This is a genomic window from Streptomyces sp. NPDC007896, assembly GCF_042959425.1.
Taxonomy (GTDB): Bacteria; Actinomycetota; Actinomycetes; order Streptomycetales; family Streptomycetaceae; genus Streptomyces.
This window is the reverse complement of record NZ_JBIBKX010000018.1, coordinates 172,441-220,982: the sequence shown is the minus strand read 5'-3', so window position 1 is coordinate 220,982 and position 48,542 is coordinate 172,441. Positions and strand designations below refer to the sequence as shown.

37 protein-coding genes, 1 tRNA gene and 1 rRNA gene are annotated in these 48,542 nt (G+C 70.5%); 24 read left to right on the top strand and 15 right to left on the bottom strand.

What is annotated here, in order from left to right; translation table 11 throughout:
• The 3 genes from rrf to ACFZDJ_RS43190 all read left to right on the top strand — a co-directional run.
• Positions 1 to 91: ribosomal RNA gene (gene rrf / locus ACFZDJ_RS43200) — 5S ribosomal RNA — on the top strand; the annotation flags it as partial.
• 114 nt (positions 92 to 205) lie between these two features.
• A complete protein-coding gene (locus ACFZDJ_RS43195) occupies positions 206 to 868 on the top strand; it encodes a DegT/DnrJ/EryC1/StrS family aminotransferase (RefSeq protein WP_384915858.1) in 663 nt (220 codons plus the stop codon).
• An 84-nt stretch (positions 869 to 952) separates the two neighbouring features.
• Positions 953 to 1,028: transfer RNA gene (locus ACFZDJ_RS43190), tRNA-Thr, on the top strand.
• Positions 1,029 to 1,105: 77 nt separating this feature from the next.
• Here the strand turns inward: ACFZDJ_RS43190 and ACFZDJ_RS43185 are convergent.
• A complete protein-coding gene (locus tag ACFZDJ_RS43185; RefSeq protein ID WP_390936497.1) occupies positions 1,106 to 3,853 on the bottom strand; it encodes a SpoIIE family protein phosphatase in 2,748 nt (915 codons plus the stop codon).
• A 422-nt stretch (positions 3,854 to 4,275) separates the two neighbouring features.
• Between ACFZDJ_RS43185 and ACFZDJ_RS43180 the strand changes: the two genes are divergently transcribed.
• The 10 genes from ACFZDJ_RS43180 to ACFZDJ_RS43135 all read left to right on the top strand — a co-directional run bounded on the left by ACFZDJ_RS43180 (position 4,276) and on the right by ACFZDJ_RS43135 (position 19,280).
• Positions 4,276 to 9,771 (top strand): HAMP domain-containing protein, encoded by a 5,496-nt coding sequence (locus ACFZDJ_RS43180; RefSeq protein ID WP_390936495.1) that lies wholly within the window; start codon positions 4,276 to 4,278, stop codon positions 9,769 to 9,771.
• A gap of 301 nt (positions 9,772 to 10,072) precedes the next feature.
• A complete protein-coding gene (locus tag ACFZDJ_RS43175) occupies positions 10,073 to 10,756 on the top strand; it encodes a two-component system response regulator (protein ID WP_054228614.1) in 684 nt (227 codons plus the stop codon).
• Positions 10,757 to 10,880: 124 nt separating this feature from the next.
• Positions 10,881 to 13,619: a DNA translocase FtsK gene (locus ACFZDJ_RS43170; RefSeq protein WP_390936492.1), complete on the top strand. Its 2,739-nt coding sequence runs from the start codon at positions 10,881 to 10,883 to the stop codon at positions 13,617 to 13,619.
• Between the two features lie 313 nt (positions 13,620 to 13,932).
• Positions 13,933 to 14,787, top strand: coding sequence for a helix-turn-helix domain-containing protein (locus ACFZDJ_RS43165; RefSeq protein WP_384915596.1), 855 nt, complete (start codon positions 13,933 to 13,935; stop codon positions 14,785 to 14,787).
• A gap of 142 nt (positions 14,788 to 14,929) precedes the next feature.
• Positions 14,930 to 16,417, top strand: a complete 1,488-nt coding sequence (gene rimO / locus ACFZDJ_RS43160) for a 30S ribosomal protein S12 methylthiotransferase RimO (protein ID WP_390936489.1) — start codon at positions 14,930 to 14,932, stop codon at positions 16,415 to 16,417.
• Complete coding sequence (gene pgsA / locus ACFZDJ_RS43155) at positions 16,414 to 17,127, top strand: CDP-diacylglycerol--glycerol-3-phosphate 3-phosphatidyltransferase (protein ID WP_390936487.1); 714 nt, start codon at positions 16,414 to 16,416, stop codon at positions 17,125 to 17,127. Before rimO ends, pgsA begins: the two co-directional genes overlap by 4 nt.
• Positions 17,124 to 17,669: a nicotinamide-nucleotide amidohydrolase family protein gene (locus ACFZDJ_RS43150; RefSeq protein WP_391067532.1), complete on the top strand. Its 546-nt coding sequence runs from the start codon at positions 17,124 to 17,126 to the stop codon at positions 17,667 to 17,669. Before pgsA ends, ACFZDJ_RS43150 begins: the two co-directional genes overlap by 4 nt.
• 109 nt (positions 17,670 to 17,778) lie before the next feature.
• Complete coding sequence (locus ACFZDJ_RS43145) at positions 17,779 to 18,156, top strand: helix-turn-helix domain-containing protein (protein WP_054228608.1); 378 nt, start codon at positions 17,779 to 17,781, stop codon at positions 18,154 to 18,156.
• A 213-nt stretch (positions 18,157 to 18,369) separates the two neighbouring features.
• Positions 18,370 to 18,840 (top strand): Dps family protein, encoded by a 471-nt coding sequence (locus ACFZDJ_RS43140; RefSeq protein ID WP_060901154.1) that lies wholly within the window; start codon positions 18,370 to 18,372, stop codon positions 18,838 to 18,840.
• 164 nt (positions 18,841 to 19,004) lie between these two features.
• Positions 19,005 to 19,280 carry a hypothetical protein gene (locus tag ACFZDJ_RS43135; protein WP_390936482.1) on the top strand — a complete coding sequence of 92 codons (276 nt, stop codon included), beginning with the start codon at positions 19,005 to 19,007 and terminating at the stop codon, positions 19,278 to 19,280.
• A 166-nt stretch (positions 19,281 to 19,446) separates the two neighbouring features.
• On the opposite strand, the gene ACFZDJ_RS43130 is transcribed toward ACFZDJ_RS43135, so the two are convergent.
• The 3 genes from ACFZDJ_RS43130 to ACFZDJ_RS43120 form a co-directional block, all read right to left on the bottom strand.
• Positions 19,447 to 20,208: an SDR family oxidoreductase gene (locus tag ACFZDJ_RS43130; protein WP_391067529.1), complete on the bottom strand. Its 762-nt coding sequence runs from the start codon at positions 20,206 to 20,208 to the stop codon at positions 19,447 to 19,449.
• A gap of 36 nt (positions 20,209 to 20,244) precedes the next feature.
• Positions 20,245 to 21,102: a DNA-formamidopyrimidine glycosylase family protein gene (locus ACFZDJ_RS43125; RefSeq protein ID WP_391067526.1), complete on the bottom strand. Its 858-nt coding sequence runs from the start codon at positions 21,100 to 21,102 to the stop codon at positions 20,245 to 20,247.
• 84 nt (positions 21,103 to 21,186) lie between these two features.
• Positions 21,187 to 26,103 carry an ATP-dependent helicase gene (locus ACFZDJ_RS43120; RefSeq protein WP_391067523.1) on the bottom strand — a complete coding sequence of 1,639 codons (4,917 nt, stop codon included), beginning with the start codon at positions 26,101 to 26,103 and terminating at the stop codon, positions 21,187 to 21,189.
• A 287-nt stretch (positions 26,104 to 26,390) separates the two neighbouring features.
• Between ACFZDJ_RS43120 and ACFZDJ_RS43115 the strand changes: the two genes are divergently transcribed.
• Genes ACFZDJ_RS43115 through ACFZDJ_RS43105 form a run of 3 tightly spaced genes read left to right on the top strand, consistent with a single transcriptional unit; the run spans position 26,391 to position 28,329 of the window.
• Entirely contained in the window at positions 26,391 to 27,386 is a 996-nt protein-coding gene (locus ACFZDJ_RS43115; protein ID WP_391067548.1) for an AraC family ligand binding domain-containing protein, read from the top strand.
• Positions 27,284 to 28,024: an AzlC family ABC transporter permease gene (locus ACFZDJ_RS43110; protein WP_385374038.1), complete on the top strand. Its 741-nt coding sequence runs from the start codon at positions 27,284 to 27,286 to the stop codon at positions 28,022 to 28,024. The genes ACFZDJ_RS43115 and ACFZDJ_RS43110 overlap by 103 nt, the downstream gene beginning before the upstream one ends.
• Positions 28,021 to 28,329: an AzlD domain-containing protein gene (locus tag ACFZDJ_RS43105; RefSeq protein ID WP_067375155.1), complete on the top strand. Its 309-nt coding sequence runs from the start codon at positions 28,021 to 28,023 to the stop codon at positions 28,327 to 28,329. Before ACFZDJ_RS43110 ends, ACFZDJ_RS43105 begins: the two co-directional genes overlap by 4 nt.
• A 58-nt stretch (positions 28,330 to 28,387) precedes the next feature.
• Here the strand turns inward: ACFZDJ_RS43105 and ACFZDJ_RS43100 are convergent, their stop codons facing one another.
• Complete coding sequence (locus ACFZDJ_RS43100; protein WP_384915620.1) at positions 28,388 to 29,341, bottom strand: hypothetical protein; 954 nt, start codon at positions 29,339 to 29,341, stop codon at positions 28,388 to 28,390.
• An 80-nt stretch (positions 29,342 to 29,421) separates the two neighbouring features.
• Between ACFZDJ_RS43100 and ACFZDJ_RS43095 the strand changes: the two genes are divergently transcribed.
• Positions 29,422 to 29,616: a DUF3046 domain-containing protein gene (locus tag ACFZDJ_RS43095; RefSeq protein WP_101401028.1), complete on the top strand. Its 195-nt coding sequence runs from the start codon at positions 29,422 to 29,424 to the stop codon at positions 29,614 to 29,616.
• A 60-nt stretch (positions 29,617 to 29,676) separates the two neighbouring features.
• Entirely contained in the window at positions 29,677 to 30,891 is a 1,215-nt protein-coding gene (locus ACFZDJ_RS43090; protein WP_391067521.1) for an AI-2E family transporter, read from the top strand.
• Between the two features lie 10 nt (positions 30,892 to 30,901).
• Here the strand turns inward: ACFZDJ_RS43090 and ACFZDJ_RS43085 are convergent, their stop codons facing one another.
• The gene (locus ACFZDJ_RS43085; RefSeq protein WP_391067519.1) at positions 30,902 to 31,756 is read right to left on the bottom strand and encodes a hypothetical protein; all 855 of its coding nucleotides are present in this window, start codon (positions 31,754 to 31,756) and stop codon (positions 30,902 to 30,904) included.
• 327 nt (positions 31,757 to 32,083) lie between these two features.
• Between ACFZDJ_RS43085 and recA the strand changes: the two genes are divergently transcribed.
• From recA to ACFZDJ_RS43065, 4 genes are all read left to right on the top strand, one after another.
• Positions 32,084 to 33,208: a recombinase RecA gene (gene recA / locus ACFZDJ_RS43080; RefSeq protein WP_390936468.1), complete on the top strand. Its 1,125-nt coding sequence runs from the start codon at positions 32,084 to 32,086 to the stop codon at positions 33,206 to 33,208.
• A gap of 3 nt (positions 33,209 to 33,211) precedes the next feature.
• Positions 33,212 to 34,135, top strand: a complete 924-nt coding sequence (recX, locus tag ACFZDJ_RS43075) for a recombination regulator RecX (protein WP_391067516.1) — start codon at positions 33,212 to 33,214, stop codon at positions 34,133 to 34,135.
• A gap of 246 nt (positions 34,136 to 34,381) precedes the next feature.
• On the top strand, positions 34,382 to 35,116 hold the full coding sequence (locus ACFZDJ_RS43070; RefSeq protein WP_391067514.1) for a helix-turn-helix domain-containing protein: 735 nt from the start codon (positions 34,382 to 34,384) through the stop codon (positions 35,114 to 35,116).
• On the top strand, positions 35,113 to 37,665 hold the full coding sequence (locus ACFZDJ_RS43065; protein ID WP_391067512.1) for an FtsX-like permease family protein: 2,553 nt from the start codon (positions 35,113 to 35,115) through the stop codon (positions 37,663 to 37,665). Before ACFZDJ_RS43070 ends, ACFZDJ_RS43065 begins: the two co-directional genes overlap by 4 nt.
• A gap of 105 nt (positions 37,666 to 37,770) precedes the next feature.
• Here the strand turns inward: ACFZDJ_RS43065 and ACFZDJ_RS43060 are convergent, their stop codons facing one another.
• The 8 genes from ACFZDJ_RS43060 to ACFZDJ_RS43025 all read right to left on the bottom strand — a co-directional run bounded on the left by ACFZDJ_RS43060 (position 37,771) and on the right by ACFZDJ_RS43025 (position 45,090).
• A complete protein-coding gene (locus ACFZDJ_RS43060) occupies positions 37,771 to 38,166 on the bottom strand; it encodes a rhodanese-like domain-containing protein (RefSeq protein ID WP_391067510.1) in 396 nt (131 codons plus the stop codon).
• Positions 38,163 to 38,699, bottom strand: coding sequence for a cysteine dioxygenase (locus tag ACFZDJ_RS43055; RefSeq protein WP_384915867.1), 537 nt, complete (start codon positions 38,697 to 38,699; stop codon positions 38,163 to 38,165). Before ACFZDJ_RS43055 ends, ACFZDJ_RS43060 begins: the two co-directional genes overlap by 4 nt.
• Positions 38,700 to 38,787: 88 nt before the next feature.
• Positions 38,788 to 38,859, bottom strand: a complete 72-nt coding sequence (locus tag ACFZDJ_RS43050) for a putative leader peptide (protein ID WP_309544753.1) — start codon at positions 38,857 to 38,859, stop codon at positions 38,788 to 38,790.
• Positions 38,860 to 39,034: 175 nt separating this feature from the next.
• Entirely contained in the window at positions 39,035 to 40,906 is a 1,872-nt protein-coding gene (locus ACFZDJ_RS43045; RefSeq protein ID WP_391067507.1) for an FAD-dependent monooxygenase, read from the bottom strand.
• 725 nt (positions 40,907 to 41,631) lie between these two features.
• On the bottom strand, positions 41,632 to 42,534 hold the full coding sequence (locus tag ACFZDJ_RS43040) for an amino acid ABC transporter permease (protein WP_168511799.1): 903 nt from the start codon (positions 42,532 to 42,534) through the stop codon (positions 41,632 to 41,634).
• Entirely contained in the window at positions 42,531 to 43,196 is a 666-nt protein-coding gene (locus ACFZDJ_RS43035; protein ID WP_384915638.1) for an amino acid ABC transporter permease, read from the bottom strand. The genes ACFZDJ_RS43040 and ACFZDJ_RS43035 overlap by 4 nt, the downstream gene beginning before the upstream one ends.
• A 126-nt stretch (positions 43,197 to 43,322) precedes the next feature.
• Entirely contained in the window at positions 43,323 to 44,156 is an 834-nt protein-coding gene (locus ACFZDJ_RS43030; protein WP_391067504.1) for a transporter substrate-binding domain-containing protein, read from the bottom strand.
• Between the two features lie 157 nt (positions 44,157 to 44,313).
• Entirely contained in the window at positions 44,314 to 45,090 is a 777-nt protein-coding gene (locus ACFZDJ_RS43025; RefSeq protein WP_384915644.1) for an amino acid ABC transporter ATP-binding protein, read from the bottom strand.
• Between the two features lie 297 nt (positions 45,091 to 45,387).
• Between ACFZDJ_RS43025 and ACFZDJ_RS43020 the strand changes: the two genes are divergently transcribed.
• Positions 45,388 to 46,074, top strand: coding sequence for a response regulator transcription factor (locus ACFZDJ_RS43020; RefSeq protein WP_168511806.1), 687 nt, complete (start codon positions 45,388 to 45,390; stop codon positions 46,072 to 46,074).
• A 9-nt stretch (positions 46,075 to 46,083) separates the two neighbouring features.
• On the top strand, positions 46,084 to 47,493 hold the full coding sequence (locus ACFZDJ_RS43015; RefSeq protein ID WP_384915647.1) for an ATP-binding protein: 1,410 nt from the start codon (positions 46,084 to 46,086) through the stop codon (positions 47,491 to 47,493).
• 45 nt (positions 47,494 to 47,538) lie between these two features.
• On the opposite strand, the gene ACFZDJ_RS43010 is transcribed toward ACFZDJ_RS43015, so the two are convergent.
• On the bottom strand, positions 47,539 to 48,537 hold the full coding sequence (locus ACFZDJ_RS43010; protein WP_391067499.1) for a TAXI family TRAP transporter solute-binding subunit: 999 nt from the start codon (positions 48,535 to 48,537) through the stop codon (positions 47,539 to 47,541).
• Positions 48,538 to 48,542 lie beyond the last annotated feature (5 nt).

The following is a 48,542-nucleotide window of genomic DNA, read 5'->3' as shown; positions in this document are numbered from 1 at the left end:
GCCCGGTTACATTCCGAACCCGGAAGCTAAGCCTCACAGCGCCGATGGTACTGCAGGGGGGACCCTGTGGGAGAGTAGGACGCCGCCGAACTCATATTAAAAGAGCTGGTCCCCGAACTTCGGTTCGGGGACCAGCTCTTTTTTGTTGTCCGACACTTTGCGTTCACTTTGCGCGACAAGCATCCGCGGCATGGGTACTGCTGCAATGCTCAGGGCCGCGGGCGTCAGAGTCGGCGACGAGGTCATCGTGCCGGCGTTCGGGAACGTCGAGGTCGCGGAGGCCGCGACCCAGGTCGGTGCGTCGGCCGTCTTCGCCGACATAGACCCGGTGACGTACTGCCTCGACGCTGGCGCTGTCGAGGCGGCCGTGACCCCGCGGTCGACCGCCATAGTCGTCGTACACCGCTTCGGTCGGTCGGCCGACATGATGCGGCTGCGGGACGTCGGACAGCGACATGGGCTCCTGGTGCTGGAACTGGGCGAGTCCGAGGCGCCGTACGACGAGATCGCGCAGCGCAGGGAGCGGGCCGCCTATCTCGACGGGCGGCTGAGCGGAGTGCGTACGCCGGACGGCGGCGACGGGCACACGTACCAGCAGTACGTCGTGCGCGTGCCCGGCAATGGCCGGCCGGACCGGGACGCCTTCGCGCGGGCCGTACGGGCCAAGGGAGTTGAGTGCCGGGTACCGGTGAAGACGCCTGTGCACCGGCTGCCCGGGTTCCGTCGGGACGTGCACCTTCCGGAGACGGAGCGGGCCGCCGACGAGACCCTCGCGCTGCCCGTGGACGCGTGGTTGACGAGGCGGGAGATGCAGCGGATCGTCTCCGCGTGCAATGCGCTCGGGGGATTGCTGCAGCCGGCCTTCTGATCCGGCGGGACTGGTTGGGAGCACGCTCCTGTTCGGGGTATGATCTATTTCGTTGCCGCGAGGGAAACCTCGAAAAGGTGACTGGCCCCCCTAGCTCAGTCGGCAGAGCGTCTCCATGGTAAGGAGAAGGTCAACGGTTCGATTCCGTTGGGGGGCTCCAGCAGAAAAGGCCTCCGCCCTGACGGGCGGGGGCCTTTCTCATGTCCCGGAGGCGGCTCCCCGGAGCCGGGCCCGGCCTCAGTCCCGCTGGAGGCCCGGCACCCGCATCGCCAGAATCGCCATGTCGTCGGACGGGGCGTCGGAGGCGAAGCGCTCGACTGCGCGCATGACGCGGGCGGCCACCGCTCCCGCCGTGAGGCCCGTGCACGTGGTGAGGACGTCCGTGAGGCCGTCGTCGCCCAACATGCGGGTGCCCTCGCGGCGTTCGGTGACGCCGTCCGTCACGCACAGCAGTACGTCGCCCGGGTCGAGGGTGATGGTCTGCTCGTACAGCTCCAGGTCCTCCATGACACCGAGGAGGGGCTGCGGTTCGGCGGCCGCCTCTACGGTGCCGTCCTGGCGCAGGCGGAGCGGGAGCGGGTGGCCCGCGCAGACCACCTTCAGCATGGCGCTGCCGTCCTCCTGGGGCCACAACTCGCCGTACAGCAGGGTCAGGAAGCGGCTGCGGGCGCCCTCGTCCAGGATCGCGGAGTTCAGGCGCTCCAGGACCGCAGGGCCGCCGAAGCCCTCGCGGGCCAGGAGGCGCAGGGCGTGCCGGGCGAGGCCCGTGACCGCCGCCGCCTCCGGGCCCGTGCCGCAGACGTCGCCGATGGCGAAGCCGTAGACGCCGTCACGGATCGGGAAGAGGTCGTAGAAGTCGCCGCCGACCTCGTTGCCCTCGCCGGCCGCGCGGTAGATGACCTCGACCTCGACGCCGTCGATGTGCGGGAGGTCGGGCGGCAGGAGGCTGCGCTGGAGGGACTGGCTGATGGCCGTGCGCTCCGAGTACAGGCGGGCGTTGTCGAGGGCCAGGGCGGCCCTGCGGGACAGGTCCTCCGCCAGTTCCAGGATTTCCTGGCGGAAGTGTTCGTCGGAGGGCTTGCCGAGCGTCAGCATGCCGATGACGCGGTTGCGGGCCACCAGGGGCAGGACGACGGTCTCGCCGCCCACCGCCGCGGCCGTCGCCAGGGTCGTACCGATGCCGGAGGTGACCGAGGCGGGCTCGCCGAGTCCCAGGCTGCGCATGGAGGTGCGCAGGGCCGCCTGGTGGGCCGCCTCGCCCGGGGCCGCCCAGACGCGGGCGCCGGGGGTGGGGACCGGGTCCGGTGGGGCGATCTTGGAGAGCAGGGCCTTGAGGCCGTCGATGCGTTCCTCGTCCTCGTGCAGGACGTACGAGAGGTACGGGTCCGAGGCCTGGTCGGCGATCGTGTAGACCGCGCACCAGGTGGCGAGGGTCGGGACCGTCATCTGCGCCATGAGGGCGAGGGTCTGGTCGCGGTCCAGGGTGCCGGCGAGGAGGTCTGAGGCCTCGACGAGGAAGCTGAGCGAGCCGCGGCGCAGGCGTTCCAGCTCGCCCAGGCGGGCCGATTCCACCGCGAGCGCGATGCGGTCGGCGGCGAACTGGAGGCGCAGGGCCTCCTCGTTGGAATAGCGGGAGGGTCCCTCGGCCGCGACCCCGAGGGAGCCGGTGAGGCGGCCCTCGACCTTCAGCGGGACCGTGACGACCGAGCGCATGCCGGTGCCGGCCAGCAGCGGTACGGCGCCGGGGACGACCGTCAGGTCCTCGTGGACGGCGGGCATACGGGCCGAGCCGTAGCGGCCGGGGCCCGCCTCGACGGGGACGCGGGCGAAGCGCTGGCGGGCGGAGGGCAGGCCCGTCGAGGCTCGTACCTCCAACTCCGTCTCGTCGTCGGTCGCAAGGAGCAGGAAGGCGGAGTCGCCGTCGAGCATGTCGCGGGCGCGCTCCACCGTGCGCTGGAGGAGGCCGTCCAGGTCGTCCGGGGCGGGGGAGCCGATGAAGACCTCGAAGGGGTCCGTGGCCTGGCCCTCGGAGCTGGTCGTCGTGTCGGTGGCCGACGCCCGCAACGGGGTCTGCAGGACGGCGCGTTCGTGGTCGCGTACGAGGAGGCAGACGGTGGAGGGTTCGCCGCCGGTGTCACGGACGCGGAGGTGGGAGGCGTAGACCGCGGTCACGCGGCCGCTCGCGCCCCGGAGCCCGTAACTGCCCTCCCAGCGTGAGAGTTGGAGGGCCTCGACGATGCCGGTGCTGGTGCCCGGCGTGTGGGGCCAGGCCGCGAGGTCGGTGAGGGGCTTGCCGATGACCTGTTCGGCGGAGTACCCGAAGAGGTCCTCCGCGTCCTCGTTCCAGGCCGAGATGGCGCCGACGCGGTCGATCTGGATCACCGCGACGCGGACGCGGCCGTCGGCGAGCGGAAGGAGGTCGGCGGGGAGTGCGGGGCCCGCTGTGCGGGTGCCGACCGGGCGATCGGGGAGGTCGAGGTGGAACCAGACCTGCTTGTGCGTGGGGGAGTAGTCGACGCCCCAGCGGCCGGCCAGGGCGGCGCACAACTGGAGTCCGCGCCCGCCCTCGCGGTCGGGGCTGCCCATGTTCACAGCCGTCGCCTGGAGTGGAATCTCACGTTCCGGGTAGCGGTCCGCCACCTCGATGCGTACGCCTCCGTCGCTGCGCAGACACAGGACATCCGCGGAGGTGCCCGCATGCACGACAGCGTTGGTGACGAGTTCGCTGGTCAGGACGACCGCGTCGTCGACGATGTCGGCGAAGCCCCAGCCTTGGAGGGTGTCACGGACGAAGGATCTGGCGGTCGCGACCGATCGCCCGACGGGATCGAAACTGGCGGCCGCGCGCGCGGTGATCACAGCACTCCTTGTCCGGTTGTCGGCGTGCGGGGCTCCGTGGCCGTCCCGCTCCTGCCGGGGCAGTGCCTGGTTCCCCGTCGGCCGAGGATCCTGGGGCTGTCCCCCAGGATGCAGTCCGGTGGTCATGGTGCGGTGCCCCTCCGATGCCTGCCCGCTCGTTCTTGTGCCACCGCCCAGGCCGGACAAACCGGTGTGGCTGGACAGCCGCTTGCAAGGTTACTTACCTTCGCCGTCCATGCGGATGCCGGTCACCAGTGTTTCCGTCGGGAGAGGGGCAGAGTTTCCGTTCGGACAGGTGCCTGTGTTTCCGTCCTGAGGAGACTGTGCCCGTCTCCGGGCGGTGTGCGGACGATGTGCGAAGCTGCCGAACTGTTATGGCCTGGTTCAGCCGGGGTGAAACACTGGGCAAGCTCCAGTGAGAAGGTCGGACAGGCCGAGTGCCTGCCGGTTCGCCGAGCAAGTAGTACCTGAGCACGAGCAGTAGCACCCGAGCAAGCAGTACCCGAGTACGCCGAGCAGTAATGGTCGACCCTTGCGGGAGGGACACAGTGGAGTCTGGCGCAGCGACGCGGGGCAGTAAGACGCGCGCAGAAGACGGACAGTCCCTGAACAACCGGCGCACACCACGCAATGGCACCACCGAGGTGGATACGGCTGCCCTGAACAGGCTGCTGACGGCCCTGGTGTCGATGCGGGACGGCAATTTCCGCAAGCGCCTCACGGTCTCCGGTGATGGCGTGATGTCGGAGATCGCGGCTGTCTTCAACGAGGTGGCGGACCGGAATCTGCATCTGACGGGTGAGCTGTCGCGGGTGCGGCGGGTGGTCGGGCGTGAGGGAAAGCTCACGGAACGGCTGGAGTCGGGCGCCTGTGAGGGTTCCTGGGGTGCCGCGATCGACGCGTCGAACGCGCTCGTCGACGACCTCGTGCGACCGGTCTCCGAGGTCGGCCGGGTGCTGTCCGCGGTGGCGGAGGGTGATCTGTCGCCGCGTATGGAGCTGCGGGCGCAGGCGGCGGACGGCAACGGGCATCCGCTGCGCGGGGAGTTCCTGAAGGTCGGACGGACGGTCAACAACCTGGTCGACCAGCTGTCGACGTTCACCGACGAGGTCACGCGGGTGGCCAGTGAGGTGGGCACCGAGGGCAAGCTGGGCGGGCAGGCCCGGGTGCGTGGGATGTCCGGTTCGTGGAAGGACCTCACGGATTCGGTCAACACCATGGCGTACCGGCTGACGGCTCAGGTACGTGACATCGCTCTCGTGACGACGGCGGTCGCGAAGGGCGACTTGTCCCGGAAGGTCACGGTTCATGTGGCCGGCGAGATGCTGGAGCTGAAGAACACCGTCAACACGATGGTGGACCAGCTGTCGTCGTTCTCCTCCGAGGTGACGCGTGTCGCCCGCGAGGTGGGCACCGAGGGCGAGCTCGGCGGCCAGGCGCAGGTGCCCGGTGTGGCCGGTGTGTGGAAGGACCTCACCGATTCGGTGAACCTGATGGCCGGCAACCTCACGGCGCAGGTGCGCGGGATCGCGCAGGTGACGACGGCGGTCGCGAGCGGTGACCTGTCGCAGAAGGTGACCGTCTCCGCGCGCGGCGAGGTCGCGCAGCTCGCCGAGACGATCAACCAGATGACCGAGACGCTGCGGACGTTCGCGGACGAGGTCACGCGTGTGGCCAACGAGGTCGGCGGCGAGGGGCGGCTCGGCGGTCAGGCGAACGTGCCGGGCGCGGCGGGGACGTGGAAGGACCTGACGGACTCCGTCAACACGGTGTTCCGGAATCTCACGACCCAGGTGCGGGACATCGCCGCGGTGACGACGGCGGTGGCCAACGGTGATCTGTCGCAGAAGGTCACCGTCGACGTGGCCGGCGAGATGCTGGAGCTGAAGAACACCGTCAACACGATGGTCGACCAGTTGTCGTCGTTCGGTGTCGAGGTCACGCGCGTGGCGCGCGAGGTCGGTGTCGAGGGTGAACTGGGCGGCCAGGCGCAGGTGCCGGGCGTGGCCGGTACGTGGAAGGACCTCACCGACTCCGTCAACACGGCGTTCCGGAACCTGACGGGTCAGGTCCGCAACATCGCGCAGGTGACGACGGCGGTCGCGAACGGTGACCTCTCTCAGAAGGTGACGGTCGACGTCTCCGGAGAGATGCTCCAGCTGAAGAACACCGTGAACACGATGGTGGACCAGCTGTCCTCGTTCGCCGACCAGGTGACGCGCATGGCCCGGGACGTGGGCACGGAGGGCCGCCTCGGCGGTCAGGCCCGTGTGGACGGCGTGTCCGGTACGTGGAAGGAACTCACCGACTCCGTCAACTTCATGGCGGGGAACCTGACCTCGCAGGTACGGCAGATCGCCCAGGTCACCACGGCGGTGGCGCGGGGTGACCTGTCGCAGAAGATCGACGTGGACGCGCGTGGCGAGATCCTGGAGCTGAAGAACACCATCAACACGATGGTCGACCAGCTCTCCGCCTTCGCGGACCAGGTGACGCGGGTGGCCCGTGAGGTGGGTACGGAGGGCCGTCTCGGCGGTCAGGCGCAGGTGCCCGGCGTCGCCGGTGTGTGGCGCGACCTGACGGACTCCGTGAACGGCATGGCCGGCAACCTCACCGCCCAGGTGCGCAACATCGCGCAGGTCGCGACCGCGGTGGCGCGCGGTGACCTGTCGCAGAAGATCGACGTGGACGCGCGTGGCGAGATCCTGGAGCTGAAGAACACCCTCAACACGATGGTGGATCAGCTCTCGAACTTCGCCGAGCAGGTCACGCGGGTGGCCCGCGAGGTGGGCACGGAGGGCATGCTCGGTGGTCAGGCCGAGGTGCAGGGTGTCTCCGGCACCTGGAAGGACCTCACGCAGTCCGTGAACTTCATGGCGAACAACCTGACCATCCAGGTCCGTAACATCGCCGAGGTCACGACGGCGGTCGCCATGGGCGACCTGTCGAAGAAGATCACCGTCGACGCCAAGGGCGAGATCCTCGAACTCGTCACCACCGTGAACACGATGGTGGATCAGCTGTCGTCCTTCGCCGAGCAGGTGACCCGGGTGGCCCGCGAGGTGGGTACCGAGGGCATCCTGGGCGGCCAGGCGCACGCGTCGGGCGTCACGGGCATCTGGAAGGACCTCACCGACAACGTCAACCTGATGGCCAACAACCTGACCATGCAGGTGCGCAACATCTCCCAGGTCGCCGCGGCCGTCGCCAACGGCGATCTGACCCGTACGGTGACGATCGAGGCGCGCGGCGAGGTCGCGCAGCTCGCCGACACCTTCAACACCATGGTGAAGACGCTGAGTTCGTTCGCCGACCAGGTCACCAAGGTGGCCCGCGAGGTGGGCACGGACGGCATCCTCGGCGGCCAGGCGCACGTCCCGGGTGTGGCCGGTACGTGGAAGGACCTCACCGAGTCCGTGAACGGGATGGCGTCCAACCTGACCGGTCAGGTGCGCAACATCGCGATGGTCACCACGGCCATCGCGAAGGGCGACCTCACCAAGAAGATCGACATCGACGCGCGCGGCGAGATCCTGGAGCTGAAGACCACCATCAACACGATGGTCGACCAGCTGTCGTCCTTCGCCGAGGAGGTCACCCGAGTCGCCCGCGAGGTGGGTACCGAGGGGCAACTGGGCGGCCAGGCACGCGTGCGTGACGTCGACGGCACCTGGCGCGACCTCACCGAGTCGGTGAACGAGATGGCCGGGAACCTGACCCGGCAGGTGCGTGCCATCGCGCGCGTGGCGACCGCGGTGACCCGCGGCGACCTGAACCTGAAGATCGACGTGGACGCCTCGGGCGAGATCCAGGAACTTCAGGACTACATCAACAAGATGATCGCCAACCTGCGCGACACCACCATCGCCAACAAGGAGCAGGACTGGCTCAAGGGCAACCTCGCCCGTATCTCCGCGCTGATGCAGGGGCGCCGCGACCTCGACGACGTGGCCTCGCTGATCATGAGTGAGCTGACGCCGGTGGTCTCCGCCCAGCACGGCGCGTTCTTCCTCTCCATGCCGTTGGTCGACGGCAAGGAGGCGGGCAATGACGAGGACGCGTACGAGCTGCGCATGCTCGGCTCGTACGGCTACTCGATGGGCTCCATGCCGACGTCGTTCCGGCCCGGTGAGGCGCTGATCGGGACGGCCGCGCAGGAGAAGCGCACGATCCTGGTGGAGAACGCGCCGAGCGGTTATCTCAAGATCTCGTCCGGGCTCGGCGAGGCGCCCCCGGCGCAGGTGATCGTGCTTCCGGTGCTCTTCGAGGGGACCGTGCTGGGTGTGATCGAGCTGGCGTCCTTCACGCCGTTCACGCAGATCCAGAAGGACTTCCTGAACCAGATCGCCGAGATGATCGCGACGAGCGTCAACACCATCTCCGTCAACACCAAGACGGAGGTGCTGCTCAAGCAGTCGCAGGAGCTGACCGAGCAACTCCAAGAGCGGTCGGCGGAGTTGGAGAACCGGCAGAAGGCCCTCCAGGACTCCAACGCCCAGCTGGAGGAGAAAGCCGAACAGCTCGCTCAGCAGAACCGCGACATCGAGGTCAAGAACACCGAGATCGAGGAGGCGCGACAGGTCCTGGAGGAGCGTGCCGAGCAGCTCGCGGTCTCCATGCGCTACAAGAGCGAGTTCCTGGCGAACATGTCGCACGAGCTGCGGACGCCGCTCAACTCCCTGCTGATCCTCGCGAAGTTGCTCGCCGACAACGCCGAGTCGAACCTGACTCCCAAGCAGGTCGAGTTCGCGGAAACGATCCACGGAGCGGGTTCCGACCTGCTCCAGCTGATCAACGACATCCTCGATCTGTCGAAGGTCGAGGCGGGCAAGATGGACGTGTCGCCGACCCGCATCGCGCTGGTCCAACTCGTCGACTACGTAGAGGCCACTTTCCGTCCGCTGACCGCGGAGAAGGGCCTCGACTTCTCCGTCCGGGTGTCGCCGGAACTGCCCGCTACGCTGCACACCGACGAGCAGCGCCTCCTCCAGGTGCTGCGCAACCTGCTCTCCAACGCGGTGAAGTTCACCGACTCCGGAGCGGTCGAATTGGTGATCCGGCCCGCCGGCGCGGATGTCCCGGTGGCGATCCGGGAGCAGCTTCTGGAGGCGGGTTCGCTGCGGGACGCGGACGCCGGTCTGATCGCGTTCTCGGTGACCGACACCGGCATCGGGATCGCCGCCAGCAAGATGCGGGTGATTTTCGAGGCCTTCAAGCAGGCGGACGGCACGACGAGCAGGAAGTACGGCGGTACGGGTCTGGGGCTGTCCATCTCGCGGGAGATCGCGCGTCTGCTGGGCGGTGAGATCCACGCCCAGAGTGAGCCGGGACGCGGTTCGACGTTCACGCTGTATTTGCCGCTGCACCCGAGCGAACTGCCCCCGCAGGGCTACGGGCAGCTCGTGCCCGCCCTGGAGGCCGGGGAGCTGCTCGCCTCGGAGGCGGAGCTGTCCGGGGCCGGCATCGAGACGCCGGCCGAGGTGAAGTCGTACCAGGAGACGCAGAACGGGCCCGCCGCGCTCTTCAGGCGGCGCCGCAGGGCGCTGCCCGCGACCGAGCAGCGCCCGGGGCTGCCGGGGCCGAACGGGGCCGCGGGTGCCTCTCAGGAGCAGTGGGCGGCCGGCGGCCAGCCGGAGGCGGCGGCGCAGCCGCGCCGAGGCATCCGGTTCGAGGGCGAGAAGGTGCTGATCGTCGACGACGACATCCGCAATGTGTTCGCGCTCACCAGCGTCCTGGAGCAGCACGGCCTGTCGGTGCTGTACGCCGAGAACGGCCGTGAGGGCATCGAGGTGCTGGAGCAGCACGACGACGTGACGGTCGTCCTGATGGACATCATGATGCCCGAGATGGACGGCTACGCCACGACGACGGCGATTCGCCGGATGCCGCAGTTCGCCGGGCTGCCGATCATCGCGCTCACGGCGAAGGCGATGAAGGGCGACCGGGAGAAGGCCATCGAGTCCGGCGCGTCCGACTACGTCACCAAGCCGGTCGATCCCGACCATCTGCTCTCCGTGATGGAGCAGTGGATGCGCGAGGAGTGAGCGGGATGGGTGTCGCCGGGTGGTGTCGGCGACCGGGAAGCCCGGCTGTGCGCGCCGAGTCGGCGGCGCGGGGCGCCCGACGTCGTATAACTGACGGTGGCCGAAGCCGTGTAGAAGCGCGGGATTCGGGGAACCTTCTGGTCTCCCGCTACGTTTCTGCTACGTGCACAGTGACATCGCGGTGACAGGGTGTGGCGACAGGCGGGGTGCGGCTACCATGACCGGCACAAGGACGGGCGACGCAAGGGAGTCGTCCCCTGGGGCGGCGCCCGGTGCACTGCCGGGGCGAGGAGGGCGGGCCATGGTGCAGAAGGCCAAGATCCTTCTGGTCGATGACCGGCCGGAGAATCTGCTGGCGCTGGAGGCGATCCTCTCCGCGCTCGATCAGACACTGGTACGGGCATCGTCCGGAGAGGAAGCGCTCAAAGCGCTACTGACCGACGACTTCGCGGTCATTCTGCTGGACGTCCAGATGCCTGGAATGGACGGTTTCGAAACCGCGGCGCACATCAAGCGGCGGGAGCGGACTCGGGACATCCCGATCATCTTTCTCACGGCGATCAACCACGGCCCGCACCACACTTTCCGGGGGTACGCGGCGGGTGCGGTGGACTACATCTCCAAGCCGTTCGATCCATGGGTGCTGCGCGCGAAGGTCTCGGTCTTCGTCGAGCTCTACATGAAGAACTGCCAACTGCGCGAGCAGGCGGCGCTGCTGCGGCTCCAGCTGGAGGGTGGCGGCAAGACGGCGCTGGGCTCGGCCAAGGAGCCGGCCGGTCTCCTCGCCGAACTCTCCGCGCGGCTCGCGGCCGTTGAGGAGCAGGCCGAGGCGCTGTCCAAACAGCTCGACGACGACTCGGCGGACGCGGCGGCGGTGGCGACCGCGGCCCATCTCGAACGCAAACTCACGGGACTGCGCCGGGCGCTGGACGCGTTGGAGCCGGGCACGGGAAGCGGCGCACCGTCGGTGCCGTCGCAGAACTGATCCTCGAGGAGTCCGTCGTTCGCGGTGAGCGCGCGTCAGTTCTGGTCCCTGGTACAGGCGACACGAACGGGTGAAGCAGTAGGCACACGTGTCCGCTGTCGTCTCCACCGGTAACCTCACACTCATGGCCTCACGTCAGTCCGCAGCCAAGAAGCCGCCCGCGAAGAAGGCGGCCGCTCCGACGAAGGCTCCGGCGAAGAAGGCCCCCGCGAAAAAGGCAGCCGCCAAGAAGGCGCCCGCCAAGAAGGTCGCGGCGAAGAAGGCCCCACCCGCGCCGGCGCCCAACCCCACCGGGGGCGTGTACAAGCTCGTACGCGCCGTGTGGCTGGGTCTCGCGCACGCCGTCGGCGCGATGTTCCGCGGCATAGGACGGGGTGCGAAAGGGCTCGACCCGGCGCACCGCAAGGACGGACTCGCGCTGCTGCTGATCGCGATCGCGCTGATCGTCGCGGCGGGCACGTGGTCCAACCTGCACGGGCCGGTCGGCGACCTCGTCGAGATGCTGGTGACGGGTGCCTTCGGCCGCCTCGACCTGCTGGTGCCGATACTGCTCGCGGTCATCGCCGCCCGCTTCATCCTGCATCCCGAGAAGCCGGAGGCCAACGGGCGCATCGTGATCGGCCTGTCCGCGCTCGTCATCGGCGTGCTCGGCCAGGTCCACATCGCCTGCGGGGCGCCCGCGCGCAGCGACGGCATGCAGGCGATAAGGGACGCCGGCGGGCTCATCGGCTGGGGGGCGTCGACGCCGCTGACGTACATGATGGGCGACGTCCTCGCGGTGCCGCTGCTCGTGCTGCTCACGATCTTCGGCCTGCTGGTCGTCACGGCGACCCCCGTCAACGCGATCCCGCAGCGGCTGCGGCTGCTCGGGCAGAAGCTGGGCGTCGTCCAGGCCGACCCCGACGAGGACGCCTTCGGCGAGGACGACGAGCGCTACGACGAGCAGTGGCGTGAGGCGCTTCCCGCCCGCTCCCGGCGGCGTTCACGCGCTCCTGAGGGATACGACGCGGAGAGCGCCGAGGAGGAGGCGCTCACCAAGCGCCGCGGCCGTCCTCGGCGGCCCGGTGTGCAGCAGCCCGACCTGAACCGGCCCATGGACGCGGTGGACGTCGCCGCGGCTGCCGCGGCCGCGCTCGACGGCGCCGTGCTGCACGGGATGCCGCCCTCCCCGCTGGTCGCCGATCTGACGCAGGGCGTCACGGCGGAGCGTGACGGCTACGAGGAGACGACTCCGGTGCCGGCCGCGCGCGCCAAGGTCGTCCCGGGCGCCAAGCGGCCCAAGCAGGAGGCCCTGGCCGTCGAGTCCGTCGTGCCCGACCTCACCAAGTCCGCGCCCGACGCGCCCCGTGACCTGCCCCCGCGTGCCGAGCAGCTCCAGCTGTCCGGCGACATCACCTACTCCTTGCCGTCGCTCGACCTTCTGGAGCGCGGCGGGCCCGGCAAGACGCGCAGCGCCGCCAATGACGCCGTGGTCGCCTCGCTCCAGAACGTCTTCATGGAGTTCAAGGTCGACGCCGCAGTCACCGGCTTCACGCGTGGTCCGACGGTCACGCGCTACGAGGTCGAGCTCGGCCCCGCCGTGAAGGTCGAGCGGATCACGGCGCTCACCAAGAACATCGCGTACGCCGTGGCCAGCCCCGACGTGCGGATCATCAGTCCGATCCCCGGCAAGTCGGCGGTCGGCATCGAAATCCCCAACACCGACCGCGAGATGGTCAACCTCGGCGACGTGCTGCGCCTCGCGGACGCGGCCGAGGACGACCACCCGATGCTGGTCGCGCTCGGCAAGGACGTCGAGGGCGGCTATGTGATGGCCAACCTGGCGAAGATGCCGCACATGCTCGTCGCCGGAGCCACCGGTTCCGGTAAATCCTCGTGCATCAACTGCCTGATCACGTCCGTCATGGTCCGGGCGACCCCCGAGGACGTCCGGATGGTCCTCGTCGACCCCAAGCGGGTCGAGCTGACCGCGTACGAGGGCATCCCGCACCTGATCACGCCGATCATCACCAACCCGAAGCGGGCCGCCGAGGCGCTGCAGTGGGTCGTACGGGAGATGGATCTGCGCTACGACGACCTCGCGGCGTTCGGCTACCGGCACATCGACGACTTCAACGAGGCCATCAGGAACGGCAAGGTGAAGCTGCCCGAGGGCAGTGAGCGCGAGCTGACGCCGTACCCGTATCTGCTGGTGATCGTCGACGAGCTCGCCGACCTGATGATGGTCGCCCCGCGCGATGTCGAGGACGCGATCGTGCGCATCACGCAGCTCGCGCGTGCGGCCGGCATCCACCTGGTGCTCGCCACCCAGCGGCCGTCCGTGGACGTCGTCACCGGTCTGATCAAGGCGAACGTGCCGTCCCGGCTCGCTTTCGCCACGTCGTCGCTGGCGGACTCGCGCGTCATCCTCGACCAGCCGGGTGCCGAGAAGCTGATCGGCAAGGGCGACGGGCTCTTCCTGCCGATGGGGGCCAACAAGCCCACCCGTATGCAGGGCGCCTTCGTCACCGAGGACGAGGTCGCGGCCATCGTGCAGCACTGCAAGGACCAGATGGCGCCGGTCTTCCGGGACGACGTCACCGTGGGCACCAAGCAGAAGAAGGAGATCGACGAGGACATCGGCGACGACCTCGACCTGCTGTGCGCCGCCGCCGAACTGGTCGTCACCTCGCAGTTCGGGTCCACCTCGATGCTCCAGCGCAAGCTGCGGGTCGGCTTCGCCAAGGCCGGGCGGCTGATGGACCTCATGGAGTCCCGCGGCATCGTCGGGCCCAGCGAGGGTTCCAAGGCGCGTGACGTTCTCGTGAAGGCCGACGAGCTGGATGGAGTGCTCGCCGTGATTCGTGGGGAAGCTGAAGCGTAGAGCTTTTGGCGGAGGAAAACGGGACAGGTCGGTCACCGTACGGGTGAGATCTCGACGGCTCGGTCATGGCGCGGACGGTTCGCTCCGTGACACGGGGATATTCGAACGTGACTTACCCGTAAGGGAAAGACGGGCAACCGTTTCCCTTCGTCGTACGTCAAGTTGAGCGAGAGGACAGGTCCCTGTCCCAGCATCAGGATGACCGGCCATTCTGATGGCGTACAAAGTCCCACCGCCCGGTTGCCCCACCCTTTCGTACCCCCCCTAAACTGAACCTCCAGCACAGGTGGCTACACGCTCGAAAGGCGCCCCCGTGTCCATCGGCAACTTCCCTGACGGCAACTCCCCAGAAGACGAGCGCCCGTTCGAAGAGCACCGCGAAGAAGGCCTCTCGGTCGGTCGTGCCCTGCGGCAGGCCCGCATCGAGGCAGGACTGACCGTTGACGACGTCAGCAACGCCACCCGGGTCCGTATCGCCATCGTGCACTCGATCGAGCAGGACGACTTCGCCCCCTGCGGCGGTGACGTGTACGCGCGCGGTCACATCCGGACGCTGGCCCGGGCCGTGCGCCTCGATCCGGACCCGCTGCTCGCCCGCTACGACGCCGAACACGGCGGGCGACCCGCGCCGACCCCCGCCGCCCCGCTGTTCGAGGCGGAACGAATCCGCCCCGAGCGCCGCGGGCCGAACTGGACCGCCGCCATGGTCGCGGCGATCGTCGCCGTGATCGGCTTCGTCGGCTTCACCGTGGTCAAGGGCAGCGGTGGGAGCGACGCGAAGTCGTCGGTCGCCGAGGGCTCCACACCGACCGCCAGTGCGTCCAGCACCTCGGCCAGCCCCAAGATCAGCAAGCCCGCCGACCCGAAGCCCGAGCCCTCCGACAGCGCCATCGCGGCGGCCCCGCAGGACAAGGTGACCGTCCAGGTGAGCGCCCCGGACGGGCGCAGCTGGATCTCCGCCAAGGACCACAACGGCCGGCTCCTCTTCGACGGTCTGCTCAAGCAGGGCGAGTCCAAGACCTTCCAGGACAAGACGAAGATCGACCTGGTCCTCGGCGACGCGGGCGCCATCAAGCTGTACGTGAACGGCAAGAAGATCGACGACCAGTTCCAGCCCGGCCAGGTCGAGCGACTGACGTACACGAAGGGCGACCCCGTCGTCGGATGACTTCGGACGGCCGTGAGGGGCGCACAACGGGCTCACGAAGCGGGCGCACAAAGGGCTCACCGCTCAGGCGGGTACGGGGTTGGCCAAGATCGGCCAACCCCGTCGACGTGGGCTGTCAGTGAGACAAAGTAGTCTTGAGCCCATGCCTGAACGCCGTACCGTCGCACTCGTCACCCTTGGCTGCGCCCGTAACGAGGTGGACTCGGAGGAGCTCGCAGGCCGCTTGGAGGCGGACGGCTGGCAACTCGTGGAGGACGCCGAAGAAGCGGACGTCGCCGTCGTCAACACCTGTGGCTTCGTCGAAGCCGCCAAGAAGGACTCCGTCGACGCCCTCCTGGAAGCCAATGACCTCAAGGGGCATGGCAGAACCCAGGCCGTCGTGGCGGTGGGCTGCATGGCCGAGCGGTACGGCAAGGAGCTCGCCGAGGCCCTCCCCGAGGCCGACGGCGTACTCGGCTTCGACGACTACGCGGACATCTCCGACCGCCTCCAGACCATCCTGAACGGCGGCATCCACGCGTCCCACACCCCCCGCGACCGGCGCAAGCTGCTGCCGATCAGCCCCACCGAGCGGCAGAGCGCGGGCGAGGAGGTGGCCCTTCCCGGCCATGGCGCCCCCTCGGACCTCCCGGAGGGCGTCGCCCCGGTCTCCGGCCCGCGCGCGCCCCTGCGCCGCCGCCTGGACGGCGCTCCGGTCGCCTCGGTGAAGCTCGCCTCCGGCTGCGACCGGCGCTGCTCCTTCTGCGCCATCCCGTCCTTCCGCGGTTCCTTCATCTCGCGCCGGCCGAGCGACGTGCTGAACGAGACCCGCTGGCTGGCCGAGCAGGGCGTCAAGGAGATCATGCTGGTCTCCGAGAACAACACCTCGTACGGCAAGGACCTGGGCGACATCCGCCTCCTGGAGACGATGCTCCCCGAGCTCGCCGAGATCGACGGCATCGAGCGCGTGCGCGTGAGCTACCTCCAGCCCGCCGAGATGCGCCCCGGGCTCATCGACGTGCTGACCTCCACGCCGAACATCGCGCCCTACTTCGACCTGTCCTTCCAGCACTCCGCGCCGGACGTGCTGCGCGCGATGCGGCGCTTCGGCGACACGGACCGCTTCCTGGAGCTGCTCGACACCATCCGCTCCAAGGCCCCGCAGGCCGGTGTGCGGTCCAACTTCATCGTGGGCTTCCCCGGCGAGACCGAGGCCGACCTCGCGGAGCTGGAGCGCTTCCTCACGGGTGCGCGCCTCGACGCCATCGGCGTCTTCGGGTACTCCGACGAGGACGGCACCGAGGCGGCGACGTACGAGAACAAGCTCGACCAGGACGTGGTCGACGAGCGCCTCGCGCGCGTGTCCCGGCTCGCCGAGGAGCTGGTCGCGCAGCGCGCCGAGGAGCGCGTCGGTGAGACCGTGCACGTGCTCGTCGAGTCGGTCGGCTCCGTCGACGGGGAGGAGTGGGGCGCGTTCGGCCGTGCCGCGCACCAGGCGCCCGAGACCGACGGCCAGGTGCAGTTCACGAGCGGCGAAGGTCTGACGGTCGGCCGTATCGTCGAGGCCAAGGTGGTCGGTACGGAAGGTGTCGACCTGGTGGCCGAGCCGCTCCTGGGCTCGCTCCCGTGTACTGAGGAGGCGGCCAGATGACCGGAGCCCCGGCGTCCGCGGCGGGCGGCTCCCCCGGCGCGAATGGCGCGGCGGGCGCTCCCGGCGTTCCCGGGGGCTCCAAGCCGGCCCGGGGCGGGAAGCTGGGCGCTGTGGCCGTCAATCAGGCCAGCCTCTGGAACATCGCGAACATCCTGACCATGATCCGGCTCGTCCTGGTGCCGGGCTTCGTGGTGCTGATGCTGGCCGACGGCGGGTACGACCCGGCGTGGCGTGCCTGGGCCTGGGCGGCCTTCGCCGTCGCCATGATCACCGACGTCTTCGACGGGCACCTGGCGCGCACGTACGACCTGGTCACCGACTTCGGGAAGATCGCCGACCCGATCGCCGACAAGGCGATCATGGGCGCGGCACTGGTCTGCCTGTCCTACCTCGGTGATCTGCCGTGGTGGGTGACGGGAGTGATCCTCGGGCGTGAGCTCGGGATCACCCTGATGCGCTTCCTGGTGATCCGCTACGGAGTCATCCCGGCCAGCCGTGGCGGCAAGCTGAAGACCCTCGCGCAGGGCATCGCGGTCGGGATGTACGTCCTGGCGCTGACGGGCCCCCTGGCCACCCTGAGGTTCTGGGTGATGGCCTTGGCGGTCGTCCTGACGGTCGTCACCGGGCTCGACTACGTAAGACAGGCCGTTGTGCTGCGCAGGAGCGGAATCGCCGAGCGGCAGGCGGCGGCCGAGGAGGCGGAGCGGTGAGTTCTACGGCCGCCGAAGTGCTGCGACTACTCACGGTGAGGGGCGAGACGCTCGCCGTCGCCGAGTCGCTCACCGGTGGTCTGGTGGCGGCGGAGATCACCGCGACGCCCGGGGCCTCTCAGGCCTTCCGGGGCTCCGTGACGGCGTACGCCACCGAACTCAAGCACGAACTGCTGGGTGTCGACGCCACTCTGTTGGCCGAGCGCGGTGCGGTGGATCCGCAGGTCGCGGCCCAGATGGCGGCCGGTGTGCGCAAGGCGCTCGGCGCCGACTGGGGGATAGCGACCACCGGTGTCGCGGGACCCGAAGCCCAGGACGGGCAGCCGGTCGGGACGGTTTTCGTGGCCGTCGACGGGCCGTCCCGAGCCTCTTTTCATGCTGCCGGCGGCGGGAAAGTGCTACCGCTGTGGTTGAACGGCGACCGGGCGGAAATCCGTATGGAGAGTGTACGGAGCGTACTCGCACTGCTCCTGAAGGAGCTGGCGGGCGAACAGACCGGGAATGAGCGGGCACAGGATACGGAACAGAACGGGGGGTTTTGATGTTTGCAGCCCTGAGTGAACACGACATCGCTCCCCGCACGGCCGCGGCGCAAGGCGGTACGGTGGGGCGTGAAGGATGCGGCTACGCGGTCCGAGGAGGGAGCCACCGATGATTCTGCTCCGTCGCCTGCTTGGTGACGTGCTGCGTCGGCAGCGCCAGCGCCAGGGCCGTACTCTGCGCGAAGTCTCCTCGTCCGCCCGAGTTTCACTCGGCTATCTCTCCGAGGTGGAGCGGGGGCAGAAGGAGGCATCCTCCGAGCTGCTCTCCGCCATCTGCGACGCGCTGGACGTACGGATGTCCGAGCTCATGCGGGAAGTGAGCGACGAGCTCGCTCTCGCCGAGCTGGCCCAGTCTGCAGCGGCCACCGAGCCGGTGCCCACACCGGTGCGCCGTCCGATGCTGAATTCCGTATCGGTCACCGGCGTACCACCGGAACGGGTCACCATCAAGGCGCCAGCCGAGGCGGTCGACGTCGTCGCCGCCTGACGCTCACGAGTTCGCGCTCATGAGCTGAGCATGCTTGCGAAAGCCCCGGCCGGGGCTGCTCCAGGGGAAACCTGGAGCGGGTTCGGCCGGGGCTTTCGTTGTCTCCGGGGCCGCTTCTTCCAGATGACCTGAATTGTGCGTATATGCCATGGTTGATGAGGTCGTGATGGATGAGACCGTCGTTGATGAGGTCGAGTGGATCGGAGAATCCCGATGTACGTCGTGAAGAGCCCGTTGTCAGACGCGGATCTCAAGACCGTGTCCGGCGCCCTCCAGGGAGCGCTGGTCGACCTGGTGGATCTCTCCTTGGTGGCGAAGCAGGTCCACTGGAACGTGGTCGGACCGCGCTTCCGCTCCATCCACCTCCAGCTCGACGAGGTCGTGGACACCGCACGCCTGCACTCCGACACGGTGGCGGAGCGCGCCTCGACGATCGGAGTCCCGCCCGACGGACGGGCCGCGACCGTGGCCACCACCAGCGGTATCGGTGTCACGCCCGAGGGCTGGATCAAGGACACCGACGCAGTGGGGGAGCTCGTGGACGCGCTGAGCGCGGTGATCAGCCGGATGCGGGTGCGGGTGGACGCGACGGGTGAAGCCGATCCGGTGAGCCAGGACATCTTCATCCAGATCACCGCCGACCTCGAGAAGCATCACTGGATGTTCCAGGCGGAGAACGGGTGACGCCCGGAGGTGGGCGGCTCTCGGTGGTGACCGCCGGGCGCCCCGAGGCGGCCCCGGGGCGCCGTGGCCGGCTTCGGATGTGCCGGGGGTGCGCCTCTGTGCCGTTGGTGCGCCCTGCCGGTGGGTGAGAGCGCGGGTCTAGCTTCGGGCTGGAGGTGGACACCATGGCAGGGCGGATAGCGCGCTGGGGGGCTGCGCTGGGGCTCGGAGCGCTGTGGTGGTGGGGCGTCCTCCGGCTCGCGCTGGCGCCCGATGCCGGGGCGCTGGAGGGGGCGGTCGCGGCCGGGGGATGGGGGTTGAGCCTGCTGCCGGTGCACTGTGTGCCGAAGGCGGAGGTCGTGCGCGCCGGCGCCGGGGCGCGTCGGCGCCGGGGGGGATGGCGCCGGGAGGGATGGCTACGGCGTGGGACGCGTGGGGGGCGCGAGCCGGGGGCTTCGTAGGGGCGGGGCGCTCGGTGGAGGGGGTGGGGGACGGGTACGGCGCGCTTGGGGGCGCGTGGTGCCTGGGGCCCGGCGCGGGGAGGGAGGCTGGGCTCAGAGGGGGCGGATGCCGCGGGGTGCATGCCGGGGGCGGCGACGTGGGGGTGCTGCTGGGGGTTGCCGAGGGCTACCAAGGCATCGCTACGCCGCCGTTCGGGCGCAGGATCTGACCCGTCGTGAACGCCGAGGCGTCGGAGGCCAGATGCAGCACGGCGTGGGCGATGTCCTCGGGTTCGCCGACCCGGCCGAGCGGCGACAGCCGGGCCATGACCGCTTCGGTGCGCGCCTGGGCGTCCCCGTGACGGTCGGTCATCGGCGTACGCGTCCAGCCGGGCGCGACCGCGTTGACACGGATGCCGTGCGGGCCGACCTCGGTCGCCAGGGTCTTCGTCAACTGCACGACGGCCGCCTTCGACGCGCCGTAGCAGAACAGGCCGGGACCGCCGGTGTCGATGGCGCCCGACGCCATCGTGATGATGCTCCCCCGTACGCTCTTCGCGATCATGAGGCGGGCGGCCTCCTGGCAGGCGTACAGCACGCCCTTGAAGTTGACGCCCAGCACGCGGTCGAGGTCCTCGTCCCGGGTCTCCAGGACCGGGCTGCTGTGCATGATCCCGGCGACCGCCGCCATGACGTCGAGCCGTTCGCAGGACGCGACGGCCTGTCGGAGCTGCGCACGGTCGCTGACGTCGAGCGGATGTGTGTGGGCCGTGCCGCCCCGGGCCTTGATGAGGGTCGCCGTCTCGTGCAGGCCCTGCGGGTCCCGGTCCGCGCAGTGGACGGCGGCCCCCGCCTCCGCCAGCAGGACGGCTGACGCGCGGCCGATCCCGCTGGCGGCGCCGGTGACGAATGCGGTGCGTCCGGTGAGGTCGTACGCCTTGACGGGCATGAAGGGACGGTACGAGGGTTTCTGACGGATCGTCAATTAGTCGTACGGTGGGGAGTTGTACGGGAGGGACCGGCGCCCGGGGGACGGGATGCGGCCCGGGGTCGGAGTCGGGCCCGTCTGGCAGGCCGGGCACCAGTACGTGGGGCGCTCTCGGGAGCCGTCGCCCTGGTCGGCCCGGCGGATCGAGGTGCCACAGCGCAGGCAGGGGCGGGGTGCGCGGCCGTACACGAAGAGGTTCTGGTCGCGGCGGCCGGTGGTGATGCGGGTCGGGCGGTCGAGGTTGATCTCCAGGAGCCTCTTGGCCAGGGCCGGGAGCTGGGCGGCGCGGTCGGCGGGAAGCTCACCCATGGGCAGCCAGGGGGTGACCCGGAGGAGGAAGCACAGCTCGCTCTTGTAGATATTGCCGATCCCGGCGAGGTTGCGCTGGTCGAGGAGGGCCTCGCCGAGGGGGCGGACTGGGTCTTGGAGGAGGTTCTCCAAGGCGCTGTCGGGGTTCCAGTCCGGGCCGAGGAGGTCCGGGCCGAGGTGGCCGACGGCCCGGTCCTCGTCCGCGGTGCGGAGCAACTCCAGGACGGGGAGCCGGTAGCCGACGGCCGTGCGGTCCGCGGTGCCGAGGATCGCACGGATCTGGTGGGCGGGGCCGCCGCTCCAGCGCCGGCCGTTCGCGTACACCTTCCAGGAGCCGTCCATGCGCAGATGCGAGTGCAGGGTCAGGCCGCCCTCGATCCGGGTGAGGAGGTGCTTGCCGCGCGGGGTGACGTCCAGGACGGTGCGGCCGGTGAGGTCGGCGGTGGCGTACTTGGGCACCCGCAGGTCGGAGCGGGTCAGCACCTTGCCCGCGAGGGCGGTGTGCAGCCGCCTCGCGGCTTGCCAGACGGTGTCTCCTTCGGGCATGGGTTCCAGGGTGGCACGGGACGGGACGGGGTGCGGCGGGGTGGGGTGGGACGCGGGTACGTGGGGTGCGTGTGGGTGGGGTGCTCAGGCGCGCAGGCGCAGGCCACGGGGGGTCGCGATGAAGCCGGCGCCTTCCAGGAGGGTGCCGAACGGGGATGTCAGGGCGGAGGCGCCGTTGACGCGCTCCACCGTGACCGTGCCGAGGGAGCCCGCGCGGGCTGCCGCGGCGAGGGCTTCGGCGGCGGCACGCAGACGGGCGTCCTCCATGACCGAGCCGTTCGGGTCCGAGGGCCAGGCGAGCAGGGTCTTGCCGCCGCGCTCCATGTACAGCGTCAGCTCGCCGTCGACGAGCACCACCAGGGAGCCCGCCTTACGGCCCGGCTTGTGCCCGGCGCCGGTGGGCGGCTCGGGCCAGGAAAGGGCCGCGCCGTACGCGTTCGCGGGGTCGGCGGCGGCCAGGACCACAGCCTGGGGGGTGGCCCGGGACGAGGAACGGGCGCGGAACCGGTTGGGGGAGAGCGCGGGGTCGCTCGCGAAGCTGTGGCCGTCGGCGAAGGCGGAGTCCTCGGCCTCGGGGAAACCCAGGGGGCTCGTCGCGTCGAGGTCGTCGGGGAAGGCGTGGGTGTGCGCGGGGTCGTGGCCGTCGGGGAAGCCGTTGGTGCGGGGGCGGCCGGGGGTGTCCGGGAAACCGGGGGTGTCCGGGAAACCGGTCGGCCCCGGGAAGGTGTCCTGGGGGTCCTGGGCGATCAGGGATTCGCCCCGGTCCCGTGCGTTCGCCGCCGCGCGCAGGCGGTCCACCGCTCCGTCCATCGCGAACTGGGCGGCACCCAGTCCTTCCACCACGTAACCCCGGCGGGCCTGGCCGCTGTCCTCGAACGCGGACAGGATGCGGTACACGGCGGAGAAGCCGCCCTCGACGCCTTCCGCGGCGACGGCGCCCCGGGTCACCACGCCGTGTCGGTCGAGCAGTGTGCGGGCCAGGGCGTGGGCGCGCACGGTGGCGTCGGGCTCACGGGCGGGCAGCAGCGACCAGCGGCCGGCCACCGTCGGCGGGCCCGTACGGGACTGGGGGCGTGCGGCGCCGGTCAGGGAACCGTAGCGGCCGCGCGGGACCGTGCGCTTGGCGCGGTGCGCCGTGGACCCGGCGGTGCGACCCGAGCCCAGGAGCGCGCGCATCGGTGCGAGCGTGTCGTTCGTGAGCCGACCGGACCAGGCCAGGTCCCAGATCGTGTCGGCGAGTTGGGGATCGGTGGCGTCGGGGTGGGTGGTGGCGCGGACCTGGTCGGCGATCTGGCGGAAGAACAGGCCATAACCCCCCGAGAGGGCGTCCAGCACCGACTGGTGCAGGGCGGTCAGCTCCAGGGGATGCGGGTCCGGGAGGAGCAGCGGGGCCGCGTCCGCGAGATAGAGCGAGACCCAGCCGTCCTTGCCGGGCAGCGACCCGGCCCCGGCCCAGACCACCTCTCCGGCGGCCGTGAGTTCGTCGAGCTGCGCGGGGGCGTAACCGGAGACGCGGGAGGGCAGGACCAGCTTCTCCAGGGCGGAGGCGGGCACCGAGGCACCCTGCAACTGCTCGACGGCGCGCACCAGTCCGTCGATGCCGCGCAGCCCGTGCCCGCTGTCGACGTGCTGCCACTGCGGCAGGAACTGCGCGAGCGCGGCGGGCGGCACCGGCTCCAACTCGTGGCGCAGGGCCGCGAGCGAACGGCGCCGCAGTCTGCGCAGCACGGCCGCGTCGCACCACTCCTGGCCGATGCCCGCCGGATGGAACTCCCCCTGGACGACGCGGCCGTTCGCCGCGAGGCGTTGCAGCGCTCCGTCCGTGACGGCCGTGCCGAGACCGAAGCGGGCGGCGGCGGTGGTGGAGGTGAACGGGCCGTGGGTGCGTGCGTAGCGCGCGAGGAGGTCGCCGAGCGGGTCCTTGACCGGCTCCGTGAAGGCCTCGGGGACGCCGACGGGCAGCGCCGTGCCCAAAGCGTCTCGCAGGCGGCCGGCGTCCTCGATGGCCGCCCAGTGCTCGGCGCCGGCGATACGGACCTTGATGGCGCGGCGGGCGCCGGCCAGCTCCTTGGCCCACCGCGGTTCGGCGCCGCGCTCGGCCAGGTCGGCGTCCGTGAGCGGGCCCAGCAGGCGCAGCAGGTCGGCGACGCCTTCGGCGTCCTTGACTCGGCGGTCCTCGGTGAGCCACTGGAGCTCCCGCTCCAGCTCGGTCAGGACCTCGGCGTCGAGCAGCTCGCGCAGCTCGGCCTGGCCCAGGAGCTCGGCCAACAGGCGGGAGTCCAGCGACAGGGCGGCGGCGCGCCGCTCGGCGAGCGGGGAGTCGCCCTCGTACAGGAACTGGGCGACGTATCCGAACAGGAGGGAGCGGGCGAAGGGGGAGGGCTCGGGCGTGGTGACCTCGACGAGCCGCACCTTGCGTGACTCGATGTCGCCCATCAGCTCGGTGAGTCCGGGGACGTCGAAGACGTCCTGGAGGCATTCGCGGACCGCCTCCAGGACGATCGGGAACGATCCGAACTCGCTCGCAACCTGGAGCAGTTGGGCGGCACGCTGCCGCTGCTGCCACAGCGGGGTGCGCTTTCCCGGGCTGCGGCGCGGCAGCAGCAGCGCGCGGGCCGCGCACTCGCGGAACCGGGCCGCGAACAGTGCCGAGCCGCCCACCTGGTCGGTGACGATCTGGTCGACCTCGCCCTTGTCGAAGGCGACGTCCGCCGCGCCGACGGGCGCCTGCTCCGCGTCGTACTCCGTGCCCAGATTCATGGGCTCCTGGTCGAGCAGGTCCAGGCTCATCACGTCGGCGTCGGGCAGGCGCAGCACGATGCCGTCGTCGGCGTGCATGACCTGGGCGTCCATGCCGTAGCGCTCGGAGAGCCGGGCGCCCAGCGCGAGCGCCCAGGGGGCGTGCACCTGGGCGCCGAAGGGGGAGTGCACGACCACCCGCCAGTCGCCCAGCTCGTCACGGAACCGCTCGACGACGACCGTGCGGTCGTCCGGGACGTGCCCGCACGCCTCGCGCTGTTCGGTGAGGTACGACAGCACGTTGTCGGCGGCCCAGGCGTCCAGTCCTGCGGCCAGCAGCCGTAGGCGGGCGTCGTCCTTGGGGAGTGAGCCCACCTCGCGGAGGAACGCGCCGACCGCCCGGCCGAGCTCGAGCGGGCGGCCGAGCTGGTCGCCCTTCCAGAAGGGGAGCCGGCCCGGGACGCCGGGGGCGGGGGAGACCAGGACGCGGTCGCGGGTGATGTCCTCGATGCGCCAGGAACTCGTGCCGAGTGTGAAGACGTCCCCGACGCGGGACTCGTAGACCATCTCCTCGTCGAGCTCACCGACCCGGCCGCCGCCCTTCTTGGGGTCGGATCCCGCGAGGAAGACCCCGAACAGCCCGCGGTCGGGGATGGTCCCGCCGGAGGTGACGGCGAGGCGCTGAGCGCCGGGACGGCCCGTGATCGTACCCGCGACGCGGTCCCACACCACGCGGGGCCTGAGCTCCGCGAAGGCGTCGGACGGATAGCGGCCCGCGAGCATGTCGAGCACGGCGGTGAACGCGGACTCGGGCAGCGAGGCGAAGGGCGCCGCCCTGCGGACCGTGGCGAGCAGGTCGTCGACCTGCCAGGTGTCGAGTGCGGTCATGGCGACGAGCTGCTGCGCCAGCACGTCCAAGGGGTTGGCGGGCACCCGCAGGGACTCGATGGAGCCGGTGCGCATCCGCTCGGTGACCACCGCCGCCTGGACCAGGTCGCCGCGGTACTTGGGGAAGACGACGCCGGTGGACACCGCGCCGACCTGGTGGCCCGCGCGGCCCACGCGCTGGAGGCCGGAGGCGACGGACGGCGGGGATTCGACCTGGATGACGAGGTCGACCGCGCCCATGTCGATACCGAGCTCGAGGCTGGAGGTGGCGACCACGGCGGGCAGGCGCCCTGCCTTCAGGTCCTCCTCGACCAGGGCCCGCTGCTCCTTGGAGACGGAGCCGTGGTGGGCCCGCGCGATGACGGGCGGCGCCCCCTGGGCCGCGCCGGAGCCTCCCATCAGCTGGGCCGGGGCGTACGCCTCCGTCAGGGGCTCGCCCGTCGCCCGCTCGTACGCGATCTCGTTCAGCCGGTTGCACAGGCGCTCCGCCAGGCGGCGGGAGTTGGCGAACACGATCGTGGAGCGGTGGGACTGGACGAGGTCGGCGATCCGCTCCTCGACATGCGGCCAGATGGAGGGCTTCTCCGCGCCCTCGCTGCCGTCGGCGACCGGGGAGCCGCCGAGCTCGCCCAGGTCCTCGACCGGGACGACCACGGAGAGGTCGAATTCCTTGCCCGACGGCGGTTGGACGATCTCCACCTTGCGGCGGGGCGAGAGATAGCGGGCCACCTCGTCCACCGGACGCACCGTCGCGGAGAGGCCGATGCGGCGCGCGGGCCTGGGCAGCAGCTCGTCGAGGCGCTCCAGGGTGAGCGCGAGATGGGCGCCGCGCTTGGTGCCCGCGACCGCGTGCACCTCGTCCAGGATCACCGTCTCGATACCGGTCAGCGCGTCGCGCGTCGCCGACGTCAGCATCAGGAACAGTGACTCGGGGGTCGTGATCAGGATGTCCGGTGGGCGGGTGGCCAGCGCGCGGCGCTCTGCGGGCGGAGTGTCGCCGGAGCGGATACCGACCTTCACCTCGGGCTCGGGCAGCCCGAGGCGCACCGACTCCTGCCGGATGCCGGTCAGCGGGCTGCGCAGATTCCGCTCCACGTCCACCGCGAGGGCCTTGAGCGGTGATACGTACAGGACCCGGCAGCGCTTCCTGGGGTCGGCCGGGTGCGGGGTCGAGGCCAGCTGGTCGAGCGCGGCGAGGAACGCGGCCAGGGTCTTGCCGGAGCCGGTCGGGGCGACCACCAGCACGTCCGAGCCCTCGCCGATGGCCTTCCACGCGCCGGCCTGGGCCGCGGTGGGCGCGGAGAAGGCCCCCGTGAACCAGCCGCGGGTCGCGGGGGAGAAGCCGTCCAGGGCTCGGTGTGCGGAGCTGACCATGCGTCCATCCTGCACCCGGCCACTGACAATCGCCCTGACCTGCGGGAATGTGGTCGGTGGCGTGGTGGGGCGCCTGCGGCTCGGTGAGGGAGCGGGGCCGCGCCGGGGGGTATCCGTCCTCGGTCAGGCGCGGAATCGGTCGATTACCGACTTGGCTGTGTTGACGCGCCGGCCGCTGCGGGCGGACATTCCCCGACACGACCCCTCGCCGCCGTGGGTGGCCGACGGCGCGTGGGGGTGCGCCACCCGAGCCGGTCGTCCGAGGTGGCATGGCGGAGAATGAATGGGTGGCAGGTTCGGGGCAGGAGCGGGCGCGGCACTGGCGGTACGCGGAGCTGCCGGGTGTCGATCTGCTGCGGGCGCGGTTCGTCGAGAAGATCTTTGTGCGGCACACCCACGAGAATTTCGTGATCGCCGCCATCTCCGACGGAGTCGAGGTCTTCCACCACGGCGGCGCCGACCAGTACGCGGGTCCGGGCGCGCTCGCGCTGGTCAACCCCGACACCCCGCACACGGGCCGGGCGGGTGTTCCCGAGGGGTGGCGGTACGGGGCGGTGTACCCCTCGCCCGAGTTGGTGGCGGAGATCGCCGCGGAGACCACCACGATTCGTGGAACGCCTGGATTCGTCAGCCCGGTGCTCGACGATCCGTACGCGGCGGGTCTGGTTCACGAAGTGCTTCGGGCCGCGGAGGAGGGCAACGCGCTCGCAGCCGACACGCTGCTACGGGTCGCGGTGACCCGGCTGCTGCGCCTGAACGGCGGTCCTCTGCCGCAGCGGGGCGTGCACACCGCGGGCACCCGTGTCGCCGCTCGCGCGCGTGCCGTGCTGGAGGAGCGGATGGACGAGCCTCCGACCCTGGAACGGCTCGCCGCCGACCTCGGCACCAGCCCGTTCGCCCTGCTGCGCGCGTTCCGCGACACCTACGGCATGCCGCCCCACACCTGGCTGACCGACGCCCGGGTACGCCGGGCACGTCACCTCCTGGACGCCGGTTCCGCGCCCGCCGAGGCGGCCGTCGCCGTCGGCTTCACCGACCAGCCCCACCTCAACCGTCACTTCACCCGGATCGTGGGCGTGCCTCCGGGCGCCTACCAGCGCGAGCGCAAGAACGTACAAGACGCCGACGGGCGGCCGTACCTACAGTCCGGGGTGTGGCAGAACAGACAGCTCTCGCAGACATACGCAGTGAAGAAGGCGGCGGAAAACCTGACGCGGCCGTCGTCCGGGACGCCCTGGGAGTCGGGGTCGCCGTCGGACTGTCCGGTTTCGCCTTCGGGGTGACCTCGGCAGGCAGCGGGCTCACCGTCCTGCAGACCTGCGCGCTCAGCCTCCTGGTGTTCACCGGCGCCTCGCAGTTCGCGCTCGTGGGCGCGCTCGCAGGCGGCGGCAACCCGCTCACGGCGGCCGCGGGCGCGTTCTTCCTCGGGGTGCGCAACGCGTTCTACGGACTGCGTCTGTCACAACTGCTGGCCCTCCCGCGCGCGGTGCGCCCGTTCGCCGCGCAGTGGGTCATCGACGAGACCACGGCCGTCGCGCTCGCCCAGCCCACCCGCCGCAGTGTCCGGATCGGCTTCACCGTCACCGGGCTCACCCTGTACGTGCTGTGGAACCTCACCACGCTGCTGGGCGCCGTCGGGGCCGAGGCCATCGGGGACACCGACGCGTGGGGGCTGGACGCCGCCGGGCCCGCCGTCTTCCTCGCGCTGCTCGCGCCGATGCTGAAGACCACCACGGAGCGCGCGGTGGCCGGTGCCGCGGTCCTTCTGGGGCTCGGTCTGCTGCCCGTGCTGCCCGCCGGAGTCCCCGTCCTGGTGGCGGCGCTGGCCGCTCCCGCCGCCCTCTACGTAGAGGGGCGACGCGCTCCGAAGTCCGCCGGCCGTATGAAGGCCGACAACGACGCGCCAAGGGAAGACCGTTGAACATCTGGATCGCGATCGGCGCGACCGCCGTCGGCTGCTACGCCGTCAAGCTCATCGGCCTGCTGGTCCCCGTCGGCGTCCTGGAGCGGCCGCTCGTCAAGCGCCTCGCCGCCCTGCTGCCCGTCGCCCTCCTGGCCGCGCTCACGGCTCAGCAGACCTTCGCCGACGGGCGCGTCCTGGTCGTGGACGCGAAGGTCGCAGGACTCGCCGCGGCCGCCGTCGCCCTGCTCCTGCGCGCCCCCTTCCTGCTCGTGGTCGGCGCGGCCGTGGTCGTGACGGCGGGAGTGCGGGCGCTGACAGGCTGACGCCCGGTACGCGGGCGGCCCGCACACGTGTGTGCGGGCCGGGAACCGTCGGGATCGCTCAGCCGATGGGCCGACCGTACGCCCGTAGGGTGCGCAGGGCCTCGATCGTCACCATGGGGCGGCACTCCAGGGCGGTACCCGGTGCCCACTGGCGCCAGCGGATCGGCCAGCCGCCGTCCTCCCGCTGCTCGCCCGCCAGGAAGTCGAGCGAGCGCGCCATCTCCTCGTCGGTGAACCATGCGCGCGCGAGTGACCCCGGGGTCTTCGCGTAGTCGTGCGGGAAGTGGTGCTCGTCCGGCGCGTATCCGGGCGCCACCGGAAACGCCTCCAGGCGCGCCGGGTCCAGTGCCGCGAGCCGGTGCTCGCGCACCAGACGGCCCAGCCGGTCGGCGGCGGCCTCCGCGCGCGGGCGGTCGGGGGCGGAGTCCAGGAAGGCCACGGCCGCCTCGACCTCGTACGGGTGCGACTTGTCCAGGGACTCGACCGCCCGCCAGCAGAAGTCGGTGGCCCGGAACAGCCAGGCGTGCCACACCTCGTTGCGGTGCAGCAGGCCCACCACGGGCCCGGTGGCGAGGAGTTCACTCGGTGGGTCGTCGACGATCGGCACGAAAGGAGCGTGCGGATAGCCACGCTGACTGGGATGGACCGCCGGCAGTGCGCCGTCCGCCGTCGACACCGAGGTCAGATAGCGGCACACGCGCTCCACGCGCTGCCCGCCGCACCGCCCGATCGAGTCGAGGACGCGCAGCGCGTGCCCGGTGTGCAGCGGCTGGCTGACCGGGCCGCGCAGATCGGGTTCGAGCGCGTGACCGTATCCCTCGTCGTCGTTGCGGTAGGCGGCCAGCGCGGTCTCCACCGCATCGGCGGCGCCGACGTCGCTGTTCAGGAAGTGGTACGCGAAACGGCGCTGTTCCAGCACGCGTGCGGTGAGCCAGATGAAGTGCTCGGCGCGCGAGAGCGGGGTGTGCGCCGGGGGCGTCGGGGGGAGTGGGGATGCTCCTGATTCGGCCATGTCTCAGACCGTAGGACGGAAAGCGGTCTCGGCAAGGGGTCCCGGCCCGGGCCCACTCTCAGGGGCGGGATACTGGAGTCATGCGGTTGACGGTCTTCTGGCAGCGGATGGCGGATCACTTCGGTGAGGCGTACGCCGACACCTTCGCGCGCGATCATGTGATGACGGAGCTCGGCGGACGGACTGTGCACCAGGCGCTGAACGCCGGCTGGGAGGCCAAGGACGTGTGGCGCGTGGTGTGCGCGACCATGAACGTTCCGTACGAAAACCGCTGACGGACCCCGAAGATCCGGGGCCGGTCACCGATTGTCGGTGGAGTGGGCGAGACTTGCCCCGTGGCCCCGACAGACGAGACCGCGCAGGTCGCCCAGCAGACATCCCCCTTCGGCACGACGCCGCCCACTCCGCCCCCGGGCGGGGACGCCTCCGGGCAGGGCGTGCGCATGCCGCGCTGGCTGCCGCGCGCGATGGTGCTCGCGCTCACCCTCGTCGCCCTGTTCCAACTGGGCAGTTGGGCGTTCCACCAGCTCATCGGGCTGCTGATCAACATCCTGATCGCGTTCTTCCTGGCGCTGGCCATCGAGCCCGCGGTGAGCTGGATGGCCTCGTACGGTATGCGCCGGGGGCTGGCCGCCTTCCTCGTCTTCTTCGGTCTGCTGATCGTGACGGCCGGATTCATCACGCTGCTCGGCTCGATGCTCGCGGGTCAGATCATCAAGATGATCGAGGGCTTCCCCGAGTACCTGGACTCGGTGATCAACTGGATCAACTCGACCTTCCACACCGACGTGAGACGGGTGGACGTCCAGGACAGCCTGGTGCACTCCGACTGGCTGCGGAAGTACGTGCAGAACAGCGCGACCGGCGTCCTGGACGTGTCCGCGCAGGTGCTGGGCGGTCTCTTCAAGCTGCTGACGATCACGCTGTTCTCGTTCTACTTCGCGGCCGACGGGCCCCGGCTGCGGCGTGCGTTGTGCTCCGTGCTGCCGCCCGCGCGACAGGCAGAGGTGCTGCGCGCGTGGGAGATAGCCGTCGACAAGACAGGCGGCTATCTGTACTCGCGCGGTCTGATGGCGCTGATCTCCGGCATCGCGCACTACATCCTGCTGCAGGCCCTCGGCGTGCCCTACGCGCCCGTGCTCGCCGTCTGGGTGGGTCTGGTCTCGCAGTTCATCCCCACCATCGGTACGTATCTCGCGGGCGCCCTGCCGATGCTGATCGCCTTCACCGTCAACCCCTGGTACGCGCTGTGGGTGCTGATCTTCGTCGTGGTCTACCAGCAGTTCGAGAACTACGTACTGCAGCCGAAGCTGACCGCCAAGACCGTGGACATCCACCCCGCGGTCGCCTTCGGCTCGGTCATCGCGGGCACCGCGCTCCTCGGGGCCGTCGGCGCCCTGATCGCCATCCCCGCGGTCGCCACCCTCCAGGCCTTCCTGGGGGCCTATGTGAAGCGGTACGACGTCACGGACGATCCCCGGGTGCACGGCCACCGGACCAGGAGGTCGCCCTCCTTCCGCGCCCGTCTGCGGGGGCTGCTCGGCCGATGAGGCCGATGATTCACCAGGTGAGGGCCGCCCACGCTCCGGCGCCCAGGACCGCCGCCGCGTAGCAGCCGACCGCCGCGTGGACGACCCGCTGCCGTGTCCGGTCGCTCCATGGCGTGTGGGACAGCAGTCGGGCCAGCGCGGGCAGGACCAGCACGGCGTGCAGGCTCACCCCGTGCAGCGGCTTGAGCGGGGCCGTCGAGTGGTACGCCGCCTCCTGGTGACCGGTGCGGGTGAGGACGACCCCGCGCGCGATCATCGCGGCGCCCGACGCCAGCGCGACGAGCAGGATCGCGAACCCGGAGCGCAGCGCGAGCGGCATCCCCAGGGGGCCCGTGGGCCGGTTCCGGAAGGAGGCCACCGCGAACACGGTGAGCAGCACCACGAGGACCCCGCCGCCCACCGCGAGCGTCATCGACACCGCCGTGTCGAAGCCGGTCTCCATGTTGAGATGCGACGGCACCCGTCGCCACGCCTGAAGGGTGATCCCGCCCACCTCCACGACACAGTCGGCGGCGAACACGACGAGCAGCGCCGAGCGCAGACGCGCCCCGACCCGCAGATACGACGTGACCCACGTGATCGCGATCAGCGTCAGCCCGAAGGAGAGCCCGAACGTGACGGGCTTGCGCCAGGAGACGGGACCGTCCCAGGGGCCGCCGTCCACGGCGAAGACGACCAGATGCGCCAGCCCGCAGAGCACCAGCACGGCGCCGGTCGTGTGGCAGAGCCGCTCGGCGGGACGCACTCCGCGCCACGCCCCGCGCCACACGGGGCGCGCCGGAGACGGTCGTGCCGGAGACGGTCGTGCCGGTGGGGCGACGGCGGTGGTCACGGCGGGAGCGGGGGTTCCGCTGCGGCTCTCCATGAGGTCCAAGCTTCGGCGGCCAGGACCCTGAGGTCGTCGTACGGCCGAAGAATCCGGTCGTACGCCCCGTGGAGTAGGCGGGGACCCCGGCCGTTGTCGGTCCGCGAACGTAGGCTCGGAGGTGCCGCGTGGTGCGCTTGACACCAAAATCGAACATCCATTCTTATGGAATCTCCGGCTGGGCTCTCGGCGGGGCTTTCGGCAGGGTTTTCACAGAGATGTACCCGAGTTATCCACAGGCTGGACGGGCGTCGGGGCGCATTGTCAGTGGCAGGCGTTAGCGTCTTTGACGTGAAGCGATCGACTCAAGCAAACCGGGTGGAACCCATGGCAGGTACGGACCGCGAGAAGGCGCTCGACGCCGCGCTCGCACAGATTGAACGGCAATTCGGCAAGGGCGCGGTGATGCGCCTGGGCGAGCGGCCGAACGAGCCCATCGAGGTCATCCCCACCGGGTCGACCGCGCTCGACGTGGCCCTTGGAGTCGGCGGCCTGCCGCGCGGCCGAGTGGTGGAGGTGTACGGCCCGGAGTCCTCCGGTAAGACGACGCTGACGCTGCACGCGGTGGCGAACGCTCAGCGGGCCGGCGGACAGGTGGCCTTCATCGACGCCGAGCACGCACTCGACCCCGAGTACGCGAAGAAGCTCGGCGTCGACATCGACAACCTGATCCTGTCCCAGCCGGACAACGGCGAGCAGGCGTTGGAAATCGTGGACATGCTCGTCCGCTCCGGCGCGCTCGACCTGATCGTCATCGACTCCGTCGCCGCCCTGGTGCCGCGCGCTGAGATCGAGGGCGAGATGGGCGACTCGCACGTGGGTCTGCAGGCCCGCCTGATGAGCCAGGCCCTGCGGAAGATCACCAGCGCGCTCAACCAGTCGAAGACCACCGCGATCTTCATCAACCAGCTGCGCGAGAAGATCGGCGTGATGTTCGGCTCTCCGGAGACCACGACGGGTGGCCGGGCGCTGAAGTTCTACGCCTCGGTGCGACTCGACATCCGCCGCATCGAGACGCTGAAGGACGGCACCGACGCGGTCGGCAACCGCACCCGCGTCAAGGTCGTCAAGAACAAGGTCGCGCCGCCCTTCAAGCAGGCCGAGTTCGACATCCTCTACGGGCATGGCATCAGCCGCGAGGGCGGCCTGATCGACATGGGCGTGGAGCACGGCTTCGTCCGCAAGGCCGGCGCCTGGTACACGTACGAGGGCGACCAGCTCGGCCAGGGCAAGGAGAACGCGCGCAACTTCCTGAAGGACAACCCCGACCTCGCCAACGAGATCGAGAAGAAGATCCTGGAGAAGCTGGGCGTCGGTGTGAGGCCGGTGGAGCCCACCGCCGAGCCGGGCGCTGACGCGGCGGTCTCGACCGCCTCGGACGAGGCCGCGAAGACGGTGCCCGCTCCGGCGGCCAAGGCCACCAAGTCCAAGGCCGCGGCGGCCAAGAGCTAGTCCATGACGCGACGAACCGACTGGGCCGAGTACGCCTACCCCGTCCCCCCGCGGGGGCAGGGGCACGGGGGGAACGGCGACTCGGCCGGAGACGGTGAAAGAGCGCACGGCGGGGACGGGCCGTACGGGGACGAGACGTTCGGCGGCTCCTCCAGGTACTCCGGTGACACGTATGGCTCCGAGGGGTTCCACGGCGGGGATCCGTACGGCAGTGACGGTCCGGCGGGCTACGGCGAAGGCGACGGCCTGACGGACGGTCACGGTTCTCCGGGCGGTGCATCGCGCCGTGGCGGTGGGCGGCGCGGCGACGGGGGGCCGCGAGGTGGACGAGGGCGTCGGAGGCGTGGCGGTTTCGGTGAGCCGTCCGACGACCCACAGGACGGAGGCACTCCTTCCTCGTCGAGGGCCGAGAAGGGGGAGCCCCCAGGGGACCCGGCTGAGCGGGCGCGGGCGATCTGTCTGCGCCTGCTCACCGGGACCCCACGCACGCGAAAACAGCTCGCGGACGCGTTGCGCAAGCGTGAGATTCCCGACGATGTGGCGGACGAGGTGCTGTCACGGTTCGAGGAGGTCGGGCTGATCAACGACGGTGCCTTCGCGGACGCCTGGGTGGAGTCCCGGCACCACGGCCGGGGTCTGGCCCGGCGGGCGCTCGCGCGGGAGCTGCGGACCAAGGGCGTGGACTCGACGCTGATCGACGAGGCCGTCGGGCAGCTCGACCCCGAGCAGGAAGAGGCGACGGCGCGCGAGCTCGTCGCGCGCAAGCTTCGCTCCACGCGCGGCCTCGACCGAGACAAACGGTTGCGACGCCTCGCGGGCATGCTCGCCCGCAAGGGCTACTCCGAGGGGATGGCGCTGCGCGTGGTTCGCCAGGCGCTGGAGGAAGAGGGGGAGGACACGGAGGGCTTGGGGGACGAGGGGTTCTGAGCCTTGGGTCGGAGGTCGGGTCGGGGGCGGGCCTGGGCCTGGTAACTGGGTTCTGAACTCGCTGTACGCCTGTGGGCGGCCTGACGTTTGGGCTCAGGGGAGACACGGGGACTGAACCCGATCCCGGCTCGGATTCAGACTCCGGCCACTGTCCAACTCCCCTTCGTGAGGGTGAGGTTAACCCCCGGAGGGAGACGCCGGGTTGCCGCAATGCACAGGTGTCTGTGCACAGAGGACTGTGTACGCATGGCACAGGAACCCGGCGCGGAACCCATGGCGAGGCGGGGCGAGGAGACTTCGGGCGGCTCCACCGAGCTCTCCGACCTCGCCACGCTCAAGGCCCTCGCGCAGCCCCGTCGGCAGCGCATGCTTCAGCACCTGACCGTGCACGGCCCCGCCACCTCGGCGACGCTGGCCCGGGCGCTCGGGCTCAACACCGGAGCCACCAGCTACCACCTGCGTGAGCTCGCTCGGAACGGCTTCGTGGAAGAAGTGGACCGACCGGCGCAGGCGGGCGGCCACGGCAGGGAGCGCTGGTGGCGGGCCGTCCCCGGTGACCGCCGCTTCCCGCCGCGCAGTCGGCAGAGTCCCGAGATGCGGCTCGTCATGGACGAGCTGAACCACCACGCGTACGCCGCCGACCTCGAACTCTTCGAGCAGATGCAACTGCAGATGCAGCGGCTGCGGACGCAGGGGGTGGACGGGGAGGCGGGCGAAGCCGATCCCTGGGTCGACGCCTTCCCCTACTCGCGCGGCAGCATCCGGCTGACGCTCCCCGAACTCCGCGCGTTCTTCGAGGAGTACATCGCGCTCCTCAACCGTTACAAGCGCCCCGAGGCCGACACCCCGCCCGGCGCCCGCACCGTGCTGACCCGGTTCCTGGCCTTCCCGGCCCCCGTCACCGTGCCCGAAGCCGCACCCGATGCCGCACCTGAGAACCGCCCGGCACCCCACGACAGACCAGGGAGCGAACCCTCATGATGCTGCGTTACGCCCTGCGGACCGTCCGAGCCCGCAAAGGTGGCTTCGTCGGTGCTTTCTTCGCCTTGATGTGCGCGGCCGCTCTCATCACCGCCTGCGGCACCCTCCTGGAGACGGGCCTGCGCGGCACGATCGCCACCGAACGGTATGCCGCGACGCCCGTCGTGGTCTCCGCCGACCAGAACGTCCACCAGACCACCGTCAAACACAAGAAGGGCAAGACGAAGATCAAACACAAGGCCAAGCCGATCGCCGAGCGGGCCTGGCTCCCGGGCGACCTCGCCACCGAGCTCCAAAAGGCGCCCGGCGTACGTGAGGTCATCCCCGAACTGACCTTCCTGGCCCAGCCCTTGGCACCCGGCGGAGCCGTCGACAGGGACCGGCCCGCCTACGGGCACGCCTGGGACTCCGCCGCGCTGACCCCGTACACCCTCACCACCGGCACCGCCCCCAAGGCCGACGGCGATCTCGTCATCGACCGCCGCCTCGCCGAGCGCGCCCACCTCGAGCCCGGTGACCGGCTCACCGTTCAGTCGACGCGGAGCCCGCGGACCTACCGGGTGACCGGAATAGCCGCCCCCGCCCAGGAGGTGCGGCACCAGACCGCCCTCTTCTTCTCCACCGCCGAGGCCCGCCGCCTCGCCGCCCACCCCGGACAGGTCACCGCCTTCGGGGTGCTTCCCGCCAAGGGCACGGACGCGGCCGTGCTGAAGCGATCGGTCAGCATGGCGCTGCACGGAGCCAGGGCGCCGTACGGTACGACCGCGCAGGTCAGCGCCGGCGACGGCCGAGGGCCCGTGGAGTTCCTGGACGCGGCCGCCGCGCGTACGAAGCTGGTCAGCATGGGCGGTGCGATGGGCGGCACCTCACTGCTCGTGGCCGTCCTGGTGGTGGTCGGGACCTTCGCGCTCTCCGTGCAACAGCGCCATCGCGAACTCGCCCTGCTGCGCGCCATCGCCGCCACGCCAGGGCAGATCCGGGCGCTCCTCGGCCGTGAGGCACTGATCGTCGGGGCCGCCGCGGGTACCGTCGGCGCGCTCGCGGGGCTGCCGCTGGGCAGTTGGCTGCACGGCCGGTTCGTGGCCATGGGCGCCGTGCCGGCCACGCTTCAGCACACCGTCAGCGTCTTCCCGCCGTTCGCCGGGCTCGCCGCGACACTGCTCGGTGCCTGGGCCGCCGCCCGTATCTCCTCGCGCCGGATCGCCCGGATCCGCCCGGCCGAGGCGCTCGCCGAGGCCGGGGTCGAGCGCACCCGCCCGGCGTGGGGACGGATCCTCGCGGGTCTCGGCCTGCTCGCCGGCGGTGCCGTCCTCGTCGCGGTGCTCAGTGTTCTGCGCACGGAACCCGCCTCGACCCCCGTGACCTTCCTGGCCGTCGTGGTCCTCGCCTCCTCCGTCGCGCTGCTCGGTCCGCTGCTGGTCAGGGCGGCCGTAGCCGTGCTCGGAGGCCCGCTCGGGCTGACCGGGCCCAGCAGCCGGCTGGCGCGTGCCAACCTCCGTGGCCATGCCGCCCGGATGGCCTCCGTCGTCACCCCTTTGACCCTCCTCATCGGCATGACCTGCACCGTTCTCTTCGTCCGGCCGACCCTGGGCAACGCGGCCCGCGCCCAGGCCCGCGAGGGCATCCGCGCCGACTGGGTGGTGGCCGCCCAGGGCCCCGGCGTACCGGCCGAGGCCGCACGGCGGCTGCGTACGCAGCACGACACCGTCACCGAAGTGGTCCGTACGACCGTCCGGGTGGGACTCGACAAGTACGCGGCGCAGGGCGTCACACCCAGGGGCCTCACCCGCACCTGGGACCCGGACGTCACCGCCGGCTCCCTGAAGAAGCTCACCGAGGACACCGTCGCCGTCAGCGAACTCGCCGCCGACCAGCTCCACCTGAAGCCCGGCAGCCCCCTGAAACTCACGCTGGGCGACGGAACACCCGCCACGCCGACCGTCGTGGCCGTCTACGCCAAGGGTCTTGGTTTCGGCGACCTCACCTTCGCCCATGACCTGGTCGCCCGCCATGTGGACAACCCGCTCGCGACCTCCGTCCTCGTCAGCACCGCCCGTACACAGACACAACTCGCGACTACCCTCCGTGAGTTCCCGGGGATCCACGTCCTCGCCCCGGCCGCCGCCGACTCGATCCAGGCCGCACGGCAGCAGGCGAACGCCGAGGTCAACTACCTCGCCATGGGACTCGTCCTGGCCTTCACCGCCATCGCCGTCGTCAACACGCTGGCCATGTCGGTCTCGGAGCGTGTGCGGGAGTTCGCGCTGCTGCGCCTCGCCGGGGCGACGCGGCGCCAGGTGCTGGGGATGCTGCGCACGGAGGCGCTCTCGGTCCTGCTGCTCGCCACCGCGCTCGGCAGCGGAATCGCGCTCGCCGTCCTGACCGCGTTCAGCGTCGGCATGACGGGCCGGGCGGCTCCGGCGGTCACACCCCTGGTGTACGTCACCGTTATCGCGCTCGCCGGGCTGCTCGCGCTCGTCGCCACCGCGCTGCCGGGCCGGGTGGCGTTGCGGGTGCGCCCGGTCACGGTGGCCACGGCCAAGGAGTAAGGGGCGGTACGCAAAGGAGTAAGGGTCGGCACGCAATGGTGGGCGCCCCTTACATCAGGGGCGCCCACCACCCACGTACGCCGCAGGGCGATCGCGAGCCGGGAGCTAGGCGGTCACCGGGAAACCGGCCGCCTTCCACGCCTGGAAGCCGCCGACCAGGTCGGTCGCCCGGTGCAGTCCGAGCTGCTGGAGGGAGACGGCGGCGAGGCTGGACGCGTACCCCTCGTTGCAGACCACCACGACCCGCAGAGCGTGGCTCGTGGCCTCGGGGGCGCGGTGGCTGCCTTGGGGGTCGAGCCGCCACTCCAGTTCGTTGCGCTCGACGACGAGGGCGCCGGGGATCAGTCCGTCGCGCTCGCGCAGGGCGGCGTACCGGATGTCGACGAGGAGGGCTTCGCCGGTCTGTGCGGCGGAGTACGCCTCCTCGGCCTCCACCCGGTCGAGTCCCTCGCGGACCCGTTCCAGCAACGTGTCGATGCCCACAGGGCCTGGTGTGCTCACTGCCAGTCCTCCGGACGCTCGACGTGCTCCAGGCGCAGCACCTGCCCCGTGCGGCTGTAGCGGCGGATCCGAGGCAGGGGCGGGTAGTAGGCGTGGACGGAGATCGCGTGCTCCTCGGTGGACTCGTTGAGCACCTCGTGCACGTGGTGGCGGCCGAAGGAGCGGCCCTTGCCGGCCGGCAGCCGACGTTCGCGGTCGACGTCCTCGGAGAGTTCGAGGGTCTTCCAGCCGTCGGTGGGCAGGCGGGCGGCGAGCGAGTACTCCTTGAGCTCGCCCGCGGCGGCGACGAAGGCGCCGACCGAGTCGGCGTGGTCGTGCCAGCCGGTGCCGGTACCGGGAGGCCAGCCGATGAGCCAGGCCTCGCTGCCGCCGGGGCCTTCCAGGCGCACCCAGGTGCGGCCCTCGGGGTCGAGAGGGAGGGAGGCGATCAGTTCGGTGTCGGCGGCGGTGCGGCGCACGAAGTCGAGCAGGTCGGCCTGGGTGGGGGCCTGGACCGGTGCGGTGGGGGAAGGCGTGGTGGAGGGGGTGGACACAGACACGGGTACCGTCCTGGGCGTTCGCGTGGGTGCGCGCGGCAGCCGACAGCCAGGGGCGGCGCGCGGAGAGAGAAGAGCTGCGAATTCAGCAGGACGGGCGACACACGCAGCCCGCATAGCGGACGAGGTCCATATGGACCCTCCGCCACAGGCGCACACAGGTGTCGGTCACGATCCGGAGTACACCATGGCGCTCTGGGCCGGTCAACTCACTGTCACTATGTGGACCATCCGGTGACGGAGGGTGCCGCGATGGCCGTGGCTCCGCCCCCCCCGGACGAGTTCGGCGATCTGAACCTGGTGGTCCGGGGCCGGCCGGACCACCAGGGTCGTCAGGTCGTACTCGACGCCGTCTCCGCTTCCGCTTCCGCCGTGGCGGGGCCGCCCAGTGTCGCCTCGGCCGCCGCGTACAGGTCGGCCGGACGCACCCCGCTCAGCGCGGTGACCAGGTGGCCGTCGGGGCGTACCAGGAGCACGGTGTGTGCCGCCGCGCCGGGATAGCTCTCGGCGACGAGCAACTCGGCGCGGTGCGGCAGCGCGGTCACGGCGGCCGCGAGCCTGGGCATGATCCCGGCCGTCACCCAGTGCTTGCGCGCCCACACGCCCGTACCCGGAGCGATCAGCACGACGAGCAGCACCCCGCGACCGAGCCGCTCCCGCAGCTGTACGAACGAGCCGTCCTCCGCGGTCACGCGTACGTCGACGACCGCCGCACCGGGCGCCGTGTCCACCGGGGTCTCCGACTCGGTGTGCGCGGGCGCGAGTGGCGAGTCGGCGTACGCCCCCGGCGCGCCCAGCGGGCCGCGTCCCAGATGGCCGTCCGTGAGCAGCGCGTCGTGGCCACGGGCCGACCCGGGGACGTACGAGCGCAGGCCTCCGCCGCTGCGCAGCAGTGGCAGCGCCTGGTCGGCGGCGCGCAGCCGGGCGGCGACGACGGCCCGCCGCTCCGCCTGGTAGCTGTCGAGGAGCGCCTCGTGCGGGCCGTGGTGCCAGGCGAGCGCCAGCTTCCAGGCGAGGTTGTCGGCGTCCCGCAGGCCCTCGTCCAGGCCCTGGGTGCCGAGCGTGCCGAGCAGGTGCGCGGCGTCCCCGGCGATGAAGACCCGGCCGGCCCGCCAGCGGCGGGCGAGGCGGTGGTGGATGGTGTGGACTCCGGTGTCGAGCAGCTCGTACGGGGGTGTGGAGCCGGCGTTCCAGCCCGCGAGGGTCTCGCGGATGCGTGCCACCAGCAGGTCGGGGGTGACCAGGTCCTTGCCGGGCGGCAGCAGCCAGTCCAGCCGCCACACGTCGTCGGCGAGGGGACGCGCGGTCACCTCACCGCTCGAAGGGCCCGACGTCCGCCACGGCGGCATCCGGTGCAGCAATGCCTGGCCGGGCCAGGGAAGTTCCGTACGCAGCGCTGCCACGGCGTGTCGTTCGACGGCCGTACGTCCGGGGAAGCGGATGTCCTGGAGCTTGCGCACGGTCGAGCGCGGTCCGTCGCAGCCGACCAGGTAACTGCCGCGCCACCAGGTGCCGTTGGGGCCGCGGGTGTGCGCCGTGACGCCCGAGGACTCCTGCTCGATCGAGTCGAGGCGGCTGCCCACGGCGACCTTGATCAGCCGTTCGTGGATGATGGCCTCGCGCAGGGCGCCGGTCAGCGCGTGCTGGGCGAGGTGCAGCGGGGCGGGCGCGTCGGCACCCTCGGGGTCCTGCGCGTCCGCGGTCGGGCCGAGCCCGGCGTTTTTCGGGCTCTGCGCGCTCCCCTTCGGGTCCCGCGCGCTCCGCCCGGAGCGCTGGGCGCCACTCCCCGAGCCGTGCGCGCCGCTCCCGAAGGCCCGCGCGCCGCTCACCGCGCCGTGCGTGCCGCCTCCCGAGCCGTGCGCCCCCGAGCCGTGCGCCGCGCCCCCAAGGCCTTGCGCATCGGCTTCGAAGTCCGGCGAGTCCGTGCCGGATGCCCCGGCAGCGAAGTTGATCTCGCGCATCACCTGCTTGCGCCGCATCGACCGCCATCCGGCCCAACGGAAACCGGCGTCGGTGAGAGGCAGGCCCGTCAGACGCTCGACGAGCGCGGCGGTGTCCTCGCGCAGCACCACCGTCCGCGCGAGCCGTTGTTCGTCCTTGCCCGGCCCCTCGTCGAGGACCACGGAGGGGACCTCCTGGCGGGCCAGCGCAAGGGCCAGCGTGAGGCCCACGGGCCCCGCGCCGACGATGATCACCGGGTCCACGGCGCGCGGCCCCCTGCCCGGAGCGGCGTCCTGAGGAACGTTCGGGAACGGGCAGTTGGAACGGGGTGCACGATCACAGAACGTATGCAACCCATTGGCAGAGTTTGCGTCAAGTGACCCGAGGCAGTGCCCTCCCTGCTGGCCGTAAGACGATTACACGGTTACAGAGTCAAGGCCGAGCCCACGCACCGGACTGCACCCCGGGGTACGGCGACCTACCGTGTGGTCTGGCTGTGCGGTCACCATGACCGCACACTCTCGCCGGCCCTCGGTGAGACATCCCGCACAGGGCCCATAGGGTCCGTCAGTTTGCTGACGGACCCTTTCTACTCGTGCGGGGTGGATGACGTCGGTGACGGTCATGCCGACCGGGTACGACATGCACGGGCCATGGGCCGGACGGCAAGCGCCAAGTGGAGCGCGAGGAGCCGCGTTGCCGGGCCGCAGTAGCCCCACGACCAGCTCTCCGGAACCGCCCCGACACGCGGGTAGGACCCGAAGCGCTTCTTCACTTGGAAAGTGCCTCCGACGAGTGCGGGAACAAGGACCTCATCAATCGTTGTTCTCGCTGGCCAGAGCGAGGCACCAAGTCACCGGCAGTGGCTGGTCGGAGGCACTTTCTACTGACGTGATCATCAGCCGGACAGTCCAGCTGATGAAGGCGCGAGAGTCAGCGCACTTTCAGGTCGCCCGATGATGCGTCGGGTGAGGGCGTGCCCGTCAGATCAAGCTGCCGCGCCGGTCCCGTAGGCGCCGCCGACCTCGGCCGCGTTGAGCTTCTCGACCTCCTCGACCCCGAGGACCGCGCCTGTGCTCCGCTTGCTGCGCCGTAGCCTGCGCTCCAGCCAGGAGGCGAAGCTGGTGAGGAGGAAGTTCAGCACGATGTAGATGACCGCCACGACGACGAAGCTGGCGATGACGTTGGCGTAGTTGGCCGCGAGCGTGCCGCGCTGGTTGAGCAACTCGGTGAAACCGATCATCACGCCACCCAGCGCCGTGTCCTTCACGATGACCACGAGCTGGCTGACGATTGTCGGCAGCATGGTGGTGACCGCTTGCGGGAGCAGGATGCTGGTCATCGTCTGCCCCTTGCGTAGACCGATCGCGTACGCCGCCTCCGACTGCCCCTTGGGCAGGGCGAGAATGCCGGCCCGGACGACCTCGGCGAGGACCGAGGCGTTGTAGAGCACCAAGCCGGTGACCACCGCGTAGAGGGGCCGCTCGTCGCTGGTGACCTGCGTGTAGCGGCTGTAGAACTCGTTGGCGAACAGCATCAGCAGCAGTACCGGGATCGCCCGGAAGAACTCGACGACCACACCTGCCACGATCCGCACCCAGCGGTGGTCGGACAGGCGGGCGATGCCGAAGACGGCCCCGAGCGGAAGGGCGATGACCATGGCCAGCGCCGCCGCCTTCAGGGTGTTGGCAAGGCCCGGCAGAAGGTAGGTCGTCCAGGCCTGGGACGTGGTGAACGGCTGCCACAGGGCCCAGTGCAGCTGCTGTTTGTCGTCCAGCGTCCGCCAGATCCACCAGACCAGAGCGGCGAGCAGGACGAAGAAGACGACGGAGACGAGCACGTTGCGCCGCTTGGCGCGGGGGCCCGGAGTGTCGTAGAGGACGGAGCTCATCGCTTCACCGCCAGTCGCTTGCCGAGCCAGCCCAGGAGCAGGCCGGTGGGCAGGGTCAGGACCACGAAGCCGAGGGCGAAGACCGCGCCGATCGCCAGCGTCTGAGCCTCGTTCTCGATCATCGTCTTCATCAGGGCCGCGGCCTCGGCGACGCCGATGGCGGCCGCGACGGTGGTGTTCTTCGTCAGGGCGATCAGGACGTTGGCCAGCGGGCCGATGACCGCGCGCAACGCCTGGGGCAGCACGATCAGGCGGAGGGTCTGGCTGAAGCTCAGCCCGATCGCGCGGGCGGCCTCGGCCTGGCCGAGCGGCACGGTGTTGATGCCGGAGCGGATCGCCTCGCAGACGAAGGCGGCCGTGTAGCCGATCAGACCGAAGACCGCCAGGCGGAAGCCCTGGACCTTGAAGTCGGAGGCGCCCATCGTCACACCGAAGATGTCGGCGAGACCGAGCGAGGCGAACAGGATGATGATCGTCAGCGGAATGTTCCGGACGATGTTCACGTAGACGGTGCCGAACCCGCGCATGAGCGGGACCGGGCTGACCCGCATCGCGGCCAGCAGGGTGCCCCAGAGCAGGGAGCCGACCGCGGAGAGGACGGTGAGTTTCACCGTCATCCAGAAGGCCCCCAGGACGTCATAACCTTGAAGAAAGTCGAACACGATCTCCCGCGCTTCCGGGTGTGTGGAGTACGTGGAGGGCAGGGCGCGCCGCCGGGAAAAGCGACAGGCGGCGCGCCTCGGCGACCCTGCGTCATCCGCCGGAATGAGCGCCGGCGGTGTTCCGCGTTACTTGACGATCTGGCCGACCTTCGGGGCCTGCTCGTTGTTGTACTTGGCCGGGCCGAAGTTCTTGTCGACCGCCTTCTGCCAGGAGCCGTCGCTGACCATCTTCTCCAGCGCCTTGTTGATCTTGTCCACGGTCGCGGTGTCGCCCTTCTTGACGCCGACGCCGTAGTTCTCGTTGCTGAGCTTCAGACCGGCGAGCTTGAACTGGCCCTTGTACTTGTCCTGCGCCGCGAAGCCCGCGAGGATCGAGTCATCGGTGGTCACCGCGTCCACCGCGCCGCTCTGCAGGCTGGCGATGCACTCCGAGTAGGCGCTGTTCGACTTCAGGTTGGCCTTCGGGGCGATCGTCTTCTGGACGTTCTGTGCGGAGGTCGAACCGGTCACGGAGCACAGGCTCTTGCCGTTCAGATCCGTGCCCTTGGCGATCTTCGAGTCCTTCTTGACCAGCAGGTCCTGGTGGGCCAGCAGGTAAGGGCCGGCGAAGTCCACCTTCTGCTTGCGCTCGTCCGTGATCGAGTAGGTGGCGGCGATGAACTTCACGTCGCCGCGCTGCAGCGCGTTCTCGCGGTCGGCGCTCTTGGTCTCCACCCACTGGATCTGGTCCGGCTTGTAGCCGAGTTCCTTGGCGACGTAGGTGGCCACGTCCACGTCGAAGCCCGCGAAGGAGCCGTCGGGCTGCTTCAGGCCGAGACCCGGCTGGTCGAACTTGATACCGACCTTGATCTTCTTGCCGCCGCCCGAGCCGCTGTCCGAGTTGTCGCCGCCACACGCGGTGGCGCTCACGGAGAGGGCGAGGAGGACGGCCGAGGCGGCGGTGACCTTGCGGAGCTTCATGGTGAACATCCTTTGGGTGGGGAGGAGATGCAGGTCTTCAGGCATGGGCTTCAGTGATGAACGCAAGCGATGAACGCAAGCGATGAACGCAAGCGATGAACGCAAGCGATGAACGTCGGTTCAGGAACGAACCTCAGCGATGACGAAGCGCAGGCCGTCAGTGGTGAAGGATCTTCGACAGGAAGTCCTTGGCGCGGTCGCTGCGGGGATTGCTGAAGAACTGGTCCGGGACGGCCTCTTCGACGATGCGACCGTCGGCCATGAAGACGACCCGGTTGGCAGCCGAACGAGCGAAGCCCATCTCGTGGGTGACGACGATCATCGTCATGCCGTCGCTCGCGAGCTGCTGCATGACCTCCAGGACCTCGTTGATCATCTCGGGGTCGAGTGCCGAGGTCGGCTCGTCGAAGAGCATGACCTTGGGGTCCATCGCCAGCGCCCGCGCGATCGCGACCCGCTGCTGCTGACCGCCCGACAACTGTGCGGGGTACTTGTCCGCCTGGGTGCCCACGCCCACCCGGTCGAGCAGTGCGCGGGCCTTCTCCTCGGCCGCCTTCTTGTCGGCCTTGCGGACCTTGATCTGACCCAGCATCACGTTCTCGAGCACCGTCTTGTGCGCGAAGAGGTTGAAGGACTGGAAGACCATGCCCACGTCGGCCCGCAGCCGGGCCAGTGCCTTGCCCTCGTCGGGCAGCGGCTTGCCGTCGATCGTGATGTCGCCCGAATCGATCGTCTCCAGGCGGTTGATGGTGCGGCACAGGGTGGACTTCCCGGACCCGGAGGGTCCGATGACCACGACGACCTCGCCACGTGCGATCGTCAGGTCGATGTCCTGGAGCACGTGCAACGCGCCGAAGTGCTTGTTGACGCTCTTCAGGACGACCAGGTCCTCGGTCGCGGCCACGGCATCCTTGGCCACCGATACTTCGGTCATCGCTCTGGGGCTCCGTCCTCCTCGGTTTCGGTGGACAGTAGTGACCCCGTGCGACCAGCGTCATTACATCTGAGGGGAACTTGAGCATCACGATCCGGTAGCAATCGGACACGTGTCGTAGCAGCTGTTGCGCGACCGCGTACCGGCCGCGTACCGGCTGGGTAACGGAAGCCCTCCGCGACCCGAAGCCTCTTGACGCCGTCGTGATCCATCGGCGTGACTTCCTTGGTGCACACGCGTGTGCGCCGCGATCCAACAGGATCGGACCGTACGACCGATGAACCGGAGGGGGCCGGAGTGAGACTGCTGCTCGTCGAGGACGACAACCACGTCGCGGCTGCCCTGTCCGCGGTGCTGGCGCGACACGGCTTCGACGTGACGCACGCCCGCAGCGGTGAGGAGGCCCTGCAGGCGCTGGTTCCGGAAAGTGACGGCTTCGGCGTGGTCCTGCTCGACCTGGGCCTGCCCGACCAGGACGGCTACGAGGTCTGCGGCAAGATCCGCAAACGCACCAGCACTCCGGTGATCATGGTCACCGCCCGTTCCGACGTACGGTCCCGGATCCACGGCCTCAACCTCGGCGCCGACGACTACGTGGTGAAGCCCTACGACACCGGGGAACTGCTCGCCCGTATCCACGCCGTCAGCCGGCGCAGCGTCCCCGACGACGCCGCCGGTTCCGGCGACAGCGCACTGCGGCTCGGGCCGGTCCGCATCGAACTGCCCACCCGCCAGGTCAGCGTCGACGGTTCGGTCGTCCAACTGACCCGCAAGGAGTTCGACCTGCTCGCGCTGCTCGCCCAGCGGCCCGGGGTGGTCTTCCGCCGGGAGCAGATCATCAGCGAGGTGTGGCGCACCAGTTGGGAGGGGACCGGGCGCACCCTGGAGGTGCATGTCGCGTCCCTGCGCTCCAAGCTGCGCATGCCGGCGCTGATCGAGACCGTGCGCGGCGTGGGGTACCGGCTCGTCGCTCCCGCGGCGTAGCGTGCACCGGTGCGCACTCGCCTTCTTCCGCTGCTCATCGTCCTGATGGCAGCCGTGCTGCTCGCGCTCGGCATCCCGCTCGCCGTGAGTGTCGCGGCCGCCGAGCAACAGCGTGTGGTCGTCGACCGCATCGACGACACGGCACGCTTCGCCGCCCTCGCGCAGTTCGTCACCGACCAGCCGGCCGGCGGCTCCCGGGTGGGCACGACGGACGAGCGCGGGGAGACCCTGCGCAAGGAACTCGTCGCGTACTACGAGGTGTACGGCATCCGTGTCGGCGTCTTCTACCGCGACCTCGCCCCCATGGCCAACGCGCCCGAGAACTGGTACGTGGTCGGGAAGGGCGAGGGGCGCGACGCCTTCAACGAGGCGCTCCTGGGCCGCCGCAGCCACGACCCGGAGCAGGTCTGGCCGTGGCAGCGCGACCGGCTCGTCGTCGCGTCGCCGGTCATCCGGGACGGTGACGTCATCGCGGTCGTGGTCACCGACTCGCCCACCGGACAGATGCGTTCGAAGATCCTGCACGGCTGGGTGATCATCGGCGCGGGCGAGGTCGCCGCGATGCTCCTCGCCCTCGGCGCGGCGCTGCGGCTCACCGGCTGGGTGCTCAGGCCCGTACGCGTCCTCGACGCCACCACCCACGACATCGCGACCGGGCGGCTGAAGTCGCGGGTCGCGGTCGCGGGCGGTCCGCCGGAACTCAGGCGCCTGGCCCGGTCGTTCAACGAGATGGCGGACAACGTCGAAGACGTCCTGGAGCAGCAGCGCGCCTTCGTCGCCGACGCCTCGCACCAGTTGCGCAACCCGCTCTCGGCGCTGCTGCTGCGCATCGAACTGCTCGCGCTCGAACTGCCGGAGGACAATGAGGAGATCGCGTCGGTCCGCACCGAGGGCAAGCGCCTCGCCGAGGTCCTGGACGACCTGCTCGACCTGGCGCTCGCCGAGCACGCCGAGGCGGACCTGCGGCTGACCGACATCGGTGAGCTGGCGGCCGAGCGCGTCGCGTCCTGGTCACCACTGGCCGACAGCAAGGGCGTACGCCTGACGGGGACCTGCCCGGCCACCACCGCCTGGGCCGACCCGGTCACCCTGTCCAGCGCCCTGGACGCGGTGATCGACAACGCGCTGAAGTTCACGCCCGAGGGCGAGGACGTCGAGGTGGCGGTCGCGTCGAACGGCGAGGTCTCGACGGTGGTCGTCACCGACCGCGGTCCGGGCCTCAGCGACGAGGAACTGGCCCGCATCGGCGACCGCTTCTGGCGCAGCGCGGGGCACCAGAACATCAAGGGCTCGGGCCTGGGCCTGTCCATCTCGCGGGTGCTGCTCTCGGCGGGCGGCGGGTCCATCGCGTACGCCCGTCACGAGCCGCATGGCCTCAAGGTGACGGTGACGGTGCCGAGGTCGCGGCCCGAGTCGTGAGCGGGGCGGCCACGGCCGGGGGCTGTGGCCGGGAGGCGGCCCGCGCTACGGCTTGACCGAGCGGTAGTAGCGCCGGGCGCCCTCGTGCAGGGGCAGCGGGTCCGTGTAGATGGCCGTGCGCAGGTCCACCAGCTGGGCCGCGTGCACCTGACGGCCGATGCCGTCGCGGCTGTTGATCACCGTGCGGGTGAGCTCCTCGGTGAGCCGGGCGTCCGAGTCCTCCCGGGTGATCAGGAAGTTCGCCACCGCCAGCGTCTGTATGGACGAGCCCTGCTGGGCCTCGGGGTAGGCGTCGGCGGGCATCACCGCGGACCGGTAGTAGCGGGCTGCGCCGCCCTGCTCGTGCAGTTTCGCGACGAGGTCGCCGGTGATCGGTATCAGCCTGACGGCGAAGCTCTTCGAGAGCTGCTGCACCGCGCTCGTCGGCAGGCCGCCCGACCAGAAGAAGGCGTCGATCTTGTGCTGTTCGAGCAGGTCCGGCATGGTGCCGATGCCGTCCGGAAACGGCTTGATGTCCTTCGCGGAGTCGAGTCCGGCCGCCTGTAGAACATGCTCCGCTATCAGCCGTACCCCGGAACCGTCCGGCCCCACGGCGACCCTCTTGCCCCGCAGGTCCGCCACCGACTGCACGGACGAGGAGCGCGGGACGACCAGGTGCACATAGTCGTCGTACAGCCGGGCGCAGCCGCGCAGTTGGCCCGCGCCCGGCTTGTTCTCCAGGATGTACGTCTCCACCGCGTCGGCCGCCGCGATGGTGAAGTCGGCCTGGCCCGTGGCCACCCGGCGGACGTTCTCCTGCGAGCCGTCGCTGTTCTTCAGCCGGACGTCCAGGCGCGGCATGTCCTTGGCGAGCGCGGTCTGCAGCAGCGTGCCGTACTTCTGGTACACCCCGGTCGGGGTGCCCGTGCTGAAGGTGATCCTGCCGCCCGGCGACTCCTCGCCCAGCGGCAGCAGCCACCACAACAGCAGCCCGAACACCACGAGCGCGGCGGCCGAGCCGAACAGCGCGCGGCGCCGGTCGATATGGGGGAGTGCCAGGAACATGCGCG

Coding starts and splice junctions, on each gene's coding strand:
- ACFZDJ_RS43195 (WP_384915858.1), top strand. CDS start 206: ATGCTCAGGGCCGCGGGCGTCAGAGTCGGCGACGAGGTCATCGTGCCG.
- ACFZDJ_RS43185 (WP_390936497.1), bottom strand. CDS start 3,853: ATGACCACCGGACTGCATCCTGGGGGACAGCCCCAGGATCCTCGGCCG.
- ACFZDJ_RS43175 (WP_054228614.1), top strand. CDS start 10,073: ATGGTGCAGAAGGCCAAGATCCTTCTGGTCGATGACCGGCCGGAGAAT.
- ACFZDJ_RS43170 (WP_390936492.1), top strand. CDS start 10,881: ATGGCCTCACGTCAGTCCGCAGCCAAGAAGCCGCCCGCGAAGAAGGCG.
- rimO (WP_390936489.1), top strand. CDS start 14,930: ATGCCTGAACGCCGTACCGTCGCACTCGTCACCCTTGGCTGCGCCCGT.
- pgsA (WP_390936487.1), top strand. CDS start 16,414: ATGACCGGAGCCCCGGCGTCCGCGGCGGGCGGCTCCCCCGGCGCGAAT.
- ACFZDJ_RS43145 (WP_054228608.1), top strand. CDS start 17,779: ATGATTCTGCTCCGTCGCCTGCTTGGTGACGTGCTGCGTCGGCAGCGC.
- ACFZDJ_RS43140 (WP_060901154.1), top strand. CDS start 18,370: ATGTACGTCGTGAAGAGCCCGTTGTCAGACGCGGATCTCAAGACCGTG.
- ACFZDJ_RS43135 (WP_390936482.1), top strand. CDS start 19,005: ATGGCAGGGCGGATAGCGCGCTGGGGGGCTGCGCTGGGGCTCGGAGCG.
- ACFZDJ_RS43130 (WP_391067529.1), bottom strand. CDS start 20,208: ATGCCCGTCAAGGCGTACGACCTCACCGGACGCACCGCATTCGTCACC.
- ACFZDJ_RS43125 (WP_391067526.1), bottom strand. CDS start 21,102: ATGCCCGAAGGAGACACCGTCTGGCAAGCCGCGAGGCGGCTGCACACC.
- ACFZDJ_RS43120 (WP_391067523.1), bottom strand. CDS start 26,103: ATGGTCAGCTCCGCACACCGAGCCCTGGACGGCTTCTCCCCCGCGACC.
- ACFZDJ_RS43100 (WP_384915620.1), bottom strand. CDS start 29,341: ATGGCCGAATCAGGAGCATCCCCACTCCCCCCGACGCCCCCGGCGCAC.
- ACFZDJ_RS43095 (WP_101401028.1), top strand. CDS start 29,422: ATGCGGTTGACGGTCTTCTGGCAGCGGATGGCGGATCACTTCGGTGAG.
- ACFZDJ_RS43085 (WP_391067519.1), bottom strand. CDS start 31,756: ATGGAGAGCCGCAGCGGAACCCCCGCTCCCGCCGTGACCACCGCCGTC.
- recA (WP_390936468.1), top strand. CDS start 32,084: ATGGCAGGTACGGACCGCGAGAAGGCGCTCGACGCCGCGCTCGCACAG.
- recX (WP_391067516.1), top strand. CDS start 33,212: ATGACGCGACGAACCGACTGGGCCGAGTACGCCTACCCCGTCCCCCCG.
- ACFZDJ_RS43070 (WP_391067514.1), top strand. CDS start 34,382: ATGGCACAGGAACCCGGCGCGGAACCCATGGCGAGGCGGGGCGAGGAG.
- ACFZDJ_RS43065 (WP_391067512.1), top strand. CDS start 35,113: ATGATGCTGCGTTACGCCCTGCGGACCGTCCGAGCCCGCAAAGGTGGC.
- ACFZDJ_RS43040 (WP_168511799.1), bottom strand. CDS start 42,534: ATGAGCTCCGTCCTCTACGACACTCCGGGCCCCCGCGCCAAGCGGCGC.
- ACFZDJ_RS43030 (WP_391067504.1), bottom strand. CDS start 44,156: ATGAAGCTCCGCAAGGTCACCGCCGCCTCGGCCGTCCTCCTCGCCCTC.
- ACFZDJ_RS43025 (WP_384915644.1), bottom strand. CDS start 45,090: ATGACCGAAGTATCGGTGGCCAAGGATGCCGTGGCCGCGACCGAGGAC.
- ACFZDJ_RS43010 (WP_391067499.1), bottom strand. CDS start 48,537: ATGTTCCTGGCACTCCCCCATATCGACCGGCGCCGCGCGCTGTTCGGC.